Annotated in this window: 49 protein-coding genes (1 of these 49 running past the window's edge); 24 read left to right on the top strand and 25 right to left on the bottom strand. The window is 65.4% G+C overall.

Annotated elements, in window-relative coordinates; genetic code table 11:
* Positions 1–469 carry part of the coding region annotated (locus B7L05_RS16525) for a replication initiator protein A (RefSeq protein ID WP_256926811.1) on the bottom strand (this coding region is incomplete at its 3' end). Its footprint begins 331 nt before the window's first position, so 469 of the 800 annotated nt are shown.
* A 611-nt stretch (positions 470–1,080) separates the two neighbouring features.
* Between B7L05_RS16525 and B7L05_RS16520 the strand changes: the two genes are divergently transcribed.
* Positions 1,081–1,284 (top strand): hypothetical protein, encoded by a 204-nt coding sequence (locus tag B7L05_RS16520; RefSeq protein ID WP_085811379.1) that lies wholly within the window; start codon positions 1,081–1,083, stop codon positions 1,282–1,284.
* A 50-nt stretch (positions 1,285–1,334) separates the two neighbouring features.
* Here B7L05_RS16520 and B7L05_RS16515 read toward each other — a convergent pair whose 3' ends face one another.
* Positions 1,335–2,294, bottom strand: coding sequence for a tyrosine-type recombinase/integrase (locus B7L05_RS16515; RefSeq protein ID WP_085811378.1), 960 nt, complete (start codon positions 2,292–2,294; stop codon positions 1,335–1,337).
* Between the two features lie 283 nt (positions 2,295–2,577).
* Here B7L05_RS16515 and B7L05_RS16510 point away from each other — a divergent pair, with 283 nt between their 5' ends.
* The 6 genes from B7L05_RS16510 (at position 2,578) to B7L05_RS17270 (ending at position 14,440) form a co-directional block, all read left to right on the top strand.
* Positions 2,578–3,801 carry an O-antigen ligase gene (locus B7L05_RS16510; RefSeq protein WP_085811377.1) on the top strand — a complete coding sequence of 408 codons (1,224 nt, stop codon included), beginning with the start codon at positions 2,578–2,580 and terminating at the stop codon, positions 3,799–3,801.
* Between the two features lie 106 nt (positions 3,802–3,907).
* Positions 3,908–4,354, top strand: a complete 447-nt coding sequence (locus B7L05_RS16505) for a hypothetical protein (RefSeq protein ID WP_085811376.1) — start codon at positions 3,908–3,910, stop codon at positions 4,352–4,354.
* An 87-nt stretch (positions 4,355–4,441) separates the two neighbouring features.
* On the top strand, positions 4,442–12,622 hold the full coding sequence (locus B7L05_RS16500) for an S-layer family protein (protein ID WP_144037360.1): 8,181 nt from the start codon (positions 4,442–4,444) through the stop codon (positions 12,620–12,622).
* A gap of 184 nt (positions 12,623–12,806) precedes the next feature.
* Positions 12,807–13,391 (top strand): recombinase family protein, encoded by a 585-nt coding sequence (locus B7L05_RS16495; RefSeq protein WP_085811374.1) that lies wholly within the window; start codon positions 12,807–12,809, stop codon positions 13,389–13,391.
* Between the two features lie 508 nt (positions 13,392–13,899).
* A complete protein-coding gene (locus B7L05_RS17275) occupies positions 13,900–14,124 on the top strand; it encodes a hypothetical protein (RefSeq protein ID WP_144037359.1) in 225 nt (74 codons plus the stop codon).
* A gap of 46 nt (positions 14,125–14,170) precedes the next feature.
* Positions 14,171–14,440: a hypothetical protein gene (locus B7L05_RS17270; protein WP_144037358.1), complete on the top strand. Its 270-nt coding sequence runs from the start codon at positions 14,171–14,173 to the stop codon at positions 14,438–14,440.
* Positions 14,441–14,567: 127 nt separating this feature from the next.
* Here the strand turns inward: B7L05_RS17270 and B7L05_RS17265 are convergent, their stop codons facing one another.
* The 5 genes from B7L05_RS17265 to B7L05_RS16475 all read right to left on the bottom strand — a co-directional run bounded on the left by B7L05_RS17265 (position 14,568) and on the right by B7L05_RS16475 (position 20,479).
* Positions 14,568–14,870, bottom strand: coding sequence for a hypothetical protein (locus B7L05_RS17265; protein WP_144037357.1), 303 nt, complete (start codon positions 14,868–14,870; stop codon positions 14,568–14,570).
* Positions 14,871–14,904: 34 nt separating this feature from the next.
* Entirely contained in the window at positions 14,905–16,065 is a 1,161-nt protein-coding gene (locus B7L05_RS17260; RefSeq protein ID WP_144037356.1) for a hypothetical protein, read from the bottom strand.
* A gap of 72 nt (positions 16,066–16,137) precedes the next feature.
* A complete protein-coding gene (locus B7L05_RS16485) occupies positions 16,138–18,354 on the bottom strand; it encodes a GumC family protein (RefSeq protein ID WP_085811390.1) in 2,217 nt (738 codons plus the stop codon).
* Between the two features lie 14 nt (positions 18,355–18,368).
* Positions 18,369–19,052: a polysaccharide biosynthesis/export family protein gene (locus B7L05_RS16480; RefSeq protein WP_256926810.1), complete on the bottom strand. Its 684-nt coding sequence runs from the start codon at positions 19,050–19,052 to the stop codon at positions 18,369–18,371.
* A gap of 65 nt (positions 19,053–19,117) precedes the next feature.
* The gene (locus B7L05_RS16475; protein ID WP_179187256.1) at positions 19,118–20,479 is read right to left on the bottom strand and encodes an O-antigen ligase; all 1,362 of its coding nucleotides are present in this window, start codon (positions 20,477–20,479) and stop codon (positions 19,118–19,120) included.
* 235 nt (positions 20,480–20,714) lie between these two features.
* On the opposite strand from B7L05_RS16475, the gene B7L05_RS16470 reads away from it, so the two are divergent.
* The 3 genes from B7L05_RS16470 to B7L05_RS16460 all read left to right on the top strand — a co-directional run bounded on the left by B7L05_RS16470 (position 20,715) and on the right by B7L05_RS16460 (position 26,844).
* Positions 20,715–21,830, top strand: coding sequence for a glycosyltransferase family 4 protein (locus B7L05_RS16470; RefSeq protein WP_085811388.1), 1,116 nt, complete (start codon positions 20,715–20,717; stop codon positions 21,828–21,830).
* Between the two features lie 172 nt (positions 21,831–22,002).
* Positions 22,003–24,414 (top strand): pre-peptidase C-terminal domain-containing protein, encoded by a 2,412-nt coding sequence (locus tag B7L05_RS16465; protein WP_085811371.1) that lies wholly within the window; start codon positions 22,003–22,005, stop codon positions 24,412–24,414.
* 132 nt (positions 24,415–24,546) lie between these two features.
* Positions 24,547–26,844 carry a calcium-binding protein gene (locus B7L05_RS16460; protein WP_085811370.1) on the top strand — a complete coding sequence of 766 codons (2,298 nt, stop codon included), beginning with the start codon at positions 24,547–24,549 and terminating at the stop codon, positions 26,842–26,844.
* A 135-nt stretch (positions 26,845–26,979) separates the two neighbouring features.
* Here B7L05_RS16460 and B7L05_RS16455 read toward each other — a convergent pair whose 3' ends face one another.
* The 9 genes from B7L05_RS16455 to B7L05_RS16415 are packed head-to-tail and all read right to left on the bottom strand — an operon-like array spanning position 26,980 to position 37,244.
* A complete protein-coding gene (locus tag B7L05_RS16455; protein WP_085811369.1) occupies positions 26,980–28,380 on the bottom strand; it encodes a right-handed parallel beta-helix repeat-containing protein in 1,401 nt (466 codons plus the stop codon).
* On the bottom strand, positions 28,377–29,447 hold the full coding sequence (locus B7L05_RS16450; RefSeq protein WP_218776040.1) for a glycosyltransferase family 4 protein: 1,071 nt from the start codon (positions 29,445–29,447) through the stop codon (positions 28,377–28,379). Before B7L05_RS16450 ends, B7L05_RS16455 begins: the two co-directional genes overlap by 4 nt.
* A gap of 38 nt (positions 29,448–29,485) precedes the next feature.
* On the bottom strand, positions 29,486–30,532 hold the full coding sequence (locus B7L05_RS16445; RefSeq protein ID WP_085811367.1) for an EpsG family protein: 1,047 nt from the start codon (positions 30,530–30,532) through the stop codon (positions 29,486–29,488).
* Positions 30,529–31,530 (bottom strand): glycosyltransferase family 2 protein, encoded by a 1,002-nt coding sequence (locus B7L05_RS16440; protein WP_085811366.1) that lies wholly within the window; start codon positions 31,528–31,530, stop codon positions 30,529–30,531. The genes B7L05_RS16445 and B7L05_RS16440 overlap by 4 nt, the downstream gene beginning before the upstream one ends.
* Positions 31,530–32,630 (bottom strand): glycosyltransferase family 4 protein, encoded by a 1,101-nt coding sequence (locus B7L05_RS16435; RefSeq protein WP_085811365.1) that lies wholly within the window; start codon positions 32,628–32,630, stop codon positions 31,530–31,532. The genes B7L05_RS16440 and B7L05_RS16435 overlap by 1 nt, the downstream gene beginning before the upstream one ends.
* Complete coding sequence (locus B7L05_RS16430; RefSeq protein WP_085811364.1) at positions 32,627–33,904, bottom strand: O-antigen translocase; 1,278 nt, start codon at positions 33,902–33,904, stop codon at positions 32,627–32,629. The genes B7L05_RS16435 and B7L05_RS16430 overlap by 4 nt, the downstream gene beginning before the upstream one ends.
* Positions 33,905–33,913: 9 nt before the next feature.
* Complete coding sequence (locus tag B7L05_RS16425) at positions 33,914–35,011, bottom strand: DegT/DnrJ/EryC1/StrS aminotransferase family protein (protein ID WP_085811387.1); 1,098 nt, start codon at positions 35,009–35,011, stop codon at positions 33,914–33,916.
* Positions 35,011–35,952, bottom strand: a complete 942-nt coding sequence (locus tag B7L05_RS16420) for a WxcM-like domain-containing protein (RefSeq protein WP_085811386.1) — start codon at positions 35,950–35,952, stop codon at positions 35,011–35,013. Before B7L05_RS16420 ends, B7L05_RS16425 begins: the two co-directional genes overlap by 1 nt.
* Before the next feature lie 38 nt (positions 35,953–35,990).
* On the bottom strand, positions 35,991–37,244 hold the full coding sequence (locus B7L05_RS16415; protein ID WP_144037354.1) for a sugar transferase: 1,254 nt from the start codon (positions 37,242–37,244) through the stop codon (positions 35,991–35,993).
* A gap of 250 nt (positions 37,245–37,494) precedes the next feature.
* Here B7L05_RS16415 and rfbC point away from each other — a divergent pair, with 250 nt between their 5' ends.
* From rfbC to B7L05_RS16365, 11 genes are all read left to right on the top strand, one after another.
* Positions 37,495–38,061, top strand: a complete 567-nt coding sequence (rfbC, locus tag B7L05_RS16410) for a dTDP-4-dehydrorhamnose 3,5-epimerase (protein WP_085811384.1) — start codon at positions 37,495–37,497, stop codon at positions 38,059–38,061.
* A gap of 16 nt (positions 38,062–38,077) precedes the next feature.
* Positions 38,078–39,130 (top strand): dTDP-glucose 4,6-dehydratase, encoded by a 1,053-nt coding sequence (rfbB, locus tag B7L05_RS16405; RefSeq protein ID WP_085811363.1) that lies wholly within the window; start codon positions 38,078–38,080, stop codon positions 39,128–39,130.
* Entirely contained in the window at positions 39,127–40,017 is an 891-nt protein-coding gene (gene rfbD / locus B7L05_RS16400) for a dTDP-4-dehydrorhamnose reductase (RefSeq protein WP_085811383.1), read from the top strand. Before rfbB ends, rfbD begins: the two co-directional genes overlap by 4 nt.
* Positions 40,014–40,883, top strand: a complete 870-nt coding sequence (gene rfbA, locus B7L05_RS16395) for a glucose-1-phosphate thymidylyltransferase RfbA (protein ID WP_085811362.1) — start codon at positions 40,014–40,016, stop codon at positions 40,881–40,883. Before rfbD ends, rfbA begins: the two co-directional genes overlap by 4 nt.
* A 178-nt stretch (positions 40,884–41,061) precedes the next feature.
* Positions 41,062–41,217 (top strand): hypothetical protein, encoded by a 156-nt coding sequence (locus B7L05_RS17550; RefSeq protein ID WP_179187255.1) that lies wholly within the window; start codon positions 41,062–41,064, stop codon positions 41,215–41,217.
* Between the two features lie 528 nt (positions 41,218–41,745).
* Positions 41,746–42,234: a cytochrome c family protein gene (locus tag B7L05_RS16390; protein WP_085811361.1), complete on the top strand. Its 489-nt coding sequence runs from the start codon at positions 41,746–41,748 to the stop codon at positions 42,232–42,234.
* Positions 42,235–42,288: 54 nt separating this feature from the next.
* A complete protein-coding gene (locus B7L05_RS16385) occupies positions 42,289–42,558 on the top strand; it encodes a DUF1294 domain-containing protein (protein WP_085811360.1) in 270 nt (89 codons plus the stop codon).
* A 783-nt stretch (positions 42,559–43,341) separates the two neighbouring features.
* Complete coding sequence (locus tag B7L05_RS16380) at positions 43,342–43,971, top strand: glutathione S-transferase family protein (RefSeq protein WP_085811359.1); 630 nt, start codon at positions 43,342–43,344, stop codon at positions 43,969–43,971.
* Positions 43,972–43,996: 25 nt separating this feature from the next.
* A complete protein-coding gene (locus tag B7L05_RS16375) occupies positions 43,997–44,674 on the top strand; it encodes a hypothetical protein (RefSeq protein ID WP_144037353.1) in 678 nt (225 codons plus the stop codon).
* 47 nt (positions 44,675–44,721) lie between these two features.
* The gene (locus B7L05_RS16370; protein WP_144037352.1) at positions 44,722–45,321 is read left to right on the top strand and encodes a hypothetical protein; all 600 of its coding nucleotides are present in this window, start codon (positions 44,722–44,724) and stop codon (positions 45,319–45,321) included.
* A gap of 53 nt (positions 45,322–45,374) precedes the next feature.
* Positions 45,375–46,244, top strand: coding sequence for a sterol desaturase family protein (locus tag B7L05_RS16365; RefSeq protein WP_085811356.1), 870 nt, complete (start codon positions 45,375–45,377; stop codon positions 46,242–46,244).
* A gap of 16 nt (positions 46,245–46,260) precedes the next feature.
* Here the strand turns inward: B7L05_RS16365 and B7L05_RS16360 are convergent, their stop codons facing one another.
* The 4 genes from B7L05_RS16360 to B7L05_RS16345 form a co-directional block, all read right to left on the bottom strand.
* Positions 46,261–47,043 carry an SDR family NAD(P)-dependent oxidoreductase gene (locus B7L05_RS16360; RefSeq protein WP_085811355.1) on the bottom strand — a complete coding sequence of 261 codons (783 nt, stop codon included), beginning with the start codon at positions 47,041–47,043 and terminating at the stop codon, positions 46,261–46,263.
* A 520-nt stretch (positions 47,044–47,563) separates the two neighbouring features.
* Positions 47,564–47,893, bottom strand: a complete 330-nt coding sequence (locus tag B7L05_RS16355; RefSeq protein ID WP_144037351.1) for a ribbon-helix-helix domain-containing protein — start codon at positions 47,891–47,893, stop codon at positions 47,564–47,566.
* Positions 47,890–48,555, bottom strand: a complete 666-nt coding sequence (gene parA / locus B7L05_RS16350) for a ParA family partition ATPase (protein ID WP_085811381.1) — start codon at positions 48,553–48,555, stop codon at positions 47,890–47,892. The genes B7L05_RS16355 and parA overlap by 4 nt, the downstream gene beginning before the upstream one ends.
* Positions 48,556–48,627: 72 nt before the next feature.
* On the bottom strand, positions 48,628–49,485 hold the full coding sequence (locus B7L05_RS16345; protein ID WP_085811354.1) for an SDR family oxidoreductase: 858 nt from the start codon (positions 49,483–49,485) through the stop codon (positions 48,628–48,630).
* Between the two features lie 285 nt (positions 49,486–49,770).
* On the opposite strand from B7L05_RS16345, the gene B7L05_RS16340 reads away from it, so the two are divergent.
* On the top strand, positions 49,771–50,499 hold the full coding sequence (locus tag B7L05_RS16340) for a Crp/Fnr family transcriptional regulator (RefSeq protein WP_256926809.1): 729 nt from the start codon (positions 49,771–49,773) through the stop codon (positions 50,497–50,499).
* A gap of 93 nt (positions 50,500–50,592) precedes the next feature.
* Here the strand turns inward: B7L05_RS16340 and B7L05_RS16335 are convergent, their stop codons facing one another.
* From B7L05_RS16335 to B7L05_RS16325, 3 genes are all read right to left on the bottom strand, one after another.
* Positions 50,593–51,195: an anthrone oxygenase family protein gene (locus tag B7L05_RS16335; protein WP_085811352.1), complete on the bottom strand. Its 603-nt coding sequence runs from the start codon at positions 51,193–51,195 to the stop codon at positions 50,593–50,595.
* Positions 51,196–51,747: 552 nt separating this feature from the next.
* Positions 51,748–51,999, bottom strand: coding sequence for a hypothetical protein (locus B7L05_RS16330; protein ID WP_085811351.1), 252 nt, complete (start codon positions 51,997–51,999; stop codon positions 51,748–51,750).
* A gap of 168 nt (positions 52,000–52,167) precedes the next feature.
* Complete coding sequence (locus B7L05_RS16325; RefSeq protein ID WP_085811380.1) at positions 52,168–53,184, bottom strand: hypothetical protein; 1,017 nt, start codon at positions 53,182–53,184, stop codon at positions 52,168–52,170.
* Positions 53,185–53,480: 296 nt separating this feature from the next.
* Between B7L05_RS16325 and B7L05_RS16320 the strand changes: the two genes are divergently transcribed.
* Complete coding sequence (locus B7L05_RS16320) at positions 53,481–55,187, top strand: hypothetical protein (RefSeq protein ID WP_144037350.1); 1,707 nt, start codon at positions 53,481–53,483, stop codon at positions 55,185–55,187.
* Positions 55,188–55,304: 117 nt separating this feature from the next.
* Here B7L05_RS16320 and B7L05_RS17545 read toward each other — a convergent pair whose 3' ends face one another.
* The gene (locus B7L05_RS17545; protein WP_179187254.1) at positions 55,305–55,502 is read right to left on the bottom strand and encodes a hypothetical protein; all 198 of its coding nucleotides are present in this window, start codon (positions 55,500–55,502) and stop codon (positions 55,305–55,307) included.
* A 184-nt stretch (positions 55,503–55,686) separates the two neighbouring features.
* Here B7L05_RS17545 and B7L05_RS16315 point away from each other — a divergent pair, with 184 nt between their 5' ends.
* Complete coding sequence (locus B7L05_RS16315) at positions 55,687–55,914, top strand: hypothetical protein (protein WP_085811349.1); 228 nt, start codon at positions 55,687–55,689, stop codon at positions 55,912–55,914.
* A gap of 230 nt (positions 55,915–56,144) precedes the next feature.
* Here the strand turns inward: B7L05_RS16315 and B7L05_RS16310 are convergent, their stop codons facing one another.
* On the bottom strand, positions 56,145–57,149 hold the full coding sequence (locus B7L05_RS16310; RefSeq protein WP_085811348.1) for a helix-turn-helix domain-containing protein: 1,005 nt from the start codon (positions 57,147–57,149) through the stop codon (positions 56,145–56,147).
* Positions 57,150–57,671: the final 522 nt, after the last annotated feature.

Here is a 57,671-nt window from a genome sequence, read left to right as displayed (position 1 = left end):
ACAGCCAGTCGCACAGCCGTACCTTGACCGCCTTCAGCCGCTTCTCGCCCGTCTTGGTCTTGGAATAGTGCAGCCGCGCTTCGGACAGCCACGAGAAGAAACCTTCCTCACCTTCACCGCCCGCCTCGATATTGGTCTTGATCTGCGTCCCCTGCAGCCGCTCGAGCGCCTCCGACAATCGCTGGTACGACCGCGCCGAATGGTTCGCCCCCGTCACCGAGAACAGATCGTGCGCGGTGAAGACGAAGTCCTGTGCGACATCTTCACCCGCCTCGAGCTTTGCTGCCATGAGACTGGCGATATAGAGCACGATCTCCTTGTCGTAGATCGTCGCGACGCCGTTCGCCGACGGCCGCACCTCGATCGATACCGGCCCGTGGTTGTACGCGAGTGGCTTCATCCACGCGCTCTTCGCCAGCGCGAAGAAGGGAAACGCCATCAGCGACCGCTCGCCACGGATCTCGCCCATCAGCGGGCTGTCGAGCTGGAACAGATCGCGCTGCGACACCTCGCGACGCCGCGGCGCCACGGCCTTCTGCGGCGGCTTTGCAGGGGTCTCGCCAGCAGTCGGGGCTGGGGCTGGGGAGGAAGCTTCGGTGGGCGGCTTGGACGGCGTTTGGGGCATGTTGGATTTCCTACTCGAAAGCACGAACTTTGGGGAGCCAGAGCCCCCCGTATGAGGGGCAGCGCCCATCAGCCGCAGTACAATTCGTGCTTTCGAGTAGGAAATCACTAGTCCCACCGGAAAGTGCTAATCAATCGACATGACGACGTGTCGACAGCCATCTCACGCGTTGAGGGCCTGCCGCAAGGGTATGAGGCGATGGCATCATTGGGCTGCGGCACTTGGTACTGGCATCAGGCATGACGGCATCATAGCCGCACGTAAGATCGGTTCCTGAGGATGGATAAGGATGCTCGACGCAGGCAGCCCTTAGTGAGGCGTGTCCTGCTCTCGCCCATTTGACGGCTACGCATCGGTTGGGCGCGGTTTCGGGGCGTCCCACACCAAGCGTACGCCGGCGCCCGGAACGCACAAGGCAACCATCCGTTGCACGGCCCCGTTCGTGGGAGTGTAGCATGCGTACTGATAACCAGTTCGATCCGATCTTCGGCCAAGCGCCGCGCGCGGGTATTAATGGTGCCAACGCCGATGGAAACGGCAGAAGCGATAGCGGTAACGACACCAACGGCCGCGGCTTCCTGTACGACGGCTGGTCGTATCAGCCGCTGCCGCCCGCACGCGATGATCGGCCACGCCTACTGCCGCCCGTGGTGCGCTGACGTCCGCACGATGTCGTACTGTCGATCCGTCGACACTGCGACACGTGACGTCAGATCAGCACCCGCTCGACCTCGTCGAGCGTTACTTCGTCCGAGCGGCGATCATAGAGCTGCGTCGTGCGTGTCGAAACGTGGTTTGCCATTGCCGCAGCGCGCTCGAGCGTTCCGCCGTTCTTGAGATAGGCGGTGATCCCGGTCGCGCGGAACGAATGGTTGCCGATCTGCGTCGCGATCCCAGCCGCAGCCGCGCGCCGGCGCACCATTTGATACGCGCTGGCCTGGGGCAGGGGGGTTTGGCTGAGCCGCCCGGTGCCGCGCCCGATCGTGCGGAACAGCGGCCCGCGCCGATCCTCCGCCAGCCCGCAACCGTCGATATAGGCGTGGAGATATTCGTCGAGATTGTGGTGGCACGGCATCTCGTGCCGCTTGCCGCCCTTCTCGTGCAGCCGCACCCACAGGCGCCGGTTCTGCACGAACACGTCCTCGACGCGCATCGCCAACGCCGCGCCGATGCGGGCGAAGGAATAGACCATCAGCCCGATCAGCGCGCGATCACGCAGGCCGATTTCGGTCGATACATCGATCGCATCGATCAGCTGGCGTGCCTCGGCCGGATCGAGCACCGGCGTCTTGCCGCGCCGCACGCTGTACGCCGGGCCGCGCACCGATACCGCCGGGTTGGTCGGCACGACCTGCGATCGCACCAGCCAGTCGAACAGATGCCGCACCCCAGCGAGCCGCTGCTTGACCGTTGGCACCGCCACGTCGCGCCCGAGCGCCTCGATCCACGCCGCAACATGCAGCGGCTGGATCGCGGGAAGAGCGGTGACGCCGCGCTCAGCGCACCAATCGAGAAAGTCGACCACCCCGCGCGCATAGGCCCGCCGCGTATGCGGATTGCGGATCGTCGCGGCGAAGAATTCGAGGAAATGCCGCTGCGCCTGCGCATCCGCCCCAGCCACGATCGTCGGCAGCGACAGGGCGAGGGGGGGCAGAGCAACGAGCGTCATCCCGCTAGCGTAGCATGACGATCGGGGTCGTGAATCCCTGTCAATACGTCCACTATGGAGTTATTCTTTTGTCGACACGTCGACAGTCCTACATGTCATCGCATAGAGTTCTTCAACATCGTCAATATCGCCCAGCTAACAAGCCATTAACCCTGCTCCACTAGCTTTTGCGCAAGGGCTCGGCCTGCAGATGGGGGCAAGGGTGGATCACGCAACGACGGCCAAAGTAACGGTTTTACGGCTAGATCTGTTTACTTGGCTCGGCATCGTTGTCGGCATTGCCATGCCGATCCTCTCGGCAGTGCTTTATCCGGTTTACATGTATCAGATGCAGCCGGCCTGGGCGGAATGGACGCGGCTGATGGAGCTGCCGTTCGTCGCCTGCGAGCTAGCGATCATCCACGTCGCGATCGCACGCGGCTATCATGACGGTTCGATCTGGCGAATGCTCCCCCGCGACATCAAGATCGCGTTAGTACTGCTCGGCATCGGCCTCACGACGAGCAGCGTGTTCGTGTCGCGCAACGTGCCGGCGTCGATCACGCTTTCGATCATCACGCTCATCCACCTGCGCTTTGCCGCAGCGATGTTTTTTCTCGCGCAGCGGGAGCGCGCAGCTCGCCTTGAATCATTTTTTCTGTGGCTGGGTGTCGGCCTGGTCGCACTGACACTGCTGACGGCGTTAAAATTCCACTTCCCGCCACCCGAATCAGCAGTGCCAGGCGGTCAAATCCACTGGCCGTCGGCGCTGCCCGGCTTCATCAACGTGCGACATTTCGGCTCCTGGACCGGCGCGATCGCTGCCGGACTGATGGTTGCGCTGCTTTACGGCCGGCAGAAGGAACGCGGCACTACACAGCTATTCTATCTTCTTGCGACCGGGCTGACATGCTGGTCGGGCACCCGTGCGGCGATCCTAGCGATGGGCATGGTAGCGGTGATAGCCCTCGCGAGCATGCGGCGCCTGCCGAACGGACGGTCGCTGACCCAAATCGCTGGCCTGAGCGCGCTAGCGCTGTTTGGCGCAGTATTGCTGTCGCCCGATTTGCCCGAATTCGCCTTGTTCCTGCGCGATAACCTGCAAAGCGCCGACGCGATCACCTCAGGACGTACGCGGCTGTGGCACGACACTTTCTATCGCTGGCTCGACTCACCGATTTTCGGCTGGGGCTCGGGATCGACCTTCTGGGAGGTCAATATCGGCTGGTCGCACACCCAGCCGCACAATGCGGTGCTGCAATTCCTCATCTCCTGGGGCGTCGTTGGCGCCGCGGGTGGGCTGTGGCTGCTCGGCCGCGCGATCGTCGCGATCCATCCCACCGGTATGGGCGACGAACGCCTGCGCCCGTTAGCCGGCATGACCTATTCGCTGCTGTTCATGAGCCTGCTCGAAGGGATGCTGCACTATCCGCGCTTCATCATGGCCATCATGATCGGCTTTGCGGTACTACTTGCCGCGCGGCAGCAGGAAGGCGCGATGGGCCGCCATTCCGCACTGGACGATTGACCCGCCGCCCACGTGCCGCTGATCGACGCGCTGACTCACCGCGCCCGCACTGATTCAGACAATCCGTCGGACAGCGCGCGCGCGGGCGCGTAGGTGAAGGGGGACGATGCCGATCCGCCCCGATCACCGCTGGCTCTACCCGATCGACTGGCGCGAGCTGTCGGCGCTGGTGCGCTTTTCCCGCGCGCGTGGCTGCTGCGAGCGGTGCGGGCGGCCGCACGGGCAGGTGGTGGCGCACCTGGGCGACGGGCGCTGGTGGGATGCGGCGCGCGGCTGCTGGCGCGACGCGCGCGGCCGGCGCACCCGCGTCGCGCCTAATCGCCAGCTGCGGCTCGCCGTGCACGCCGGCGAGCCGACGGCGACGACGACCCAGGTCGTACTGGCGACCGCGCACCTCGATCACGATCCCGGCAATAATCACCCGCGCAACCTCGCCGCCTTGTGCCAGCGCTGCCACCTGGCGCACGACCGCGCCGAGCACCGCCGGCGCCGCTGGACGACGCTGTTCCGTCGCCGCGCGCTGGGGGATCTGTTCCTCGGCGCATATCGATAACGCCCATTCCGGCACGACCAGTCGTTTTCTACTATCGACAGGTCGATCGGCGTCGCGCAGGGAAGCTGCTGATCTAGGGGGGATTTCATGCGTCGTAATGGTGGGCTGCGTGGGCGGCAGGTACGTCGTCTTGCGCTGGGAACGAGTGCGCTGACGCTGGGGATCATGTTGGCGGGGCCCGCCGCGGCGGACTGCACCCCCGATCCCGCCGTCGCCGGCGGCACGGTCAATTGCACCGGCAGCGACGCCGACGGACTGACCGTCGCGACCGACAATACCACCGTCGTCGTCGCGCGCGGCGCGAGCGTGCAGCCGGGCGCCGCCACGGCGGCGATCACCACGCGCGGCCAGGGCAATACGCTGCGCGTCCTGGGATTGGTCGACGGTGGTGCTGCTAAACCCGGCGTGTTCGTGACGACGGGCGATCCGCGCACCGAAGTCTGCACCGATCCCTATGCCGGCGCGTCGGTCAATTATTGCGTCCCTGGCGCGACGTACACGATTTACCCCTCGTCGAGCGCGGCGATCAACGTCACGGCGGGCGGCACCGTCTCGGGTGCCCAGGGCATTCTCGTGCGCCGCAGCCCCGCCAACACCGCCGGCTTCGTCGGCGCGACGATCACCAATGCCGGGACGATCGCGGGCACTGCGGGCGAGGCGATCCTCGCCGACCAGACCGGTTTTGGCGGCTTGTCGGTATACAATCGCGCCGGCGGGCGGATCACCGGCGGGATCGCGGGTACCGTCTCCTACATCGACAATGCCGGCACGATCGACGGCACGAGCCGAGCGGCGATCGCCTCGACGCAGGCGGGGCTCAACATTGTCAACACCGGCTCGATCGTGTCGAGCGGCACGCCCGCGACGGTCAGCGGCGGCGGCTTCGTCACGATCAGCAATGCGGCGGGCGCGACGATCGGCGGCAGCGCGACCGCGATCCGCACCACCGGCACGCTCAACCTCACCAACGCCGGGACGATCAACGGATCGGTCGTCTCGACCGCGCCATCGGGGCAGGGTAGCACGATCGACACGCGCAGCGGCACGATCAACGGCAGCCTCGCGCTCGGCGCGGGCGACGACACGCTGCGCGCGCGGTTCGACGCGGCGAGCGGGCGCGTCTCCTCGATCACCGGCGCGATCGACGGCGGCGCGGGCACCGACACGCTGGCGATCGGCATCGATGCGGACACGACGATCACGCGTACCGTGCTGCCGACCAATTTCGAGCTGCTCGGGCTCGACCTGTCGAACAACGCCACCGCGACGCTCGCCACCGGCTTCACCACGGGCAATGGCGTCGCGCTGTCGGGCAGCGGTACCGTGGTCAACGAAACCGCGCTGGTGACGGGCGGGCCGGCGGTGACGACCGGTTTCAGCGGCTTCGGGCTCACCTTCGACAACCGTGGCACGATCACCGCGACGTTCGCCAACGCCGGCCCCGCGACGACCGGCCAGTTCGCGGTCGGATCGCCCGATACGGTGACGAACAGCGGCACGATCACGTCGCTCGGCGGCGCGGGCGTGCGTGCGTTCCGGCAGCTGACCAACAGCGGCAGCATCACCGCGAGCGGCACCGCCGCGTCGGTCGACAGCTTCGGCGCGTTCAACAACAGCGGCACGATCCGCTCGACCGGCGGGATCGGCGCCAGCCTCTACGCCGGCAGCGCGACGACCTCGACCAACAGCGGCACGATCGCGGGCGCGACCACCGGCGTCGCACTGCTCGGCGGACGGCTGACCAACAGCGGGACGATCACCGGTGGCACCACCGGCGTGACGCTGAGCGGCGCGACGCTCAACAACGCGGCGGGCGGTCGGATCAGCGGCGGCACGCTGGCGATCGCCAGCAGCGGCAGTTCGGGCCGCATCGTCAACGCCGGGACGATCGTCGGCAGCGTCGATCTCACCTCGCCCTTTTTCTACGATTTCGGCAACGACGTGTTCGTCGACGACGGTGGCAGCGTTGCGGGCGCGATCCGGCTGGGCGGCGGCAACGACGAACTGGTGGTGACACTGGGCGGCGATCCCGCGCGTCCGCTTGCCGGGGCGACCGGCGGGGTCGATGCCGGTGACGGCTACGACACGCTGCGCACCCGCGTCACCGCCGATGGCAGCGCGACGCTCGCGCTCACCGGCGGGTTCGAGGCGCTCGCCTACGAACTGTCGAACGATGCCGCGCTGACGCTGACCGCGCCGCAGCCGATCGCGACCTCGATCGGGCTCGCCGGCAACGGCAGCGTGACGCTGAACGGGGCGATCTCGACCGCCGATCGCACGCTCGTCGACGCGACGATCCTCACCATCGCGCAGCTGACCGAGGGGCTCACCGGGCCGGCGCGCGACCTTGCGATCGTCAACAACGGCGATCTGTCGTTGACCGTCGGGTCGCAGAGTTTCTCCTACGGCCTCGCCGCGATCCTCGGCGGCACCGCCGATCTCACGAACAACGGCACGATCAGCGTCATCAACACGCCGGGCAGCTATTATCCCGCCACGGCCATCCTCACGGCTGACACGCTTGCCAACAACGGCACGATTGCCGTCAGGGGCGGCGGCATCGCAGTGAGCGGCGTGCGCGATGTGATCAATACGGGCACGATCACGGCGGCTGGGGTCAGTGCGACCGGACTGGCGAACCTGGTCACGCTTGCGAACAGCGGAACGATTCGCGCCGTAGGCACCGCGGTGCAGAGCGGGTTCGGCAACAGCACGATCACCAACAGCGGCACGATCGAGAGCACGCGCGGCACCGCGATCGTCGGCGGCAGTACCGGCACGATCGTCAACGAGGCGGGCGGGACGATCCGCGGCGTCACCGCGGTCCAGCTGGGTGGCGGCGCGCTAATCAACCGCGGCGCGATCGCAGGTAACGTATCGGCTTTTGCCTTCTCCTACGGTTCGACGACGTACATCGCCGATGGTGGGACGATCACCGGGAATCTCACGTTCGGTGACGGCCGGGACACGGTCGTCGCCTTCGGCGAGACGACCGGCGTCAGCGGCACGGTCGACGGCGGGGCGGGGATCGATACGCTGATCCAGGCGCGCCGGACGAGCGGCACCGTCACGCTCGGCGCGCTTGCCGTCACTAATTTCGAGGTCGAGGGCGTGCGTGCGCTCGGCAGCGACACGGTGGTGACGATCGCCGCGCCCACGCCGTTCGCGCGCGATCTCGCGCTGTCGGGCGACGGCACGATCGTCAACACCGCGGCGATCACCGGCGCGGTGCTCGCCTATCCCACCTATGGCAGCGACCCGACCGTCGTCGGCCTCACCACGCCGATCGCGCTCGAGAACCAGGGCACGATCGACGGCGGCGTCGAAGGCCGGGTGCGGAGCCTCGTCAACACGGGCACGATCGGCAGCGCGAGCCTCGCCGGCCAGGCGGTGAGCCTCGACACGATCGATACGCTCGCGTTCGACAATGGCGGCACGATCGCCAACGATCGCGAGCAGACCGCTGTTTCGCTGCAGGGCTATGACGCCAGTGCGATCACCGCCGCCAACAGCGGCGCGATCGACGGCGGCATCTCGGTCGGGCTCCAGCAAATCCACAGCTTCCCACCGGTCGAGACGGCACCCGCGTCGCTCACCGCCGCGCTCACCAACAGCGGCACGATCACCAACGGTGAGAACGCGGTGGCGATCACCGTCGACGTGTCGAACGGCGGCACGGGCAAGGTGACGCTCGCCAACAGCGGCACGATCACCGCGACCGACGAAGCGGCGCTCGGCGCGTACGTCGAACTCTACGGCTATTCGGGCGCGGCCGGCAGCGGCACGATCGGCGTCGCCAACACGGGCACGATCAGTGCCAACGGCGGCGGGACGGTCGACAGCTTCACCTTCCCCGATGGCGAGACGATCAGCTTCAGCGATCCCGCCGCGGCGCTGTGGCTGAGCGGGCGCAACGCCGCGGGCGTCACCGCCAGCGTTGCCAACGATGGCACGATCGAGGCGACGGGCGCGCGCTCGGTCGCGTTGATCGCGCTCGACGCCGCGCTCGACCTCACCAACACGGGCACGATCCGCGGCGGCGCGGGCACCATCCTGGCGGCGGACGACCAGCTCGGCGCGATCGCCGGGGCGCCCTATCTCGCCGGCGCGGTCCAGACGACCGGAACGGGCAGCGACCGCATCGTCAACACCGGCACGATCATCGGCTCGATCGCGCTCGGCGCGGGCGACGACCGGATTGAGAACAGCGGCCGGATCGCGGGCGACGTGTTCCTCGGGTTGGGCGACGATACTTTCGTGCAGCGCGCCAGCGCAGGTCTGGAGGGCACGGTCGACGCCGGGCTCGGCAGCGACAGCCTCATCATCGACGCAACCGGCGGCGGCGCGGTCAACGGTGACCAGTTCGTCAATTTCGAACGCTTCGCGCAGATCGGCGAAGGCAGTGTCGCCTATTCGGGTAATTTTCGCTTCGACACGATCGGCGTGATGGGCGGCACGATCAGCGTCGCCGCGGGGCAGACGCTGAGCAGCGCGGGGGCGATCACCGTCACCGGCAGCGACGCCGACGAGACGCTCGACAATCGCGGCACGATCACCGGCGGGGTCGATCTCGCCGGCGGCAACGACCGCGTCGACAATCGTGGGACGATCGGCGGCGCGGTGCTGCTGGGCAGCGGTAACGACGTGTTCGTCGACTATGCCGGCAGCAGCGCGGGGCCGGTCGACGGCGGCACGGGGAGCGACCTCTACCGCGTCGTGCTAGCGGGCGACCGCAGCGGGATCGGCCAGCGCAGCGGGTTCGAACAGCTGGCGGTGGAGGGCAACGGCACGCTGTCGCTCGCGCTCGACCAGTCGTTCGAGCAGATCGCGCTCGCCGGCAGCGGGCTCACCCTCGCGCTCGGCGGGTTCACCGTCGGCCAGGTGACCGGCAGCGACGCACGCGAGACGCTGGCGGTCGACGGCGATCTCGCCGCGGTTTCGCTCGGCGGCGGCGACGATACGCTGGCGCTGGGCGCAGGCCGCGCGGGCGGCAGCTATGCCGGCGGCGCGGGCAGCGACACGCTGGCCTTCACCGCGAGCGGCCCGGTGCTGCTCGCCGGCACCGCGACCGGCTTCGAGCAGGTATCGCTCGCCGGCGGCGCGCTGACGATCGCGGGCACGCTCGGCAGCAATGGCGCGGGCCTCGCGTTCGGTGACGGCGCGCAGGCGCTGACCGTCGCGCCGGGCGGCACGCTTGCCGGGGCGATCGATCTCGGCGCGGGCGACGACAGCCTGCGGCTCGCGGCGGGCGGCATTCTCGCCGGCACCGTTGCGGGCGGCGCGGGCACCGACAATGCGACGCTCGAACTCGCCGGCGATCGCACGCTCGCCGGCGGCACGCTGACCGGCTTCGAGCTGCTCACGACCGAGGGCAGCGGCACGCTGACGCTCGCCGGGACGCAAGGCTATCAGCGCATCGTCGCGGGCACCGATCTCACCGTCGGCACCGGCGCGTCGCTCACCGCGGGCCAGGTCCAGTTCGGTGCGCGTGACGATCGCTTCACGATCGCGGGCAATTTCGCCGGCAATGCCGATGGCGGCGCGGGCAGCGACACGATCGCCTTTGCCGATACCGTCCCCGTCACGATCGGCGGCGCGATCACCGGGTTCGAGCGGCTTGCGCTCGCCGGCAACGCGCTGACGGTAACGGGCACGCTGGGCACGACGGGCACCACGCTCGCCTTTAGTGACGGCGCGCAGGCGCTGACGGTCGCATCGGGCGGCACGCTTGCCGGCACGATCGATCTCGGCAGCGGGGACGGCACGCTGCGGCTCGCCGCGGGCAGCATCCTCAACGGCACCGTGCTCGGCGGCGCAGGCACCGACAGCGCGACGCTCGCGCTCGCCGGCAACCGCACGCTCGCGGGCGACCAGCTCGCCGGTTTCGAACTGCTCGCGACCGAGGGCAGCGGCACGCTGACCCTTACGGGGACGCAGACCTATCAGCGCATCGTCGCGGGCACCGATCTCGCAATCGATAGCGGCGCGTCGCTCACCGCGGGTCAGGTCCAGTTCGGCGCGCGCGACGATCGCTTCACGGTCGCGGGCCGCTTCGCCGGCAACGCCGATGGCGGCGCGGGCAGCGATACGCTGGCGTTCACCGGCACCACGCCCGTCACGCTCGGCGGCATCGTCACCGGGTTCGAGCAGGTGGCGCTCGCGGGCGGCGCGCTGACGATCACCGGCACGCTCGGCACGCCGGGCGCCGCGCTCGGCTTCGGCGACGGCACGCAGGCGCTGACGATCGCCAATGGCGGCACGCTCGCCGGCGCGGTCGATCTCGGCGCAGGCGACGACAGCTTGCGGCTCGCAGCGGGCAGCACGCTCGCCGGCACCGTCGCTGGCGGCGCGGGCACCGACGCCGCGACGCTCGAACTCGCCGGCAACCGCACGCTCGCGAGCGGCACGCTCACTGGCTTCGAGCTACTCGCGACCGAGGGCAGCGGCACGCTGACGCTCGCCGGTACGCAAGGCTATCAGCGCATCACCGCGGGTACCGACCTTGCCCTCGGCGCGGACGCCGCGCTCACCGCCGGCCAGGTCCAGTTCGGCGCACGCGACGATCGCTTCACGATCGCCGGCGGTTTCGCCGGCAGCGTCGACGGCGGTGCAGGGACTGACACGATCGCGGTGTCGGGCGGCAGCGCCACGGCGCCGGTGGCCTTCGCCGGCATCACCAACGTCGAACGCTACGCGCAGAGTGGCGGGTTCGCGACGCTGTCGGGCACGGTCGCGCTTGGCATTGTCGACATGTCGGGTGGTCGACTTGTCGGCCTGGCTGGCTCGACGCTGACGGCCAGCCAGATCACCGTCGCCCAAGGTGCGACCTTCGGCTCGGCGGGCAGTGTCACCGGCAACCTCGCGGTCGCCGGCACGCTCAGTCCGGGTGCGACTGGCGTCGGTACGATGAGCGTCACCGGCAACGTCGCGCTCGGTGCGGGCTCGCTGTCGCTGTTCGAGGTCGCTCCCACGGGCGCGGACCGGCTGCAGGTGACGGGCGCGGTGACGATCGCCTCGGGCGCGACGCTGCAGCTCGCCCCGCTCGGCACGATCCGCCCCGGCACGTCGTACGATCTGGTGGTGGCGAGCGGCGGGATCACCGGCAGCTATACGACGGTGGTGAAGCCCGACAGCCTGTTCGGCTTCGTCGTCCAGCGCGCCGATCGCATCCAGCTGCTCGGCCAGTTCCTCGGCGGCGCGGGCTTCACCCCGCAGGTCGCGCGCTCGATCGCTTATGCCAATACCACGCTGCCGGCGCAGCCAGCGACGAGCACGCTGTTCGCCGCGCTGCCCGCGCTGCTCAATGCCGACGGCACGTCGAACGCGCGCGCCTTCGCGCAGCTGACGCCCGAGCCCTATGCCTCAGCGACGCAGGCGGGGGTCGACAATGCGCTGACGCTCGCCGGCGCGGCGCGCGGCCCCGCCTTCGCCACACTGCGCGAGGATCCGGGGCTGTTCACCTTCGGCCAGGGCGTCGGCCAGTGGCACACGCTCGGCACCGACCAGGCGGAGGGCACGGCCAAGGCGCGCACGCGCGGCTACGGCTTCCTCGGCGGGATCGGCTATGGCGACACGAGCTTCGCGGTCGGCGCGTTCGGCGGCTATCTCGACACGCGGCAGACGATCGGCGCGCTGGGGGCGGAGACCGAGAGCGACGGCTTCGTCGCGGGCGTGCACGCGCGCTACGCCGCGAACGGCTTCGGGCTCACCGCCTCGGTGCTGTACGACGGCGGCGAAGCGCGCACCACGCGCGCGCTGCCGGGCACCGCGCGCGCGATCGGCAGCTACGATCTTCATAGCTGGGTCGCGGATCTCTCGGTCAGCTACGCGCTCGACATGGGCGCCGAATGGTCGCTGAGGCCGCGCGCCGGGGTCACCTATCTGCGCACCACGCGCGATGGCGTGACCGAGACCGGCGGGGCGTTCGCGCTCAATGTCGCACGCGACCGCCACGTCGCGGGCTTCGTCGACGGCGGCGTGATGCTGGCGCGCAGCGACGCTTCGAGTGCGCCGTTCCGGCCGTTCGTCGCGCTCGGCGCGCGCTACCAGATCGAGGGGCGCCGCACTGACGCGCTGGCGAGCTACGCCGGCGGGCCACTCGGGCTCTCCGCGATCGGCGCCGCCCGCGCGCGGCTCGTCGGCACCGCCTCGGCTGGGATCAGCTATCGCCTGACCGGCGGGCTCGACCTGTTCAGCACCGCCTCCGCCCAAACCGGCCGCGACGACCACCAGGAGACGATCACCACCGGCCTGCGACTTCGGTTTTGATCGTGGCAGAGGCGCGCGTTGGCGACGTGTCGTGCTGTCGACACATCGCCAGTCGGGCGTCACTTGGTGTATCGCAACCGACCGTTTTAGAGCCACCTCATACAGCCGTATCGAATATTAATGTAGCAGTGCTTCCGATACACCGTATAATCCGTGACAGGTTTTCGATACACGGGAGGTCTGTCTGGGTCGAACATTTGGTTATCTCCGCGTTTCTCGATCTGATCTCACCGCTGAAAACCAGCGCCTCGAGTTCGAGGCCGCGGGCTTCGCGATCGACAAGCGACGGATTGTCTCGGAAACGATTTCTGGCGCCGTAGCCGCATTCGAAAGGCCCGAGTTCCGGCGGCTGGTCGACCGGCTTGAGGACGGGGATCGCATCGCGGTTACAAAGCTTGATCGTCTCGGACGCAATGCGTCCGATGTCAGGACCACAGTTGACGCGCTAGCGACAATCGGTGTTGGCGTACACTGCCTCGCATTGGGCGGGCTGGACCTGACCAGTGCCGCTGGCCGTATGACGATGACCGTGATTGCGGCGGTCGGCGAGATGGAGCGCGATCTGCTGATTGAGCGTACGCAGGCGGGATTGGCGCGTGCCAAGTCCGAAGGAAAAGTGCTCGGCCGTCGGCCGTCCCTCAACCCCGAACAAAGGAAGGAGATCCTGGCCGCTCGTGCAGCGGGTACTTCCTTAGGGGTGTTGGCAAAGCAGTACAGCGTGTCCCGCGCCGCAATTCAAAGAGTGGAGAAGGCGGCGCGGACAGGGTGATTATTCCGGGTCGACGGAAAGCTCGCTGTCGACGGTGATTAGAACCAGCTGCGGCGTGAGAACGCGCGCATACTTCCCACCAGCCTCGCATAGTTCTTTGAGCAGACGGTCGGCGGGTTATCGACCAAGCTTGAAAGACATCGTGTAGACGGGACGCCTGGTCATGGTCTGGCCACCATCGCAGGACTGAAAAATAGTAGCGAGTTGAAACTCCGTCGACCGTCCTTGTTCTGATTTCCGTAGTTCCGGGCAGCATGGCTGCTTCGTCATGCAGACCACGATGTCATCCTCAAAGCAGCGTTCGGTCAGGTGCCTTCGGGCAGGCGTGGTGCGTTGGCGCGAACCGACACGGCGGTTCAGCCGAGGCGCTATTACAGCTACCTCCAGGCGCTGCTCAACGCATCCGATGGTTCGCTTCGCCGCCTGATCGAACGGCTCTCCATCGTTTTCCTGGCCAAGCTCAGGGCGGCCCGAGCGCTTCCTGCCGATGCTCGGCGCCTAAGGCCTTGTGGATCGTATTGTCAGCCTGCGGGACGCCCGCGATCTCAAGTTGTTCATCGACCTGATCTCCGCACGCGGCCCCGATCGGGCGGCGATGATTACCGCGTTCGAGACCCACAAGCGCCAGTTGCGCGAAGTGGCGAGGCTTGGTCGCTCAAGACGTCTTTTCCGCGCATCCGATCCCCGGCTGCGCGACGTACCTGCCAATCAGTTCTGGCCAAGAACTGCGTGATGTCGCTCACCAATTTCGCAACTGTGCGCGCGTCTACATCGCTGACGTGCTCGACAACCTGTGCGCATTCGGGATCTTTGAGCTTGAAGGACATGACCGCGCGGTTGTGCATCTTCAGCGTGATCCTGGGAGGTGGAGCTTGCAGGGGCTGCATGGCCCATCCAACCTCGCCGTCTCGCGCGAGCTTCGCGGGCGGGCTGAAGCGTATCTCGAGCAGCACGGGATCCTCATCCGCCGGCGATTGCATGCCGCGTCGAAGTACGATCCGGTGCGCCGATTGTCGCGTTACTACTCGTTCGCGGACGATGAGGATTGATAAGTAAACCGGTATGCCAAAAGCGCCATCATCGCGGGTTGCAACGCCCTCAGACGCGCAACGCATGATTTGGTTTGATAAAGGACATTATCACATGCAGGTTATGCCTTATTCACTGGTTTGTGAGTCACGGCCGCGGTCGTGTGCCCGCTGTGCGTGCCTGGCCGTCAGCGACCGCGAATGGTGAAATCGCGTTCGCGCGAGGATTATAGTAGCGATCGATCCGGTTGCGGATGCGGGATTGGACTCGATTGGCAACGCGGCTTTGGATGCGGCCTGTGGGCTGAATGCTCGATGGCGCATCATCGCGGGTCTGGCGTACCCCGATCTGGCCGCTTCCTATACGGGCGGTGCCGCCATTCTGGTCATCGCGAACCTGGGCACCCGCTGATGTTGCAAGCAGCAAAGCCAGCCCGATCAGCGTCGGCATGTATAATTGCACTCTCGTTCCTCTTTGCGTCCAATCACTGCAATGGTACAAGCTGGACTTGATTGATCTGACCCGACACGCCCGAAATCTGATAGGAAGGCCGCGCAACTAAGGCCAATGTTTGCGGTGAACAGCCCGCTGGCACAACGAACTGCCCGGTGAACGTGCCGTTATTCCGGCGTGAAGAGGGTATGATCACCCGACCTAGTTCGCGACGTCCCGGGCAGCTCAGCACCCAATAGGGCAAGGCGCTGTCCGGTTGTTCAATTCCGCTGCTGTGACCGGTCAATCGATAAGTGCCAGGCAGCAACAACTGGAGTTGCTGAAGCAGCATGCCGCCGTTGCCCGACGATACAGCGAAATCGAATACCCCGCCCTTTGTGCCACGCTGTATTGACGTGGACATGCCGCTTTCATTCGCCGTTACCCAGTCGAATAACGATGGGTGATCGAGATTGGCCGTGAATTGCGGATCGCGCGAGCGACCCCGATCGGCATTGGGGCGCATGGCTGCATAATATTGCCATGCTGCCGCGATTGACCCACTACCGATCAGCCGATTAATGACAACAGCTGTGGCTTCAGGTGTTACCGTTACGCCAAGATGGTTGATCCGACGCAGTAGATCAGCAACGGCCTTTGGATCATTACCACTGGCTGCGACGTACGCCACAAAAGCAGGTGCCCAGATCGGCTTGCGCGCGAGCGTCGCAACTGCGCCATCGCGCACTGTCGCATCGGAAATTGCGTTTGCGAGCGGCGGAAACAGGATATCGGGCGTCTTCTTGGACGTGCGCAACGCAACATCATATTGGCGAAGCACGCTTGGCACGTCGTTCCGCGCCACAGCGTCCTCGATTGCCCACAAACGCGTCAAAATATGCCGACGTGACAAACGATCTGCATAGGCGAACAGGCGACGAGCGCCTGGGACATTGCCACGCTCCTGCGCCTGAAATCCCAAAGCTGCGACAGCCTTAACCGTTGTCGGATCCTGCTGCAGCGCTTGCCGAGCTAGCCGGGCAATGGCCGGTTGCGCAGCCTTCGCCTGATCGTCGATATACCGCTTTTCTACCAGTTCTGCGGTAATCATCCCGTTGCCAGGTGCCTGTCGATGGGCAAGTGCCGGACGGGTCTTTTGCGTGACAAATGCCATGCTGTGGCTGGTGCCAACGTAGCCAAGCACCGCCGTCATTAGCGCCAGGCCACCGTGCACGACCCATTGTGCCGGTGTGCGACGTCCGGCTGACCGACGCCCAGCCATGGCTTAACCGGCCGCCTCGTTGCCGCGTTCCCGGCCGTAGCCATAGCCATATTCATAGCCATAGCCGAGATTTGCCTTGCGCGCCTCGAACTTTGTCAGAACGCCGCCCAGAACATGCGCGTTTGCACTGGTAAGCCGACTCAGAGCGGTTTTCACCAGCGTTGCACGAATGCCGTGGGATTCGACGGCATAGATGACACCTTCAACCTGACTTGCGATCAGCGGCGCATCGGCAAGGCCCATGACCGGCGGTGAATCGATCACCACGTGGTCAAAGTTTTGCAGCAACTGCTCTATCAACAGCGACAATCGATTGCCGGTCAGTAGCTCCGCCGCATTTGGCGGAATCGGGCCAGCCGACATCGCGGTCAGGCCAAGATCCTTCATCTGGAAGGTCAAAGAGGCGATGTCATTCTCGCCGGACAGGAAGTTGCTGAGGCCGCGATCATGATCAACGCCGCCTAGGTGATGCACCGACGGCGAGCGCATGTCACCATCGACCAGGATGACCCGACGTTGTGCACGCGCGAGCATGGTGGCGAGCGCAAGGGCGGTGGTTGACTTGCCCTCCGCAGGTCGCGTCGATGTCACCGCAAAGGAGCGTGGCACACCGTGTTGCGTCGTGAATGCCAGGTTGGTCTGCACCGCAAGATAGGCGTCGACCAGTTCGGATTTGCGATCCTGCAACGCTTCCTTGGGCGTTGCCCCCTCCACCTTGGGTACCGAGCCAAGTAGCGGCAGACCGAGGCGCCGTTCAACCTCGGCCGGGTCCGCGATCGCCTCGTCGATCTGCTCAAGCCCTAAGGCCAGCGCCGTGCCAAGAACAAGCCCGGCAAGAATGGCCGCGGCGAGATTGAGAAGGAGCCGAGGGCTCGACGGCTTTTGCGGCGCGTCGGCCGGATCAACAATCGACACATTGTTGACGCCTACACCGCCCGCAACCCCGATTTCCTTGAAGCGCTGGAGCAGGCCATCATACAGGGCGCGGTTCGTGTCCACTTCCTGCTGATAGATATTATATTGGATCGAGCGTCGCCGCAGATCGAGATAGCTCTCTTTCAGCTGGTTGACCTTGCTCTGCAGTGCACGTTCGCGCTCCACCGCCTCGCGATAATCCGCCTGAAGCGATCCAGAAACTCGGCCTTCCTCGCGCGCGATTGACCGATCAAGCTGGTTAATCTGTGACTGGATAGCTTGGGCGGCAGGATAGCCTGGTTCGAAACGAACCATCAGTTGCTGATATTCCGCCGCCAACTCTGCGCGGCGTTGGCGCAGGTTGTTGATGGCAACATTACGCAACGCCTCGGTTGACGCACCGCTGCGCCCCGCCTGCTGATAACGCGCCTCGGCCTGGATACGGTCTGCGGTTGCCTGCGACAGCGAGGCATTCAACGCGGCAAGGTCATCAGCAACGATCGACCGTTCGGACGTAGTACGGTTGTCCCCAGTCGTTTGCGAAGGAAGGTTAATGATCTGCTGGGCAGAAGCATAACCGACAAGCTGACGCTGCGATTCATCGAGGCGATTCTTATATTCGGCAAGCTGACGCTGAAGCAGATCGCGGCCATAGGACGTGGCCTGCACCTTGCGTTCTAGATTGGTCTGGATGAAATTCTCGGCCCAAGCATTGGCAACCTTGGCCGAAAATGCCGCATCAGGGCTCGTGAAGCGGATATCGACCAAGCGCGAGAGGCGTGTTGGGTCAACACCAAGGTTCTTCAGAAGGACTTCACCCGCGGCACGCTGACGCGCTGCGCGGCCAGCAGCAGGATAGCGGCCATTGACCTGCTGAAACGCTGGCTGATCGCTCGACTTGCCGAACATGGCAAAGAATTCAGGACTATCGACCAGCCGCAGCTGCGCGGCTACCCGCTCTGACAGCGAGCGCGACCGGAGCAGCCCATATTGCGTCTGGTAAAACTCCTGATCCGCGACGCTCGCTTCGCGTTCTACCCCTTGAAAGTTTGTGACCTTATCCGCTTCACGCGAGATTTCGATGGTAGAGGTCGCCGTATATTTGGGCGTCATCAGCAGTGTGATGATCAGCCCCAAGAGAACGCAGGCCACTACTGAACCGATGATGACATAACGTCGGCGCAGGGCGATCCGCAGGTATTGGCGCAGGATCGGCATCGACTCGGTCACAACGCCTGATCCGTTAACCGGCGTGGCACCACCAGCAGAAATGCCACCACGCGGTTGGGGCGAAAGCAAGTTCATGTCGGCAGCCAATCTCAATTTACAATCGCGATCAGCGGCGCGGCAAGCAGTGGCGCAAGCGACACGAAATCACGGAACAAACGACGCTGCGGAGAATCACCGACAACAACTACATCATTGGCATAGATTGGCGGATCATTGTAATTCCCGCGGCGAATAGCGTCAATATTATAAAGCCCGGCCATCTTTTTGCCGTTCACGGTGCGCAGAATAACAACATCGTCTTGCTTGGCGAATTCAGCCAGCCCCTTGGCCGAGGCGATTGCGCGCAAGAGCGTCATCTGGTTGGTAACTGGGTAAAGTCCGGGCTCGATCACTTGGCCATCAATAGTAACGACTTGGCTAACCGAGCTCTTAATGTTTACGGTAACGTCCGGGTTGCGGACGTAGCGGCCGCGCAACGCGGCTTCCACTGCGCTTGCCAGCTCGCTCGCGGTCTTACCGCGTGCATCAATCGTGCCGATCAACGGCATGGAAATGCGCCCGCTGGAATCGACCTGCATTTCACGGCTGAGGTCGGGCACGTTGAACACATCGACTTGGATCGTATCGAGCGGCCCGATCAGCGACGGTCGATCGGCGGCGGTCAGATCATTACGATCCGGCGCTGGCAGCGTTGCCTCGTTCTGGACCACGGTAAGCTGCGACGACGAACGCAATGGCTCGCGTCCGCCGCAGGCAGACAAGACAACGGCCATCAACAAAACGGCACAAAATTTACGCATGCGTGTGGGGTGTCCAGACCGACAAAGGGGCTGCCTGGCTATAGATGCTGGCTTTTGCGCGGTAAAGCCGAGCGAAGGGAGCGACTTTCCCCAACACCCGCATCCGCGCCGGCCCCCGAATGGAGCCATGTCGCCGCAATCACAAGCACTGCCATGATCATTGGGGTGCGCGCCGGATAATCAACGGCGCTGGCTGCCAGCACCAATAGGATGATCGCTGAGCCGAGCCGGGGCAGCATGTCCGTGCGCGAACCTGCCCGCCACGCGTTCACGCTGGCCCATGCCCACCATCCGATCGCGGCCAGCAGCAGCAATGCGCCAGGCAGGCCCGCTTCCAGCACAATCTCAAGAAAATCATTGTGCGCGTGATTGAAATAGGTCGGCTTTAACAGCGCAAACGGCTCATGGATGCGGAACAGCGGATCAAAGCCACCAAGACCGCTGCCGATCGGAAAATACGTCCTGATCATCGAAAGAACCGTCGGCAGACCGCGGCGGCGCATGTCCTGGGCAGCATCCATCGTCAGCGCCCGATTGATCGACACTGCCCGGTCCGCCGAGATACTCAATACGACAAACAGTGCCAGCACCGTCACAATCGCGACGATCAACGCAGGGAATACCCAGCGCGGCGCATGGCTCATTGACCGCCTGATCGATCGCCCGGTGATGAGTGCAGCAAAACCGAGTGCCAAAATGCCGAGCAGAATGCCCGCCCGCGACCCACTGGCCAGAATGGTGAGCGCAAATAGCAGCACCAGGCCTAGTGCCGTCGGCCCACGCCATTCGGGCCGACGTCCCCCCGCATAGGCCCATGCCGGTGCGACGAGGCAGCCGATCGCCATAAAAAGCGCGAAGTGATTACGATTGGCAAAGCTCCCGCTCACCTGCCCCGGCGTGTCGTTCACCAGGGGATTGTTGAAGGAAGCGCCGGAGAATTGCAGCAGGCCAATCAGCATTGATGCCGTGATCAGCGCGAGCAAGGTGGCAGGAAGCCAACGACGTTCGGCATCCTTCATTGCGGCCAGGAGCAGCAGAACAGTGATCGGCACGATCAGCGAGAGGGCGGCATTAATCGCCCCACTCGGCACGATCGCCCATGGTCGCCAGGGCTGCGCCTGACCAGACGCCGCAGCCGCCTCTGCAAACAGCGCGCGTCCCGGCAATGCGAGCCATAACGATGGCGGCAATGGCACCGCCTGCAGCAACGCAAGCACCAGCATGGCACCAAGGAGATAAAGCAACGGCCGCGCCTCCCCGAGCCGCAGCGGCCGGCCAGCCAGAATAAGGGTGATCAGCAGCAGCCAACAAATGCCCTGCATCAGCGGCTGAGCCAGCACGTCGGGTCGTGACGCCCCGCCGGCCAACCACAGCCCGGCAGCAAGAATGGCGAACAGCACAACGGCAAGGCCCGGCCTTGGGACCGAGGGGGAACGGACCGACATAACAGCCCTGATAGACGAGCAGGCCGACGGGCGAAAGCCGAAGCGGGGCGAGCCGTTGACCTGGCCAGGGGCCTTGTCTAGCGCGCCTGCCCATCTGATCGGGCTCGACGCATATCATACGGGTTAGTTGTTAATGCTGAACAGTGCGAAGCAGCGCCGGGGGCCGAACGGCTCACGCAAAATAACGGTGATGTCGAACGCCGCGAATACGTTGATCCGGTTTCGTGGGCACCTGCTCGAATTGCTGGTTCGGCGCGGGCACGATGTTCATGTGCTAGCCCCCGAATATGACGCCGAGCAGGCGCAGCACCTGAAAGACATGGGCGTTACCGCCCACACCTATCATATCGACCGTGCCGGGCAGAACCCGCTGTCCGATCTGCGCACGCTGCGCGATCTGACGCGCTGGTTCCGGCGTGAAAAGCCCGACGTCAGCCTGACGTTTTTCATCAAGCCCAATATCTATGGCGGGCTCGCCGCAGCCTTGGCGCGCGTGCCGCGTCGCATCGGCATGGTGGAGGGCCTTGGCTATCTGTTCATCTCGAGCGGCCCCGACGGGCTGGCCAAGCGGGCATCGCGAACCCTGGCCATATCCTTGCTGCGCGCATCGTTCGCACGCGCGCATCGTGTCATCTTCCTCAACCCGGATGACCGCGCGGAATTCGTCGAGCGGCGGATCGTTGCGCAGGACCGCACCATGCTGCTTGGTGGCATCGGCGTGGATCTCGACGAATTCGCCGACACCCCCGTGCCGGGCGGCCCGCCCTCGTTTCTGCTGATCGCGCGCATGCTACGGGAAAAGGGCGTGCTCGAATTCGTCGAAGCGGCCGGCGTGCTGAAGCGCGAGTTCCCCGAGGCGCGCTTTCGCCTGGTCGGCGGGCTCGACCCCAGTCCCGGCGGAATTTCCGCCGATCAGATGCGCGGCTTTGCCGCCACGGGCGCGGTGGAATGGTCGGGCGAGCTGCCCGACGTGCGCGCCGCGATCGCGGAAACGCGCGTCTATGTTCTCCCCTCCTACCGCGAAGGCGTGCCGCGCAGCACGCAGGAGGCGATGGCGATGGGCCGCGCGGTTGTCACATCGGACGTACCGGGATGCCGCGAGACGGTGGTCCCTGGCGTCAATGGTTTCTTCGTGACCGCGCGCGACGCACAAAGCCTGGCGGACGCGATGCGCCGCTTTTGCACCGACCCCGACCTTGCCGTTCCGATGGGCCGCGAGAGCCGATCGATCGCCGAGGCGAGGTTTGACGTCAAGAAGGTGGACGAACGCCTGTACGCCACGCTGATGGGTGACGATCAGGCGTAGCGCCTGTTGCTTGAGCGGGCGCCGCGCGAGCGGTGACGATACCAGTGTTGGTCGTTCACACGCGGGAACAGCAAACATCTGCTTCCGAATCTTTACCCATTGATACCGTTACCCTTTTCGGCAAGTAGCCGAAACCAAGGGTCGCGACAGACGCGATGGGGGAGTTTGCGAGATGGCCGAAGCCGATACGATTGCGCCTGTTCTGACTTCGCTGACGTTTCCAACTTCCGTGGATGTGACAACAGGCAACAAGACAATCAGCGTATCCGCCAGCGCGACTGACGAAGGGTTGGGTGTCGACTACGTATACATTAGTTTTAAAAGTTCTTGGCAGGGCCAGTACGGCGCCGACAATAACTTAACTATTTTGGATAGCTCAGATAGCTTCTCAGATGGACTATCTACAAGTAGCGAGTTTATTAGCGCCTCGTCGGGCGCCGGAACCTATTACGTGGATTATGCGCGTGTCTGGGATAAGGCCGGTAATTATAAAACATACTATGCGTCCGAACTCGAGACTATGGGTATAAAGACGAGCTTTTCTATTGTTGATCAGAGCCTAGTCGCCACAGCCTTCATCACCGCGCCACCGGTTCTGATGGAAGGCGATGCGAGCGGGGCGATCACGCTGACGTTGAAGGACGTGAGCCAGGTCAGCACGACGGTGTCGATGTCGGTCGTCGCCGATCAGTCGACCGCGATCAATGGCGTCGACGTCAACGTCTCGAACTATCTGGGCAGCTATCAGATCTCCCGTTCGCCGGCCGGAAACTATGAAATTGCGCTGCCATCGGTGGAGGTGCTCGACGATCTTCTTGCCGAAGGGCAGGAGACGATCGCGATCCGCATCACCGCGTCGGGGCAGATCTTCGATACCGGAACGGATAGCACGATCGTGAAGATCGCGATCCGCGACAATGACATTGTGAGCAGCGCGAACGCCGATACCCTGATCGGCACCAGCGGGCGCGACGATCTTAGCGGCCTTGATGGTGATGATACGCTGCGCGGCATGGCGGGCAACGATCGCCTGTTTGGCGGCGCGGGCAACGATCTGCTCGATGGCGGCGCCGGCGCAGACCGGATGACCGGCGGGACGGGCAACGATCGCTACGTCGTGGATTCCGTCGATGATCAGGTCATCGAGCTGCCCGGCGAGGGTCATGACACGGTTTATGCCAGCGTTAGCGTGACGCTGACGGCCGACGTGGAGGATGTGGTCCTCACCGGCACAAGCGCGATCGACGCGACCGGTAATGCGCTGGCCAATACGCTGACTGGCAATGCGGCGGCAAATCGCCTTTCCGGCCTTGGCGGCGATGACGTGCTGATCCCGGGTGGCGGCAACAATGTGGTCGACGGGGGCGAAGGCAACGACCTCATTGTCCTGTCGGGCACCCGCACGAGCTATACCAAGCTGGTCTCGGGCGGGCAGACGTTCCTGGTCGGCGAGGAAGGCGCCCACCGCGTCTCGAACGTCGAGCGTGTCCAGTTCGCCGACACCGTGGCCAGCTGGTCCGACGCGCTCACCCAGGCGAAGGACTTCGACGCCCTGCGCTATGCGGCCAGCAGCCGCGATCTGGCGCTGGCCTTTGGCACCAACGGCAATGCAGCCGCTGCGCACTTTGTGCAGACCGGCTTTGCCGAAGGACGCAGCGCCACCCGGTTTCATGCCCTCGAATATGTCGCCAGCTATGCCGATCTGTCGGGTGCGCTGGGGGCAGATGCGCAGGCGGGCACGAACCATTATCTGCGCTGGGGCGCAGCCGAGGGCCGCGTGTCCACCTTCAACGGGCTGGAATATGTCGCCTCTTATGGTGACCTGATCGGTGCCTATGGCGCCGATGCGGATGCAGGTGCGGCGCATTTCATTCAGTGGGGGCGGGCCGAAGGGCGCACCGAATCCTTTGATGGCCTGCGCTATCTGGCGTCCTATTCCGACCTGCTCTCCGCTTATGGCACCGACACGACAGCGGCGACGACGCATTATGTGCGGTGGGGCTTTGCCGAAGGCCGAACCGCGAATTTCGATGCTCGCGAGTATCTGGCCACCAATATCGATCTGGTCGCCGTTCTCGGCAACAACGAGGCAGCCGCGACCAACCATTATGTCAAGGACGGCTTCAAGGAAGGCCGCATGGCATCGGGGTTTGACGAGGTGGGTTATCTGCTCAGCTACACCGATCTTCAGCAGGCCGAACTGGGCGCCGACGGGGCGCTGCAGCATTGGATCAACTGGGGTATCGGCGAACGTCGGGTCGGCGATACGCTGTTCGGCCGCGAGCAAACGAGCCACGTCCTGAACGACGCGACCAGCGATCAACTGGAAAAGGCGGGCGATCACGACTGGTTCACGCTCGACGTGGACGCAGGCGCGCAGATCGACCTCATGTTCGACAGCGCCGGCATCGACGGCAGGCTTGCCGTTCACGACGCCAGCGGCCTGCTGCTGGCCTTCGCCGATGGTCCGGGCAATGCGGCGGAGATCGATTTCACCGCGTCTGACGCCGGCACCTATTACGTGGTCGTGTCAGGACAGGGCCAGGGCGCATACACGCTGACAGCGGACACCGCGTTCGGCTGATCCACCCTGCAAAGCATCAGCAGTTCCAATCTCGCGCCTGCCACGGCTGGAATTGCTGATGCTTCAGATCTACCTGGATGATCTGCCACGCATCTGTTGATCCGCAAGCTACCGCTTCACACAGGAACCAGCATGACGTTCGTATATTCGCAAAGCGATGTGGACGTTCGCAATGATGCCGACATTACGGGCAATCCTGCTGTTCTGATCACCGGTGACCATGTCACCCTTCGCAATTCCGGCTTTCTGGACGGAAACGATACCGGCACCGTTGTCCAGCTTTCGGGATTTGGCGGCACCTTCATCAACGAAGGCGACGGCAACGTCGGATCAGACTTCTTCCGCTCCACCATTGTCGGCTCCGATCATGCGGACACGATCATCAACGATGGCCGGATCCGTGGCCGCGTCGAGCTTGGTGGTGGCGATGATGTTTATATCGAGCGTCGATCCAGTGCGAATGTGTACTTAGGCGATGGTAACGACCGCTTCGATTTCGTGGCGGACGACCGGTACATCGATATGTACAACCTTTCGCTTCGCCTCGATGGCGGCGCCGGAACAGATACCCTGAACCTTTCTGGTTATGGTCTGAAACTCAGCCCTATCCTGCGCGACTTCGAGGTTTTGAACGTTTCCAGCACCCTGGCCTATCTCAATGGCGTGTCGGGCCTTGATACGATCAATCTGGCGCCGGGCGGTTTCTACGAATTTGCATTCTCCGCCAATCCCGACGTGGATCTGGAATTACGCGCGTCTCTGGCGCTACGCGGCAGTTCGTCGCTACACAGCATCACCGGATCGGAAAGCCAGGAGGAGTTGCGGCTTTCCGGTAACGTGCGGATCGGGGCCGACATCGATCTGGGTGCCGGAGCGGACTTCGTCACGGTGGATTACGGCGATGATGCCGGCGCACCGCAATTTGGCGGAATCGTTGACGCGGGCGCTGGCGCCGATCAGCTCACCTTTGTGAACAGCAGGGATACGTCACTTACCGTAGACCTGACGCAGTTCCGTGGCTTTGAATCCATCCAGGTGCAATCGAATAGCGCAGATGTTGCGCTTCGTGGCACGTCCGACGCCACGACGATATGGTTGTCACCAGACGCCTTTTTCGACTTTGATCTGGTGGCGGTACAAACCGTTATTGCTGCTTTCAGCGGAGAAGCACGCCTTAGCGCTGGCAGCGTAGTTGGCGCGATCACCGGTCCGGGCGACCATTCAGACGTTGTTTCCGATTACCGGCTGTACGTCGTCAACGATGGCCTAGTGCTGGGCGACGCGCGGCTCGGAAATGGTGACGACACCTATGCGGCTTCGGGTGCGGCTAATGGAACCGTGTTCGGTTGCGCGGGTAACGACACACTGCTGGGCAGCCGCGCCTCGGATCGGTTCGATGGCGGCGCAGGCGACGATCGTATGCGCAGCGGTGGTGGGCGAGACATGGTTGATGGTGGCGCGGGTATCGACATTCTCGAGCTGGACGGCCTCCTAAATTCCTACAGTGTTGCCCAGTTCGAGGACACGATCGTCCTCGTTCATGGATACGACACCATACAGGTAACCGGCGTCGAACAGGTCCGCTTCGGCAGCGCGAACACCATCGCTTGGTCAGAGGTGATGTCGAGCGCTTCCGCCTTTGACGGGCTCAGCTATATCGCAAGCTACGCCGATCTGCGGCAGGCCTTTGGCACGGATTCCGCCAAAGGAACCGCTCATTTCGTGGCGTCCGGCATCGGCGAGGGACGCAGCATCGTGTTCAACCCGCTGGAATATGTAGCGAGCTTTGCCGACCTGCGCGCAGCGTTCGGAACGGACGAGAGTGCCGCTACCCGGCATTACATCATCACAGGAGCGAACGAAGGTCGCGTCACCCGCTTCGACGCGCTCGCCTATGTGGCAAGCTATGCCGATCTACGGATGGCTTTTGGAATGGACGAAACAGCCGCTGCCGGGCACTTCATCCGCTGGGGTGCAGCAGAGGGCCGGCAGGCGACGTTCGACGCCTACGGCTATCTCGCGGTCAACCCGATGGTGTTGCAAGCCGTTGGCGCAACCACCGATTCTGCAGCGGCGCATTATATCACGATCGGAGCAGACCAAGGTCTGGCGACCAGCGGTTTCACCGCTCTGCAATACACCGCTTCCTACGCGGATCTTATCCAGGTGTTCGGTACCGACACTGCCGCGGCGACACGCCATTATGTGCAATGGGGCGCAGCCGAGCAGCGTAGCGTGACGTTCGACGCGCTCGCTTATGCGACTGCTAATCCCGACGTGCAGGCGGCATATGGAACGGATGAGGAAGCACTTGCAGGCCACTACATCCGATGGGGCTATTCCGAAGGACGCTCACCGGCGTTTCCAATGGCGCCTTTGCTACCGCTGCTGATGGCAGCAGCGGTTACGAGCTGGCGGGAGGCGAACTAGCGATCGCGCCGGGTGATATGATCGGCGCCTGGCACACTGGTTCCGATCTGCTGGTTTAGCAGCAGGTGCCCGCGCGGATACAAGCTGGCAGAAGCCCGGATAAAATCCAAAGACCTTTCAGACACGGCAAGAATTCTAAAACTGCGGTAGCCTCTGGCCCGATGAAAGAAGATTGTCGGTGATCTGCGTCGTGGCAGCGAGATAATCGGTGCCACGTTCCACCGTCACCAGTCCGCGTGCCGTTTCGTTGTTGCGCAGGTCGTTGCCAACCAGTGCCAGACGTCGGATCCGGCCGGGTCCAAGAAAGATCGGGGCGGAGCCGGGACGGCCGTTGCCGCTGCGCGTGAAGCTGCTGCCCTCCACACGAATATTGTCCCCCTTGTAGATCGCCAGCGCGACACCCTCGCGCCACCCGCATCCGCTAAACCGATCCGCCACACTGGCATCCATCACGCCGCCTGACGGCATGGCGAAACCTAGAAAGCTGCGGCTGCTGTAGCCGGTCCAGCTGTTGTTGCGGAGCGTGACGCCCTTGCCCGAAAAGATGTGAAAGCCGCCATAGCCGCCCTCGCCGATATTGCGTTCAATGACGCATCGCATGGACGGCATGGCGGCATCAGGCTGGCGATTGATCGATACCGTCACATCACCGCCTGTGCCGCGATAGCCGCGAAACCGGTTACCGGCGATCAGGATGTCACGTGGCGGCGCGACCACGTCGGGTACCATGATGGCAACCTGCCCGTAATTGCCGCCACAATCCTGGAAGTCGCAATCGAGTACGCGCAATCGCTCAAGCCGATAGAAGCGGTAAGGCTCGGGTTCGAAATCGATCGGCCCCGGCATGTTCGGCCGGGTGCAGCGGCGGAAACGGCAGCGCTGGATCGTGATGTCGCTGCCGCCTGTCACAGAAATGGCGTTGCGATTGTTGTTATTCACGCCGTCAAACAAGCAATCGCTTACGATCACGTCACGGATGATGCGCGGCTCGCGTGTCACCCGCTGTTTCTCGGCGCCGAGAAACAGCCCGTCACTGGTGAAACCGGCAATCTCGACCCGGTCGATGCGCACGCCCGCGACACCCGACAACCAGATGAGATTCCAATGTTCAACAAAGCCGGTTTCCTTGACCCGGCCTTCAACCCGCAGATCTTGGATCGTGATATCGGTGAGTGTCTGCTGCGCGGTATCGCTCATTGCCACGATAGCGGTACGGGTTCGTGCGTCGGCCGCCCGCAGCACCGATGTGGCCCCATCCCCGGACAGGCGCGTGCCCGAGCGAAGCGCCAGTTCCCGCAGCAGATACGCCCCATCCCGATCCGATCCCTGGCCCGCCGGAAAGTGCACGGGACGGCCGGTTGCAATGGCGCGTTGTGCAGCGGCCGTGTCGTCCCGATCAGCCGATACGCGGAAATCTGGCACGGCAACACTTCCGGCAGGCGTGCTGCACGCGCCCACCGCTGGCATGATCCCGCCAATGGCGGCCAGACCAGCCACGACCCCGCGCCGGGTCCAATATCGCTCCGCGCTGATCATCGTGCCGCTCCTTCTGCCGCGGCACGCAAAGCGTTTAGGACCACCGGTTCCTGCGACGCGAGCGAATAATGCGCTACAACCTTAGCTCGGCCATTTGCCCCCATATACGCGCGCATGCCCGGATCGCGCGACAGCTTTTCAATCGCGGCGATCCAATCCGCTGCATTGCGTGCGGCAAAGCCCTCGTCAGGGGTCACCAGAGTCGCATTAACGCCGACCGGAGACGCTATCACCGGCAGGCCACAGGCCATATATTGAATGAGCTTGTAGCCACACTTGCCACGTTCCCAACGATCATCTGGCACGGGCATAAGTCCCACATCCATTGATTTGATTGCCGGTACCTCGCCTTCCTGCGTCCAGTCCACGGCGTCGACCCCGGCGATCCCTCGCGCCGCAACACCGGCGCCAACGACCAGAAAGCGCGCATCCATCCGCGCCAAGGCCGGAAGCAGCGTTGACAGAAGCGGCTCGACATAGCGCCACGTGGATGGCGAGCCGATCCAGCCAACGGTGAATGGCTGGTTGCTCGGCCGCGTGGTGGCTGGGCGAAAATGGTCGGTATCGACTACGGTCGGCACCACGATGCCCCGCCCGCCCGCGGCCGTGACATAAGCCTGCAGATAGGCATTCCCGCACAGGCAGATGGCCGCACGCCGCATCAATGGCTTCAGCTTGTCGCCAAGCAGACGCCGGACGATGGCTGAGCGATGCGCATCGTACATGTGGAAAACCGCGTCATCGAGATCGTACACGACCGGCGTGCGCGATAAGGCGGGCAACAACCCGTCCAGCAGCGGCAGATACGGGAACAGGTCGTATTGCACCCAAACGGCATCATAGTGGCCGACCGTGCGCAGATCGCCCAGGCGTCGGATATAGGATCGCGCAACGCCGGTGCGCGACTTTGCCCGGCCGTTCATCAGCGCGTCGAGATAGTCGTTGTCCAGCAAAGGTCGCAGGTCCAGGTCAACGCCATGACGCGCCAGGAAGGGTGCGTATTGCAGCATCCGCTGGCGCGTGCTCGCCGCACGTGTGCCGTATTTGGCAAGCGCCAGCACCCGCATGGGCGACCGGCCGGCAGCAGCGGGCTCAGGGATGGACGTCATGCAAAGATGATACCGCCAGCGACCCAGAGATAACCGAGCAATGCCGTCATCAGCGCAACAAAGCCGAAGCCCGGCAGATCACGCCATTCCAGCCGGCTACGACATGCCAGGAAGATCACGGCAATGAACAGTACTTCCTTGCTGCGCTGCGCGATCACCGGGGCATCCGGTAGGAGAGCGATCGGCAGAAGGCTCGCCAGCGTCAGCGTCAGGAACAGCGCATGATACCGGCTGCGCGACTGATAGCCGGCCACGAAATAGCAGCCCAAGGCGGCGATCAGCAGCAGGTTGTTGAACGACAACAGGCTGACGCCTTCAATCTTCGCTTTGTTATCAAGATACGAGGCGCTCAGCGGATTGAGTTGCCCGAGTATATCCTGAAGCAGAAAGCGAAAACGATCCAGGACAGTGGCGCCGGCCAGCAGGACGCCAAGGAGGATCGGCACGATACGTCGATCGCGGAAGACCAGCCCGCCAATGCCGACCAGTGCCAGAAGAATGCTGGAATAATGGAAGCAGAATGCCAGTACGAATAATAATCCTGCCCATGCGTAACGTCGAGCGAGCAGCAGATGGATTGCCCAATAGCCCATAGATAACGATGCGGCAGCGCGATATTGGGTATATTCGTGAATGGGATAGAACAGCACAACGTACAGTATAACTGCTAAAAGCGGGTGACTGAGATACTTACGGAACAACAGAAACTTAACGGCTAGGGAGAACGCAGCAATACTGGAAACTAGCACACCCAGACTGACACCTAACCAATTGCGATATATCCATGCCAGAAAGTGAAAACCCGGCTCGAATCGAGTATCGGTGAACGAGAGCGTGTAGGGAATGGACTCGTAGTAGAGCAGGTACTCTACATAATCGCTGCTGTAGCCAAATTGCAGCCGGCCGGCCGCGAGCGCCAGCAGCGCCCACACCACGACCATGATGCCGTCGGCAAGCGGTCGCGTGCTGACCCGTTCGTCGATATTGATCGCTTCGCTCTGATCGACGGGCGCAGGTTCAGTTAAGGAGGGCGCAGCGATCACGCAGCTGGCTTCCCAGGTGCCGAGGCACGCCGCAACATCCGCTTTGCCGTACGGCGCCAAAGCAGCGCAAAACCATGCAGCGTATCGCGCGCTTCGTTTGCCGAGCGATGTGCTGCGGCGCGTGCTAGCCGCGGTACCGGCTCACCAAACAGCGTTGCCGCTGCCACTGCTGCTGCCGATGCTCCGCCGAAATGCTTGAAAGCGTAAGCGATGCGGCTTTCGAGCACATAGGCCAATCGCTGCGGCTTCACCTGGTCCGACGTCCCACCGCCGCGGTGCATTCCTACCGCCTCAGCCAGGTAATAAATGCTGTACCCCGCCGCATGGACCCGGGCGGAAAGATCGAGATCCTCCAGATAGACGAAGAATCGCTCGTCGAACCCGCAAAGCTGTTCAAACAGATCACGTCGAATGAGGTAAAAAGCACCGATGACATGGTCGACCGGCCGACTGGAAAGATGGTCGAAGTCGGTCGCGTGTAACGTGGTGACACGCGAAGGCAGCAATGCCGTTAATCCGGACGCTGCTGCCAGAAACATGCCGGGCGTCGGGAAGTGCGCGCAGTGCCGCTGCACCGTCCCGTCATCTTCGATCAGCTTGATGCCGCAGACGCCAACCGTGGCGTTCTCGGGCTGCTCCATGAAGCCGATGGCCGTCGACAAGGTTTCCGGCAACAGCGCAGCATCGGGATTGAGAAAAAGGATATACGGCGCTTGTCCGCGTTCCGCGCCGATGTTGCACGCCGCCCCGAACCCCAGATTGGTACCTGTGCGCACGATCTCCAGCGGCACTCCGGCGACCTCCAGCCGATCCGATCCGTCAACCGATCCATTGTCGACGATGACTACCTTGCCGACATGTTCCGCCTGGTGATCGCGCACCGATTCCACACAGCGCCGCAACAGATCGCCCGCGTTCCAATTGACGATCACCACATCGGTGGTTGCCGCGCCGAGGACAGGAGAATGAGGGATTGGCTCACCAGTGCACTCGGTCATCACTTAGCCTTTCGATGCTCATCGAACCGGCGAAAAGTGTTCAAAGCTTGCTCCGCAACGGTTGCCCATGCAAATGGCGCAACCGCCGCCACCCCTCGCTCCGTCCGGTGCGCAGCTTCCGCGGGGTTGGTAGCAATCGTTTCCAACGTATCCGCAATCGCGCTGGCATCGCGGTTAGGAACCAGCCAGGCATTGTCTGCCGTTGCCGGCTCAAATCCCGTTGTCACCAGCGCTACCCCGCTGGCAAGTGCCTCCAGTGCAGGATAATGCGGGGCACCGTGCTGCACGGTGCCGGCCGCGACCAACACGTCGAGCGAGCGGTAGAAAGCCGCCAGTTCAACATCATTGCGCGGCACGACGATCTCCACCGCCTCGTGGCTCCACCCCTCGGGTAGATTGCCGTAAGCGACCCGCAACCGGTGGCGTGGATCCCTAGCATGGAGCTGCGTGAAAGCATCCAGCACATAGCCCGTACCTTTTTGCGGTTCGCTTCGCCCGATACAGCCAATCACCAATGGGTCGCTGGGCTGACGTTCCGATGGAACCCTCGGTGTGAATACCGACAGGTTGATACCAAACGGAACAATCGCAATCGGCCGCACCAGCGCATGGCGATAGATCGCCGCATTGGCGATCTGACGGAATGGCAAGGCGTAGGAGAGCCGAGACGCAAGCCATAGCGCGGGCTTGCGCTCCAGCGCGTAATATTCGGGCTCATACGCCTGAATATAGTAGAATCTCTTGCGCTTTGGCACACCGCCCAGCACCACCGGCCATGTGGTCAGGCTGTGGTTCGCCAGCACCACGTCGTAATTATGATGCAGGCGCCGCATCCCGCCCAGCAACGCCTTTAGATTGCCGGCGCCGGTTGCTCCATAACCGATCGCACCAGGCGCTCTTGCGCCCTTGCCGTCCAGCCAGTGGATGGCCGCCTGTGTCGGGAAATAGGGCGCCTCGCTTGTTGCCGGAACAGCAAAGGCCACATCATGCCCGGCGCGAATCCACGCATTGGCCAGTTCCGAAAGCACCCGATACCCGCCAGCACGACCGAAACCGAGCATCGGTATCAAGATCCGCATGACGGAGGTCGTTTCTGTCATTGCGGCGATCTCCTCAGCAGCCGGGCACGGCGCGCAGGCGTGCCAACGGTCAGCATTGCGACCGCGATCAGATAAACGGCATAGTTCAGAAAATGGGCGGCAGCCACGCCGGGGAAGCCAATCCAGCTGGTGAACATCATGGTGGCCAGCACGAAAACCGCGCCTGCCATGATCTCCGTCACAATGAACGCCATCACCAAGCCGCGGCCGACCATCAGAAACGCAAACAGCCAGGCGGTGATCTTGATCACGTCGCCGGCGAGCTGCCAAGCGAACAATGTCTTCATTGGCCCGAAACTCTCGGAAAACAACAGGCTGATCACGATGTCGCGCGTCAGAAACAAAATCGCCGAGAGGAAGGCCGTTGCCGGAACAACTAGCTGCAACACCCGGCGAAGCTCCAACCGCAACTCAAGCCAATCGCGCAACTCCGCAATTCGAGGCAGGTAATAGAGCGAAAGCGTGGTCGTGATCAGCGACAGATAGATCGTGCTTATCCGCCACATCGCATCCCAATAGCCGGCATATGTCAGGCCAAAGCGCTCAATCAGCAGATCGCGCACCAGCAACTGACTTGCCGGCCCCACCAGCGCCGTGGTGGCGGCCATCAATACATAGCCAGCAAGCCCACGCAGCTCACGGCGATCAATGGCGCCGATCCAGGCGCGCGGCTCAAACCAGTCGCATCGCCGAACCTGCAACAGCGTCACCACGATTACGATACCCTGGTTAACGCTGAGTGCGATCAACGCGCCTAACAGACCATAGAACCAAGCCAACGCACCTGTCGCAACAAGCGACAGCAGCGATCCGGCGATATTGCTGATGACGTACCGGCGCACGTCTTTCAGGCCGTTCAGGATCGCCAGCAACAACGCGTTGAAGCTGATCGGGACGATACTGATCGCCACCCAAATCAGCACGGTTGCGTAGCGCACGTCGCCCAGAAAGGACGCGGCCAATTGCCGGCTGAACGCTGCCGTTACCAGCGCAACAAGGCAGGATGCCAGCAACACGGTGGTTGCCGAGGTGCGCCAAAGACGTCGGCGACGATCAGGATCGTCGTGATATTCCGCCGTCGCCTTGGTGACGCCGGTGTTCACCGCGCCCGTGGCAAAGGTAATCACCACTGTCAGCAGGTTCTGGAATTGCCCGATCAGCGCATAGCCCGCCGGTCCGACAAGCACCGCCAGCACCTTGTTCAGCCCCATCGCCGTTGCAATGCGCACGACCACGGCGACCCCGTTCAGGGCGCTTGTACGGATCAGCGACACGGAACCTGATCAGGCCAGTCGATTAACCGCGTCGATCACGCCCTCGACCTGCTCGTCCGACATGGTCGGGCCGATCGGAAGGCTGACGACTTCGCGATGCATGGCCTCACTGATTGGGAAATCACCGTTTTCATATCCCATATCAGCGTAGGCTGGCTGGAGATGCGGCGGGATCGGATAATGGATCACCGTGCCGATGCCCTCCCCGCTCAGCCGCTCAACAAACGCGGGGCGATCAGGATGGCGCACGACATACAGATGCCACACCGGATCGGCCCAGTTCGGCACAAATGGCAAGGTCAGGCCCGTTGCGTCGAGCCCCGCCGTATAGCGTGCGGCAATATGACGACGCCGCGCATTATCGGCATCCAGGCGTGCGAGCTTCACACGCAGAAACGCGGCATGGATTTCGTCAAGGCGGCTGTTATAGCCGATCACCTCGTTGTGATATTTCACCTTTGAGCCGTAGTTGCGCAGTGCCGCGACTTTGTCGGCCAGCACATCATTACCGCAGGTGATCCCGCCGCCATCACCCAGCGCACCCAGATTCTTGCCGGGATAGAAGCTCCACGCCACCAGCGACTGGCCTGCGCCAAGCCGGCGCCCCTGATACCGAGCCCCCTGTGCCTGCGCGCCGTCTTCCAAAACAACAAGACCGTGATGCCGAGCAATATCCAGGATGGGGTCGAGATCGGCCGGCTGACCATAAAGATGGACGGGCAGGATCACGCGGGTGCGTGGCGTGATCGCGGCCTCGATACGCGTCGGATCGATATTGTAGGTTCGCTCGTCGGGCTCCACTGGCACGGGGCGCGCACCGACATGGCTGACCGCCAACCATGTCGCGATATAAGTGTTGGCCGGAACGATTACCTCGTCACCGGGCCCGATATCCAGCGCGCGTAAGGCCAGCGTCAGCGCCTCCAGGCCATTGCCCACGCCGACACAGCGCTGTGTCTCGCAATAAGTGGCATAGTCGCGCTCAAACTGGGCAACTTCCTCGCCAAGCACGAACCAGCCAGAATCAATCACGCGCGTCGCGGCCGCGATCAGATCCTCGCGCATCGCGGCGGTGATGCCGCGCATATCAAGAAAGGGGATAGGCATCACCAAGCGCCCGCCTCGACCATGGTCAGAAACTCTCGATAGTCGCGCACATAATCCGCCGGATCATAGGCATGCGACGCCAAGACAACGAGCACCGCATCCTCGCTGTAGCGATATTGCGTGCCCCAAATGCGGGGCGGCATGTAAAGCGCCTTGTGACTGGCGTCGAGCAGGAACTCCTGACGCTTGCGACCATCATCGGCAACCGCCACGCACTGCCCGTGAACGCACATCAGCAGCTGGTGACATTCGCGATGCGCATGTTCGCCGCGCGTCTCGCGGCTCGGCACGTCATATACCATGAACATGCGCTGCGGCACGAACGGCAGCCCGTCACCAACCTGCCCCACGGCGAGCTTGCCGCGCATATCGGCCGCCATGCGAAGCGTGAGCAGCTCCACGCCGGGCACCATGCTTTCGGTTGCGACCGGATCGCCGCTCGCGGTATCGCCCGCCCGCTCGGGCGTTGGCACATTGGTATTGGTATAACCGATGATGGTGGCAGGGTTGCCGACCACAATCGCATAATCAGGCACGGAGCGAGTCACCACCGCTCCCGCACCGATCATGGCCTGCTCGCCGATCTCTATACCGGGAAGGATCGTCGCATTTGCGCCAATCGAGGCGTTGCGACGTACAATGGTGCGTGCGAACTGCTCGGGATAAACTTTCGAGCGCGGATGTAGATCGTTGGTGAAGGCGACGTTGGGACCGATAAACACGTTGTCTTCAAGCGTGATGCCGTCCCAGACCTGCACTCCGCTTTTCACGGTGACATTGTCGCCGATGCGCACGTCATTCTCTATCAGGACGTGCGCGCAGATGTTGCACTCCCGCCCGATCACCGCCTTTGGCAAGACCACGCAGAACTGCCACACCCGTGTACCTTCGCCGATCGACGGCGATTGAACATCAGCCAATTGATGAACGAAGTTATTCATGATCACCTGTTCCGTCGCAAATCCACGACCTTTGAACGTTATCGCGCACCATAACCCGTCATCATCGTCCGCACGGTGCGCACGACGATCAGCAGATCGATCCAGGGCGAATAGCGTTTGATGTAGTAGAAATCGTAGTGGAGCTTGCTGCGGACATCGTCGACTTCGGCGACGTGTCCCTGACACACCTGCGCCCAGCCCGCGATTCCGGGCCGTACGATATGGCGATAGCGGTAGAAAGGGATTTCCTGCTCGTACCAGCGCGACAGGACTTCGGCCTCCGGGCGCGGACCGATCCAGCTCATTTCACCCTTCAGAACGTTGAGGATCTGCGGTAGCTCGTCGAGGCGGGATTTGCGCAAGAACCGGCCCAATGGTGTGATCCGGTCATCCTTTTCACGGGTAATCGCCAGATTGCGCGCATCGCCGGCATTATCCGACGCCACCTTCATGGTACGAAACTTGTACACGGTGAAGGGTTTGCCTTGATACCCGATGCGCTGTTGCCGAAACAGCGCGGGGCCCTTGGACGTCATTTTAATTAGTAGGGCAATGAACAGCAGCAAGGGCAGAAGAACGATGCCGAGAATCAGCGCCGCGATCCAGTCGATCGCGAATTTCAGCATCATATAATCCGGTCGAGGCTCCAGCGATCCAAAGCTGTTCTCAGACAGATGTTCAAGTTCCACCCGGCCGGTCAGCGATTCAATAAGATGCTTTGTGTGGTAAACAGGCACCCGCTGCAGGGCGTAATCCGCTAGTCGTCGATCCCAATCGTCCGGCAGGTCCGCGCGCAGGTCGATGGCAATCGCATCGATATTGCTAATGTCCTGATCAGGCGACTGAAGGACCTGCCAAGAGACATTGGGTATTTCCTGAATCTGTGCAACATTGCCTAGCGGCACGATGCCGATGCGCAACTGCTGGCGGCGCTGCACAAGCGCAGAGATCAAAAAGAACCATGATGCCGCCAGTACAAAGCCGGCAGATAAATTAACGCGATTATACGGTATGCGACCAAATACAAAAACAATAAGTAATCCACCGAAGGCCACACCAAGAGATGGCAAAGTAGATGCCAACCCCTCAGAACCTGGATATGGCGCAACATTACGCATCAACCATCCGCCGATCACGATGGCGGTAATGGTGCCTAGAAGCGTATTGTTGAGAAGAACAAGATCACTAGCAACGGGATTGGCCATTAATCGCACAGCATAGGGCAAGACAGCCGCAAGGAGGATACCACCCAACACCTGAAAACGTAAGCGTGCCCAGAAGGCGGGCCGCAATGATCTTACGCCTGTCAATGATACTCACCTGCTTTGCACGCGCCTTGGTCGCGAACGGTACTCTAGGATGATATGCGGCAGTCCCCGTACCGGCCCGCGTTGATGGATGCAATGTCGCCGGGCGTTGCAGCTCTATACAAGAGGCAGCTTGAGCCCCTTTTGGTCCTGCACCCACACGGCGCCACCTGCCGCAGCTTCATCACGCTTGCAAGATTGATTGTCCATGGCAGAAACCGCTATCGGGGCGCCGATGACGTCCCCGCCCGTCCAACTCATCCGCCCCAAGCGTTTCGGCGACAGCCGTGGCTGGTTCACCGAGGTCTATTCGGAGCCTGCGTTCGCGAAGCTCGGCATCACGTGCCGGTTCGTGCAGGACAATCACTCACTGTCCGTCCCCGCCTTCACGCTGCGTGGCCTGCACTTCCAGACGCCGCCTCGGGGCCAGGACAAGCTGGTGCGCTGCATCCGGGGGCGGATCTTCGATGTCGCGGTCGACGTGCGGCGCGGGTCGCCGACCTACGGCCAGTGGGTCGGCGCCGAGCTCAGCGCGGAGAACGGGCACCAGCTGTTCATCCCCATCGGTTTCGCGCACGCCTTCGTCACGCTCGAGCCCGATTGCGAGGTGACGTACAAATGCTCGGACACCTATGCGCCCGAGACCGATGGCGGGATCCGCTGGGATACGGTCGGGATCGACTGGCCGATCCCCGCTGGCACGCTTCCTGAGCTCTCGCCCAAGGATGCCGCGCTCCCCGCGCTCGCCGATTTCGACAGCCCCTTCCCGTACGACGGCTCGCCCCTCGCCCCGCTCGCCTGAAGGACACACCAGACCCATGCGTATCTTCGTCACCGGCGGGGCCGGCTTCATCGGCTCGGCGCTCGTCCGTCACCTCATCGAGAATACCGACTATGAGGTCCTGAACTTCGACAAGCTGACCTATGCCGGCACGCTGTCGACGGTCGAGCGCGTCGCGAACTCGAACCGCTACCGCTTCGTGCAGGGCGACATCTGCGACGCCGAGGCGGTGCGCGCCGCGATCGCCGAGTTCCGCCCCGACATCGTCACGCACCTCGCCGCGGAAAGCCATGTCGACCGTTCGATCGACGGGCCGGGCGCGTTCATCCAGACCAATGTGGTGGGCACCTACACGATGCTCGCCGAGGCGCGCAGCTACTGGCAGGGCCTCGAGGGCGAGGCGAAGGCGCGGTTTCGCTTCCACCATATTTCGACCGACGAGGTCTACGGCTCGCTCGGCGATACCGGCCTCTTCACCGAGGACACGCCGTACGATCCGCGCTCGCCCTATTCGGCATCGAAGGCCGGCTCCGACCATCTCGTCAGCGCCTGGGGCCACACCTTCGGGCTGCCGGTGCTGATCACCAATTGCTCGAACAACTACGGGCCGTATCACTTCCCCGAGAAGCTGGTGCCGCTGATGATCGCCAAGGCCTTGGATGGCGAACCGCTGCCGGTCTACGGCAAGGGGGATCAGGTGCGCGACTGGCTGTTCGTCGAGGATCACGTCCGCGCGCTGCAGGCGGTGTTCGAGCGCGGCGAGCTCGGCCGGACGTACAATGTCGGCGGGTTCAACGAGAAGCAGAACATCGAGGTCGTCCACACGATCTGCGGCATCCTCGATACCTTGCGCCCGCGCGCCGACGGCAAGCCTTATGCCGACCAGATCACCTCGGTCGCCGACCGCCCGGGGCACGACAAGCGCTATGCGATCGACGCGACGCGGATCGAGCAGGAATTGGGCTGGCGGCCGCAGGAGACGTTCGAGACCGGGATCGAGAAGACGGTGCGCTGGTATCTCGACAACGAGGCCTGGTGGCGCCCGATCGTCGCCAAGGGCGCGGCGCAGCGCCGCGGCGTTGCCGCATGAAGGCGATCCTCGTCACCGGCGGGAACGGCCAGCTCGGCACCGAGCTGCAGCGCTGCGCTTGGCCCGCGGGCTATGAGGTCGTCGCGATCGACGTCGCCGACCTCGATCTCACCGATACCGCCGCGATTGCCGCGAAAGTCGCCGAACGCGAGTGGGCCGCGGTGATCAACGGCGCGGCCTATACCGCGGTCGACAAGGCGGAGAGCGACCTCGTCACCGCCTGGGCGGTCAACGCCATGGCCCCCGCGGCATTCGGCAAGGCGTGCGCGGAAGCCGGCATCCCGCTCGTCCAGGTCTCGACCGATTACGTCTTCGCCGGCGACAAACAGGGCGCGTGGGAGGTCGACGATCCCGTCGCCCCGCTCGGCGTCTACGGCGCGTCGAAGCTCGGCGGTGAGCTCGCGGTGCGCACCTCGGGCGCGCGGCACGTGATCGTGCGCACCGCCTGGGTTGTCTCGGCGCACGGCAACAATTTCGTCAAGACGATGCTGCGCGTCGGTGCCGAGCGCGACACGCTGACCGTCGTCGAGGACCAGCACGGCACGCCGACCAGCGCGGCGGATCTCGCGGATGCGCTGATGCAGATCACCGTCCGCCTCGTCGAGGACGCCGACGCCCCCACCGGCACGTTTCACTTCTCCAACGCCGGGCCGACCACCTGGGCAGGCTTCGCGCGCGAGATCTTCGTGCAGAGCGCCGCGCGCGGCGGAGCGCAGGCAGAGGTTCAGGGTATCCCGACCAGCGACTATCCGACGCCGGCCACGCGCCCGGCCAATTCGCTGCTCAGCCACGCCGCGATCGGCAAGGCCTACGGCATCCAGCCGCGCGCGTGGCAGGACGCGCTCGGCGACATTCTCGACGAACTGATCGGAGCCAATAAGGCATGAAGGGCATCATTCTCGCGGGCGGTTCGGGCACGCGGCTCCACCCGGCGACGCTCGCGGTCAACAAGCAGCTGCTGCCGGTCTACGACAAGCCGATGATCTACTACCCGCTGTCGGTGCTGATGCTCGCCGGCATCCGCGACGTACTGATCATCTCGAGCCCTGAGTTCCTCGGCAACTACCAGCGGCTGTTCGGCGACGGCTCCGCCTTCGGCCTCCGGATGAGCTACGCCGAACAGCCCAGCCCCGACGGGCTCGCGCAGGCCTTCACCATCGGCGCGGACTTCATCGGCGACGACAATGTCGCGCTGGTGCTTGGCGACAACATCTTCTTCGGCGCGCATCTCACCGACCTGCTGGCGAGCGCAGTCGCCCGCACGCACGGCGCGACGGTGTTCAGCTACCGCGTCGAGGATCCCGAGCGCTACGGCGTGGTCGAGCTCGCCGAGGACGGCCGCGCCTTGAGCCTCGAGGAGAAGCCTACCGCGCCGAAATCGAACCACGCGGTGACCGGCCTCTATTTCTACGACAATCGCGTCGTCGACTATGCCCGCAACTTGAAGCCCTCCCCGCGCGGCGAGCTCGAGATCACCGATTTGAACCGCCTCTACATGGAAGCGGGCGACCTCTACGTCGAGCAGATGGGCCGCGGCTACGCCTGGCTCGATACCGGCACGCACGACAGCCTGCTCGAAGCATCCGAGTTCGTCCGCACGCTCCAGCATCGCCAAGGCATCCAGATCGCCTGCCTCGAGGAAATCGCCTATCAGATGGGCTTCATTTCCGCCGACGAGGCACGCACAGCCGGCGAACGCTTCAAGAAGACCGCCTACGGCCGCGCGATCCTCAACGCCGTCGACGGCCACTGAGCGCGGAGCTCACGCCCTCCACCCCGCACGATCCTCTCCCGCCCGCGCAACCGCGCGGGCGTTTGCACGTTGTATCAGCAGGTTGGCCAGCCCTTGGTGACGAAGCGGCGGCTTAACCGGTTGTTGGTCGTTTCGGGTTCAGAATGGATCCCCCAAAAGGGTCGATTGGAGAGGATCGATGCACGTCATCCGCCCGCTCGGGCATCCGTCGCCGTCGCAGGACGGCATGCCGCACATCCTGCCGCAGCGCTCGCTGCCGTTGCAGGGCCTCGTGATCGCACTGCCGCTGTCGCTCGCGCTGTGGGCCGCCTTGCTCGTGCCGCTGCTCGGCTGAGCGGACCCGCCATACGACACGCGCAGGACGGCGCCGGCCCCGGCTTGGCAGATTGCCGCGCAGCCGATCCCGGCTCGGTCGTTTCCGGTCCGACCGATCCCCGTTCGGCCGATCGCTACGCAGTCGTTTTCCAACCCGCCGGTCCATCCTCGATTGGCCCAAGCCTTCGCTCCCTCGCGAGGGCCGACACGCGAGCGGTGAAGTGCCCCGCCCCCGATTGCTGACGGACAAGGATGGGAGCGGGGCGCCCGGCGCCATGCCTCGAGCCCGGCATTCGCCGGTCCGTCCCCACGCCATCCCAAGCGCGCCCGACGCACGCAAGCCGGCCCCCTGTCGGCTCGTCGCAGCGCCCTGCCCGCCCGTCCCGCGCGCGTCTCTCCTGGCCCGGCCTGCCTCGCATTTGCCTGCCCCGCACCCGCCCGCTCTTCGCCCACCAATGCGGCTCGGGCCTGCCCCCCGCCCGCCTGTCTCGCACCCTCGCGAGCCCGCTCCTTGCCCGTACATCCCAACGCTGCCACCCACACGTCCATGCCCGTCGCCTTCCTGCTCGCACTCCTGCTCCTCGCCGGCCCGCTCGCCGCCTGTTCGGACGGCACGTTCGGCCGGCAGGACCGCGCCGCGCACGACGCGCGGCTGAAGCGCGCGGGGCCGAACCCGTCGCTCGATGCGCTGCGCCGCGTCGCTAGCGCGGACGCCGGGCGGCGCCTGTTCGGGGTATGCGCCGCCTGCCACACGATCGGCGCGGGCGCGCCCGATCTCGCCGGCCCCAATCTCCACGGTGTGATGGGCCGTGCGATCGCCGGCCGCCTGGGCTTCGGCTACAGCTATGCGCTGCAGCAGCTTTCCGGCCGCTGGGATGCCGCGCGGATGAACGCCTGGCTCGCCGCGCCGCGCCGCTTCGTCCCTGGTACCAGCATGGCCTATCCCGGCCTCCCCGACGCGCTCGATCGCGCCGACATGATCGCCTATCTCGAAACGCAGGGCGAAGTGGGCGGCGGGGGTGCACCGGCACGCTAAGGTGCTGTTATCGCTGTAACTGGTCGCTAACCGGCGCTGGGCCAGGCGTGCGCGATGCCGATCGTCGCCGCGCTTGCCCTCATCGTCCTCGTCAACGCCTGGACGATGCTGCGCTTCTGGCAGGACAAACAACGGGCGATCGCCGGCCGGCGCCGCATTCCCGAGGCGAACCTCCTCGGCCTCACGCTGATCGGCGGAACGCCCGGTGCGTTCGCCGCGCGCCGGCTGTTCCGCCACAAGACGCACAAGGAGCCCTTCTCGACCCGGCTGATGCTGATCGCCGCGATCCAGCTCGGCGCGGGCGGCGTGCTGCTCCTTACCTGAAAGGCGCCCCGCCCCGGTTGTTGACGGACAAAAGGAAGGAACGGGGCGCCCGGTGTGCGAACCTCGGGTCCCGCGTGAACGCCGGCCCGTGCGCCCCCCATCCGCCAGCCGTGCGCCGCAGGCAAGCCCGTCATCCTCGCGTCATCGAACCGATCGCGCGCCGGCGCTCGCGCCAGCGGGTGGCGGGGCGAAACCGCTATCGGACGGATGGCAGCGCTGCCTGGATGGGCCGATCGCCGACAGATCGATCTTCGGGTGGCGGCGAGGTGCAAACACCGATCGGACATCAATATCCGAACCGATGCCAAGGTGAGCGCCGCGCGCGCTGGCGGGAGTTCAAACCGGGCACGGCGCTCACGATCGGCACGGCGCATGGAAGGCGTCGCTCGATGGCGCACGCTATCGCTGGAAACACTTCGTCACACAAGCGCGCACATCACGATTGCAGCGTCGAACGTCCGGCGGTGGGACGGCACTGATCCACCGCTGTCCACCCCGACACCTTCGAGCCGACACCTTCGAGCCGGCCCTCCCGGTCGGTACTCACCTCTATCCGCCTGAGCCAATGCGCCCGATGCCCGTTTCCCGCGCGCGACCGGCTGCCGCTTCGATCACCGCATCCGCCGGTCGCATCCGGCGCGCTGCCCCCTGCTGGCCCATCACGAGCCACCACCCGCATCGAGCATCCGTGTGGCTGGCCACGAGGTGCCCCCCGCATGCGCCTTCCCGCTTCGCTCCCCTAGCTGCTTGCCACCTCCCCCGCTGCGGCCCACGATGCCCGCCATGAAGCTCTACAGCGCCCCCATGCCCGCCCCCAATCCGCGCCGCGTGCGCATCGCCGCGGCGGAGAAGGGCATCGCGCTCGACGAGGTGATGCTCGATTTGCGCGCCCGCGCGCACCGCTCGCCCGAGCATCTCGCGCGCAACTCGCTCGGGCAGGTGCCGGTGCTCGAGCTCGACGACGGCACCACGATCGCCGAGACGGTGTCGATCTGCCGCTATCTCGACGCCCTCCACCCGGAGCCGCCCCTGTTCGGCCGCACCCCGCTCGAACAGGCGCAGGTCGACATGGCCATCCGCCGCGTCGAGACGCAGCTCGGCGAGCCGGTCAAGATGTACTGGCGCCACGCGCATCCCGCGACCGCCGCGCTGCTGACGCAATACAAGGATTATGGCGCGTCGAACCGCGAAGGGCTCGACCGCGCGATGGCGTGGTTCGACCGCGAGCTCGCCGACGGCCGCGCCTTTGTCGCCGGCGACACGTTCACGATGGCGGACATCGCCGCGGTGACGATCCTCGATTTCGGCACGCTGATCGGCATGGCCCCGCTCGGCGATGACACCACGGCCGATCGCACCAACGCCCGCGCCTGGTACGCCCGCATCGCCGCGCGGCCGAGCTACGCCGCGTGAGGTGCCGCGCGCGGTCTGCCACCTGATGACGACCACGACGGACGCCTATCCCTGGTGGCGGGCGCTCCGCGACGTCCTCCCTTGGCCCGACCGGCTGTGCGCGCATTTTGCCGAGCAATTCGCGCCGCACGGGACGGGCTTCGTCTATCGTCGCGAGCGCGTCGGCGCGGCGATCCCCGTCACCATCGCGGAGCGCGACGCGATGGTCGTCGCGTTCAACGATCGTGCGCCGCTGCTCGCGCTGTTCACGTCGGCCGTGCTCCTCGCGCCCGTCGTCGTCGCGATCGCGCTCGACCAGTGGGACATGGAGCGCCTGCTCCTGCTCGCCCTCACTGTGGTCGCGCCCGGGCTCGCCATCGGCGCGCTCGTCAGGCGGCAGCTCTTCGCCGCCCCCGCCCGCGCTTTCGCCGGGCGCGCGCCCGTCGCCGACGCGCTCGATCGGCGGACACGGCACCTGATCCTCCATCGCGATATCGGTTACGGCCACATCGTGATCGCGGCATATCTCGCCTGGTATTGGATCGATCGCCTGCGCGACGCTCCGGGCGAGTTCGGCTTCTGGGGTGACTGGGCCTATCTCCTGCCGCTCGGCTGCGGCGCCCAGGCGCTCTATCTCGCCTGGCGCCGCTGGCAGTATGACCGCGCGGTGCGCGAGACGCAGACAGACCTCGGTGTTACGGCAAGATCAGGCAGCGCCGCCTGATGCGCAGGTGGCACCGCCAGCTCCCGCTGATGGGCACGTTTCACAAGGTGTTCGCGACGCAGTTCACCCAAGGCGAAACCGGCCTCGTCTATCGCCGCAACCTGGTCGGCCCGGCAATCCCGCTCAGCACGGCGGAACACGGCGCGATCCTCGACGCCTTCGACGCCCGCGCGACGCTATCTGCCCTGGCCCTCATCCTCCCGGCAATCAGCACGACCGTCCTGCTGATCGGCGCAATCCTTGCGATCCACGTGGCGCAACCCGAGAAGCTGTTGCTGTGGTGTGCCGGCCTGATCGTGGGCAGTGGCGCCGTCTCTCTGCTGTTGCAATGGTACGCCTTTCGCGTGCCCGCTCGTGCACTTGCCGGGCGGGCGCCCGTCGCCGATGCGCTCGATCGGAATGCACGGCGCGCGCTGTGGCGCAATCCCGGCCGCTACGATCAGCTTTCCTATCGCGCGCTCGCCCTTGCTTTGGTCGTCGCTATGCAGCCTTTGTGGAACCTGTGGCACCATCCCGAACGGTTCGCCGGCTGGTATGGGGCGGTGCTTATCGTAACGCTCGCCGCGATCGCTAGCGTCCTTGATCTGCTCTGGCGCAAATGGCGCTACCGGCACTCGATCGGGACGGCACCCCCCCGCCTCCTTTAACCCGCCCCCTTTAACCCGATCGTAGGGCGCGCGGGGCGACAAGCGCGGGCGCCATGTCGTTCGTCGAGCCTTTCGTCGCCTCGTTCATCGCCAGCCTCACCGGCTGGGGGATCGTGCTCGCGATCCTGACCGCGATCGAGCTCGCCAACCCGCATGAGCGCCATTCGCTCGCCGGGCGCGCGAGCGGCGTCGCCTATTGGGGGCTGCTGACGCTGTCGGGCGCGGCGCTCGCGACGGGGATGCAGCTTGCGTGGGCAGCGCTCGGGCTCGCGCCGCTCGTCACGCTGCCGGTGCTGCGCGCCGTATCCTGGGCGGGATGGCTCGCGGTGCCGGTCGCGGTGATCGCGGGGGCGCTGTTCCACGATTTCGTCTTCTACTGGTTCCACCGCGCGCAGCATCGCTGGCTGTGGCGCTGGCACGCGGTGCACCATTCGATCGAGGAGCTGAACGCTGTCAATTCGTACCATCACCTGAGCGAAGGGCTGTTCTCGCTGGTGCTGGTGACGATCCCGACGACGCTGATCGTCGCCGATACCGGCCCCGCGGTGCCGATCGCGACGCTGCTGATCTGGCTCCACGTCGTGTGGATTCACTCGCCGACGCGTCTCCACGCCGGCCCCTTGCGCTGCGTGCTGGCGGACAATCGCTTCCACCGCATCCACCACTCGCTCGAAGAGCGGCACTTCGACAGGAATTTCGGCGCCTTCACGACATTGTGGGACCGCCTGTTCGGCACCTGCCACATGCCGGCGCCCGGCGAGTGGCCCGCGGTCGGCCTCGCCGAGGTGCGCCAGCCGGCGACGCTCGCCGACTGGTGGACCCTGCCTGCGCGCTACCGCGCCGCGACGCAGCCCCTCGCACGGCCAGCAATGCCAGCGGAGGCTGCCTCCCACACCGTACCCGCGCACTCGCTCCCCGCCTAAGCCCGCTCAAGCCCGCCTAGCCGCCCGGCACCGCGGCGGAGCCTGCGAGCAGACCGCCGTCGATGTTGACCTCGGTCCCCGTCACATAGGTCGCCTCGTCCGACGCGAGCATCGCCGCGATCGCCGCCACTTCCTCGGGCGTCCCGAAGCGCTTGAGCGGCGTATCGGCGACCAGCGCCGCCATGCGCGCCGCGCGGTCAGGCCCGTCGCCCACCATCGCCTCCCACATCGGCGTCAGGATCGCGGCGGGGTGGATCGAGTTGCAGCGGATCGTCCAGCCCTGCTGCGCGCAGTAGAGCGCGACCGTCTTGCTGTGGTTGCGGATCGCCGCCTTCGACGCGGCATAGGCGGCCGCGCCGGGGATCCCGACCAGCCCCGAGCGCGACGAGATGTTGATGATCGATCCCGCCCCCTTCGCCTTCATCGCGCCGATCGCGTAGCGGCAGCCGAGAAACGTCCCGTCGAGGTTGACGCGGTGCACCGCGCGCCAGTCGGCGAGGCTGGCGTGCTCGGGATCGTGCGCGGCCGCACCGTCCTCGAACCCGGTCACGCCGGCATTGTTGACCACCACGTCGGCGACGGGGACCGCCCCCGCCAGCCGCGCCCAGTCGTCCTCCTCGCGCACGTCGAGCGCGACGAAGCGGCAGCCGATCGCCGCAGCGGCCCGCGCCCCGGCGTCGGCATCGATGTCGGTCAGGACGACGTCGCCGCCCTCGGCGTGAAAGCGCGCCGCGATCGCGCGCCCGATCCCGCGCGCCGCCCCGGTGACGACGCACGTCTTGTTGTTCAGTCGTTGCATGATGATCCCGTGATCCAGGAGAAAAGGGCCGAGCGGCCGGGATAACCCCCGCCCGCATCGTCGCTATCGTCGCTGCCGCCTCAGCGGTGCCGCTGGATCACGTCGGGTCACTCCACGAAGAGGCGCGAGGATAGGCTGCGTTGCGCAACCCGGCAACACCCGCCGCTCGTAGCCCGTGCGGGGCTGAAAAGGCGCTGCGGTTTCTAGGGGCGACGCGCCGGGGCAAGCGATGCCGACACGTCCACCGCGCGCATCATGTCGGACGCTCGCACCGGATAGGCGCTCGCCGGGCCGCGCGGCAGTAGGGCCCACCCGCAAGCCCAATCGGCCGCGCTGCTTGAGACGCGCTCCGTTGCCGAGCGCTTCCCCGCCGACGACGATCCGACGCCGCTGCGCGCGCGGCCTACGCCCTGTTGTCCGAACCGGCGTTTCCGACGCGGCGATCGACCGCGGCTCGCCGCGCGCAGGACCACGCGGCGACGTGGGGCGTCGGTCGACCGCGAGCGGCCGATCGCGCCCGCTATTCCCCGATCGGGCTCTCGCCGTGCTTGCGCAGCACGTCGTTGAACGCCTCCGCCATCAGCGCCTGGAGGCTGCGGCCCTGGCGCCGCGCGAGCATGTGCATCGCGAAGCTCATCTCGGGGGTGAAGAACCCCGCGATCTGCTTGCGCCCCACCCGGCTCTCGGGCCGCGCCGGGGCGGCGCCCTCCTCGCCATGCATCGTGGGCTGCAACGGCATCGCGCCGCGCGTGGGCCTGCCGGATACGGGCTTGTCCGCCGCGGAAGGGGCGGCAACGGGCGCGGGGGTGGCGCTGCCGCGCAGATTGGCGAAGCTCGGCTTGCGGCTCATCGGGCACCTTTCGCAAAACGCGGGGTCGGCATGTCGATCTGTCGACACGTCCACTTGTACAATTCGCGGATTTCCTCCGCCGCGCGGCCCGCGGGCTCGGCTTCGGTCACCGTGCGTCCCTCGGCGCTGGCGTGACGATAGGCGGCGCGATCGGGCAAAATCACCGGGCACGGCGGGGTGCCGTAGCTTTCCACCAGTTCGCCCGCCTCGGCATAGACGCGCGGTGCATTGGGCGGCCCGGCGGTGAAGACGACGAAGGCGGGCTTGCGCAAGAGCTGCACGAGCTTCGCGGTGGTCTGGATCGCGGCGAGATCGAACGCGCTCGGCCGGCACGGGATCAATACCAGATCCGCCACCTCGACCGCAGCGCGCGCCGCGCTGTCGGCGTGCGGGGGCGTATCGATCACCACCAGCTCGGCGCCCTGCGTGTGCGCGGCCGCCACCTTGGCGGCGAGCCGCGGCGGGGGGCTGTCGATCACCTCGGGCGGCCGGTCCTGTCGCCACGCGGCCCACTGGCTCGCGGTCGCCTGCGGATCGGTGTCGACGATCAGCGCGACGCGCCCCGCTTCCTGCGCGATGGCGGCAAGGTGCAGCGCCAGCGTCGTCTTCCCCGCCCCGCCCTTCTGGCTGATGATCGCAATCGTGCGGGGCGGCGTCGGCATGCCGACAGCCATAAGTGTCGACATGTCACCCTGTCGAGCGATTCCTGCCGCCCCCTGCCCCGCGCGCCGCAATCAGATCACCGGCTTGCCACCTGTTACCGCCACGGTCGCGCCCGAGATGTAGCTCGCCTCATCGCTCGCCAGCATGACATAGGGCGCGGCGAGCTCGGCGGGCTGCGCGGGGCGCTTCATCGGCACCTGCTCGCCGAACGTCTTCACCTTCTCGGCCGGCATCGTCGAGGGGATCAGCGGCGTCCACACCGGGCCGGGCGCGACGCAGTTCACGCGGATGCCCTTGTCGGCCAAGAGCTGCGCGAGCCCGCCGGTGAAATTCTGGATCGCGCCCTTGGTGGTGGCATAGGCGAGGAGCTGCGGGCTCGGCGTATCGGCGTTGACCGACGTCGTGTTGATGATCGATCCGCCCCGGCCGAGGTGCGGCGTCGCCGCCTTGGTAAGATAGAACATCGCGTGGATGTTGGTGCGGAACGTCGTCTCCCACTCCTCGTCGGACAGCTCGTCGATGTCGTCCACCGTCTGCTGGTGCGCGGCATTGTTGACGAGAATGTCGAGCCCGCCGAGCTCGTCGACCGCGCGCGCGATGATCGCGCGGCAATGCTCGGCGCTCTGGATGTCGCCGGGCATCAGCACCGCCTTGCGCCCCGCCTCCTCGATCAGCCGCGCGGTGTCGCGCGCGTCCTCGTCCTCGTCGAGGTACGAGATCAGCACGTCGGCGCCCTCGCGCGCAAAGGCGATCGCGACCGCGCGGCCGATCCCGCTGTCGCCGCCCGTAATGACGGCGCGCTTGCCCGCCAGCCGGCCCGATCCGCGATAGCTCGTCTCGCCGTGGTCGGGCACGGGATCCATCGCCGCGGTGCACCCGGGCACCGGCTGCGGCTGATCAGGGAACGGCGGGCTGGGATAATCGGTCACGTGGGGATTCCTTCAGGAAAGCAAGGCGTTGGGTGCGAAGGGGGAATTCGCGGGGGCAGGCAACGTTCCGCGCGACGGCCTGCGCATTACCTCGCCGCACCTCGTCTCACCTTGTTGCGGTGTCGACACGTCGAACCGTCGATCCGTCGTCATGGTACGATAACGTACGTTCGTGCTAATGCAGTTTAGTCGCGCCAGCGACGATCCCGCCTATCGCGCGCGTCGGACGGTCAGACCACGCGCGAGAGCGGCGGCTTGTTCGTCCTTCATCGTGAGGAAACAGGATTGCTTTGGTCGGCCCACCGCTTCAACGCGCTCGCCACGCTGTCACCGCGCGAGATCGCGCGCTTCCAGGCGCTCGGCGAGGCGCCGGTGTCGCATCGCAAGGGCGCGCGGATCCGCGGCCAGGGCGATCCCGTGCGCGGCATCTACCTGATGATCGACGGCTGGGTCGCCTCCTCGCTGATCCTCGCCAACGGCGCGCGGCTGATCCAGAAGATCCATCTCGCGGGTGATATCCTTGGCACGCCGAGCATGGTGCTCGATCGCTCGGCCGACACGCTCACCGCGCTGACCGACGCGGTCACCGCTTATGTTCCCGAAGACCGGATGGGCGCGCTGCTGACAAGCGAGCCGCGGCTCGCCGCGGTGTTCCTGATGGCGGTGCAGGTCGAGCGGCTGGTGCTGATGGACATGCTGGCGACCAAGGGCCACTCGAGCGCGGTCGAGCAGTTCGCGATGTTCCTGCTCGATCTTCACGCCCGGCTCACCCCACTCGGGCTGGTGCACGACGACACGTTCGATCTGCCGCTGACGCAGGAGGCGATCGGCGACGTGCTCGGCATCACCAGCGTGCACACCAACCGCACGATCCGCGATCTCGAGACGCAGCGGCTGATCGAGCGCCGCGGCCACGCCGTGCGCCTTCTCGATCCCGCCGCGCTGCGCCGCCTCGCCCCCCTCCCCGAACGCCGCCTGCGCCCCGACCCCGCCTGGCTCCCCCGCGCGGAGTAACGCGAGCGGGCGGGCATGGGGTGAGCGAGGTGGCGCAGACAGAATAATCGCGTTGCTCGTGAAAACGGATGGTCCGCTCACGCCCATCTGCGGTCAGAGGCTGGCGACAAACCAGATGACGAAAGCGGCCACGCCGGCGAGCGTAAGCGCGAGAAGGGCACGAACGATCGGCGGATCGGCAGGAGCGATCGTTTCGGGCCATGGCAGGGTGAGGGCCCTGAGCGGCGCGACAAAGGCTGCCGCTGCACCACCCACGCGAACCCAATCCAGTGCGATCCAGCGATGGGTCATCACGATCGACTGCGCGTCGGTAATCGTATCCTTGGGCGAGCCGATCCCATGATAATAGAGCGCGGCGTTCATCGGCCAAAAGGCAACGACCGTGAGGATCAGGAGCAGCAGAATGCCGAGCGATGGAAGGCAGAGAAGCCACCGGTAGTGCCATGGCGTGCGCCAACCGGCGATAAACGCGCCGAAGCCGGCGATCAGCATCGCTGCGGAAAATGGAATGAAAAACACGCCCGTATCGACGGGCCAGGCCTTGCCGTAGGGCATCATGGTGAGCGACGCAGGCGGACGGGCGCTCCAGGCGCCGGCAAGAACCAGAAGATCGAACAGCTTTGCGCCGAGGAGAGGCCCGCCGACTAGAACTGCGATCCACAGGAACGCCCGGGTGACACTTTGCCTCGCCGCCATCTTACCTCCGCGGGACGTGCGCTATGGCCCACATTTTCCAATCATCACTTGAAACCCGTAAGTCGGCAATCCTCCCGACCGCAAACATTCGCAATCGTGCCAGCGGCTCCCGATAGCAGCCGTTCGATCACCCGCGTGGAAGCCGTGATGGGTTGGCTCGTGGGAATGCCGTTGGCTGATCGCCCCGCCACTTACCGGGATTTCTATTCCCTCGCTTTGGCGGTGCAGCCTGATCGCCTCGCTCGCCCGCTCGCGCCTGGGCGTGTTGGCTAGGCCCGGCGCGCTGTAATGAATGCAATAGTGCACGTCCCGTCAGGAGACCGCCGGCACGCGATCGTGGGCTTCGACGTCGGAAAAGCGAGGCCGCCTGTGTCGCGCGGGTGGGCCGCGTCGGATCGGGATCGTGAGCACCGGACCGGCCGGTGCGGCCCGCACCCACGCCGGTTCCCCGATGACGGGAGGACCAAGGGTCACGCGCCCGCACATGCCGTCACGCGGCGCGGACGCCGCCAAATCGGGACGGGGGCGGCGCGTGCCACCCCCGTCGCGCGATCAGTTGCTGTCGGAATCGTTGTCGTCGACGCCGTCGACGATCGCGTAGATGAACGCACCCGCCAGCAGCGCGCCGAGGACGTAGACGAGCGCGTTGCCGCCCGCGGCCTGATCGGCACGCGCGACCGACGATCCGGCGCGGGCGCTCTTCGCCACCGACAGGCTGGCGGCGGGGTTGGCGGCAGCCGATGCGGCGACCGGCGCGACGAGCATCGCAGCCGCAGCGGCGACGGCAGTGAACTTGGAAAGCATGGTGGTTACTCCGTTGTTGGCCGGGGCACGATGCCAATTTTCCGGCCATCCTCCAACCCCCAGCAGGGTCAGATCGGCGCAACCGCCTCCCCCGCACGCTCGATCACGCGCGAACGGTGTGCCGCCATGTGGCCGTTCGGTCGGTACGATCCGGATCGGGAGGGCTGTTTAGCCTGTGCGCTGACCTAGCCGCCAGGTGAGGAGGCGGATGAACGACTCCGGATCATCCAGGCGGAACGCGACACGAGCGAACGGACGCTTTTCTTTCAGGAGCGAACGACGATGCAGGGGGCGATCCAATCGCAGCATGATGTTGGGCCAGGCAAGCAGCGCGGCGTTCAAGGTCGCTGCGTCGCGTACCTCGTTCCCGGTGAAACCGCCGTCGACGGCAACGATCGCGTCGAATGGAACGAGTTGGTCGATCAGAAAGCCAGCCCGCACGCGGACGCCCTCCGGCGTCAGCAGCACGGGCCTGAACCGGAACGACTTGATCAGGCCCACGAGGTACACGAACCCCACGTCACTCAGGACGAACATAACCAGCGTGGCGGTGCGGCTCCAATGGCCGACGAGCAGATGGTACACCGCAATCTCGATTGCCGAGAGGATCAGCAGCGCCGTACACATCGGCGCCAAATGCTTGTGATAGGCGAAAGCGCGGGCGTTGGCCGGCACGTCCGCCGGTCCGCCCCACCGGAACAGCGCCATGTGGATCACCGTCATCTCCAGCACGGCAAACCGCACCAGCGCCGGCGGAAGAATCTCCGACGCGGCCGCCACCCACCGCTCCTTGCGGCCGATGCCGTCCCGGCTTGCCGCCCGGCGCGCGCGGGCCGCGGCCCAGGCGACATGGCCCAAGACGACGGCCATCATCGCCGGTGCAAGGATCGGCGTTGCGATCAGCACGTCCCGCATCGTTGATGGCGATCCCAGCCAGACGGTAAGGCTGGCGCCCGCCAGCACGCCCAGGACGGCGCGCCAGGCCGGCTTTCCGGCCGATCGGACGATCAGTGACAGCATCAGCGTGTCTGCGACGATCCAAAGGAACAGCAATAGCGCGGCGAACGGATAGGTGGTCGCCAATGGCGTCCGTACCGCCACCCCAGCCAACGCGACGATGATGACGGGCGCGATGCTGGCGGCGACGTGCCTTCGATCAACGCTATCGCTGGTCTGGGTTGCCATGAAAGCCCCGTTTGCCTGGCCGAACGACTGGATGCTGGTCTGGCACCGCGTCAACCGTGCTTGTACGCTGACTTCGGCCGATCGCCAGCATCGTCTCTCCAAGGCGGACCGGCCGAAAACTTCACCGTTCCGGGACGCGCCTTCCGAGCTGGCCGTGAGTTCCCCCTTCGACGGTAATCGTGTCTACATATTTGTGTCGACACTCCGACACTACTACACGCCGACAATTTGATGCGACCAATGCGCCCGATCGTGGTTAACTGCTTGGTATCCGGTGCCGGGCTACTCCGCTTCGCGTGACGTTCCTTGCCCTCCCCTTCCGTCACCCCCTCGCACGCGCCGTGTCGGCCGGGACGCCGCAGCCCCCGTCTTCCCCAGGCAAGGACACGGCAAACGACCGGGCAGCCCCCCGCGACACCGCGCTGCCTGTCCGCCTGCTGCTCCTCGCGCTGTGGCTCGCGGGCGCGCTCTACGCCGCGACGCATCACACGATGTGGCGCGACGAGATCCGCGCATTCAGCTTCGCGCAGCGCGGCAGCGGGCTGCTCGACATGGTTGTCGCGATCCGCGGCGACGGGCATCCCGCGCTGTGGCACGTCATCCTGCGGCTCGCGTGGACGGCATACCGCGATCCGGTCGTCCTGCCGCTCGCCGCCTTCGCGATCGGCGCGGCGGGGGCGACGCTGCTCGCACTGCGCGCGCCATTCCGCCCGCTGCTGCTCGCGCTGGCGCTGCTCGGCGCGTTCACGCTCTACGAATATGTCGCGGTCGCGCGCAATTACGGGCTCGGCGTGCTGCTGCTCTACGCGATCGCCGCGGCCTGGACGCGCCATCGCGACACGCCCGGCGTGCTCGCCGCGCTGCTGTTTCTCCTCGCCAACGCCAACATCCACTCGCTCGTCTTCGCCGGCGCGCTGCTGCTCCTCTGGGCGGTCGAACTGCTCCAGCAGCGCGCGCACGCCCTCCCCGGCAGTTGCCCCCCTAACCGCCCCGCCCCCGATCGCCGCGCCTGGCGCAGCTTTGCACTCGCGGTCGCCGCCACCACGCTCGGCGCCGCGCTGTGCCTATGGCAGGCCTACCCTTCCGCGCAGTCCGCCGCGATGCTGCCGACGGAACGCCCCGGCCCGCTCGCGCTCCTCGCAACGCTCGTGCTCGGCCTCGGCCCCGCCTTCGCCGAGCTGATGCCCGCGCCGCTGCAGTCCACGATCCCGGTGCTCGTCCTCCTCCCCGCGCTGATCGGCCTCGCGATCGCCGGGCTGCGCACGCCCCCTGCCCCCGGCGACCCGCCGCACCGCTGGTCGCGCGACCCGGCGCTCGGCGCGATCCTCGCCGCGATCGCCGCGCTGTTTGGCATGACGCTCGTCTTCGTGCTGGTCTATCCCGGCGGGTATCGCCACCAGGCGCTGCTGCTCGCGTTCCTCGTCACGCTCGCCTGGATCGTCGCCGCGCGCGCGCCGCATCGACGCGCGCCCGACAATCTCGCGCTCATCACGCTGCTCGCGCTTCAGCTCGTCACCAGCGCGCTCGTCCTCGCGCGCATCGCGGACGGCGTGCCCGAGAGCCGCAGCCGCGATCTCGCCGCGCTGCTCGCCCGGCCGGCGCTCGCCGACGCGATCGTGGTGGGTGATCCCGACACCGCGCTCGAGGCGCTGCCCTATTATTCGCGCCATCCGATCTATCTTGCGCGCGAGCGGCGCTTCGGCACCACGCTCGCCTTCTCCAAGGCGGCGCAGGAGACGATGACGATCGGCCGGCTGCTCGATACCGCGCGCCGGCTGCAGGCGCGCCATCGCCGCCCGATCGTCGTCGTGCTGGGCGAGCGGCTCGGACCCGGAACGACCGCGGGTCTGCGCGACCGCGGCTATTACGGCGCCTTGCGCGTCGACCTCGCAGAGGCGCGCCGCTTCCTTGCCGCTACCCGCCGCCTCGCCCGCTTCGCCCCCGCCGCGACCGACGAGAGCTACGACGTCTATTTGCTGAAGCCCGCCGCATCACTGGATTGACACGCCGACGTGTCGACATCGCGACACGTGGACCCGAGCACCATGCGCCGGGCGAAGCGCCACCGTCGCCACGACATCGGCGATCGGTCGCAATCCGGTCGATACCGGTGCGCGCGATCACTCGTCGCGACGAAGGCGATCGCCGCCATGGCACGCAGCGGTTGCGCGCCACCAGATCGACACGGCAATTTGTCGACACCGCGACACGCCGGGTGCGGCCATCCGTCGTGCCGAACGAAGCGCCATCACGACGACAGTCGGAATGTCGTCGATGCATCGATCAGCGATCGTCGAGTACAACGGCTGGATACCCATAACCGCTCCTGCCGACATGTCGTCTTGTCGGCATGTCGGGTAGTCGCCACGCCAAGCCGTTCTGCGCTGTGGCGTGCCTCACCGCCTGCGACCAGCGGCTCGGTCGTCATGCCAAGGATATCGCGTCCCACCTGCACGCCGGCGCGAGGGTTGCGGCGCCCGTGCGCGGTGATAGCCGTGCGTGATGACCACGATGCGGATCAGCAAGCGCAACCTCGTCGCGGCGACGATCTGCTATCTGGTGGTCGCGCTGCTCGCGATCTGGCTCGTCGCACTGGTGACGGCGCATTGCCCCGAGCCGCGCTGTACCGCGCGGTCCGACACGCTGTGGCGCTGGGGCTGGGGAGGGGCCGCGCTGCTCTATCCCGGCTTCCTGTGGATCACGCGCAGCAGCATCCGGCGCCCGCGCTGACCGCATACGCCTGACCAACCGTCTGTCGGCATGTCGATAAGCATACAAACCGACACATTGACACGCCGACTCAACCTGATCGTCTGCCGCAGGCATGCCGGCTCATGACGGCGAACCGACAGCAACCGCCTGATCCCATTAGGGAGCATCGCGACGGCGTAAGCCGGCGCGTCTGACGTTGCCGCTAGCGTTTGGTTGGGGTGGGGCAGGGCGGGTCGGCGGGAGTGCCGTCAGGCATCATCATCTCGGCCGACTAGGCCGAGGCCGTTTCTCCTAGGATATTTTGAATCCAGTAGCGGTTGCGGATCGTTTTGAGACTCGCAGCCGGCGCGCTGCGGCGCACCCCGGTCGATCGTCGCGCCGAGCTTGGCGAGGACGCGGCCGAGCGACCCGCCGACCAGCGTCTCGGCGAGCTCGCGGCAGCTGAGCCCGGCGTGCATCGCCGCGACCGCGTCGGCGCGATCGGCGGCGCGCTGCACCGCGTCGGCGGGGAGGGGCGGGGGCGCCATCCAGCGCGGCAAGTGCGGGAGCAGCCGTACGGGCGCGAGCGGGCGATAGGCGTTGGAGGTCTGCGCGTAGCGCGGCGCGCCCGACCGCGCCTCGCCGATGCCCGGATCGCCGCCCGGATCGCCGGTCGCCGCGCTGTCCATCGCCCGGCCTGCTGCCGCCCCGACGCGCTTGAAGCGCCGCTGGCGCACGAGGAAGCCGGCGAGCTCGAGCGCGCGAAGCCCGCGCGCGACGGTCGCGCGGCCGAGCGCGGTCGCCTCGGCGAGCCAGTCGTAGGTCGGGAAGACGCGGCCTTGGTTGAGCCGCGCGAGCGTGCACAGCGCCTCGAACACGCGCACCGCTCCCGCGGTCATCGCGGTGAGCGCGGCTTCCGCCGGGCTCAGCACGCGCGCCTCGGCGCGCACCGCGCGCTTCAGCCGGCGCCCGGCGTCGAGCGCGGCGCGCGCCATGCGCACCAGCCGGTCGGGCTCGCCCTTCGCCGGCACGACGAAGAAATGCGCCTCGAACGTCCCCGCCTCGATGCTGTCGCGGCGGATCGGCGCGCCGGTCGGGTGCGGCGCGCCGCTGCGCGCGGGCGCCCGCACGCGCACCCCCGCCAAGCCGGGCACTGCCAGCCCGGGCACCGCGCCCGTAGTACCGCCTGTTGCGCGTCCCGCACTCTGGCCCGCCCCCGCGCGCACGCGGCCGAGCGCGATCGCCGTCGCTTCCCCCAAGGTAAACGCCGTCATCTTCCATCCCCCATCGGGGCCGGGACACGAGACAAAAAGAGGGCGTGGCGCGAAACGCGCATCCTTGAACCGCTCGGGGTTCCAGCGTATCTGGAGGGAGCATGGTGTTGCTCCGGATCGACGTTTGGCGACGTCGCTCCATCTACTTCTGGGATGCCCGGCCTTCGTGCCGGGCTTTCCTTTATGTGGTCACGGCCGCTCCGCTATGTCGCCGGCCCGATGCCGGCGTGCTCAGCGGCAATGTCGCAGGTTAATTCCAACATCGGAAGCGTCTACGGTTCGTGCTTTCGAGTAGGAAATGCGAAAAACTGCCCCGGATCGGCAGTAAAACCCGTCACCACTTCGTGCTTTCGAGTAGGAAATCGCGCTTCAATTCGTGCTTTCGAGTAGGAATTGCGCCAACACTTCGTGCTTTCGGATATCAATTAGCCCGCGTCGCGCGTGGCCCCGCGCGCCGATTCACCGCCTGATTCGCCATCCCCGCTACTGGCCAGGTCCGCCGCCGGTTCCGCCGCGCGCGCG

Origin of the sequence: Sphingomonas sp. TZW2008 (assembly GCF_002117915.1) — a bacterium.
Classification (GTDB): Bacteria; Pseudomonadota; Alphaproteobacteria; order Sphingomonadales; family Sphingomonadaceae; genus Sphingomonas.
Note: the sequence above shows the minus strand (reverse complement) of the source record. Positions and strands in the feature narration are given on the sequence as shown.

Bases quoted from the DNA above. Each gene is read 5' to 3' on its own strand.
- B7L05_RS17265 (WP_144037357.1), bottom strand. From the start codon at position 14,870: ATGCCGACGCTGATCGGGCTGGCTTTGCTGCTTGCAACATCAGCGGGT.
- B7L05_RS16455 (WP_085811369.1), bottom strand. From the start codon at position 28,380: ATGATCAGCGCGGAGCGATATTGGACCCGGCGCGGGGTCGTGGCTGGT.
- B7L05_RS16450 (WP_218776040.1), bottom strand. From the start codon at position 29,447: ATGCGGGTGCTGGCGCTTGCCAAATACGGCACACGTGCGGCGAGCACG.
- B7L05_RS16330 (WP_085811351.1), bottom strand. From the start codon at position 51,999: ATGCTTTCCAAGTTCACTGCCGTCGCCGCTGCGGCTGCGATGCTCGTC.
- B7L05_RS16420 (WP_085811386.1), bottom strand. From the start codon at position 35,952: ATGAATAACTTCGTTCATCAATTGGCTGATGTTCAATCGCCGTCGATC.
- B7L05_RS16520 (WP_085811379.1), top strand. From the start codon at position 1,081: ATGCGTACTGATAACCAGTTCGATCCGATCTTCGGCCAAGCGCCGCGC.
- B7L05_RS17545 (WP_179187254.1), bottom strand. From the start codon at position 55,502: ATGGGTATCCAGCCGTTGTACTCGACGATCGCTGATCGATGCATCGAC.
- rfbC (WP_085811384.1), top strand. From the start codon at position 37,495: ATGACGTCCCCGCCCGTCCAACTCATCCGCCCCAAGCGTTTCGGCGAC.
- B7L05_RS16385 (WP_085811360.1), top strand. From the start codon at position 42,289: ATGCCGATCGTCGCCGCGCTTGCCCTCATCGTCCTCGTCAACGCCTGG.
- B7L05_RS16435 (WP_085811365.1), bottom strand. From the start codon at position 32,630: ATGACAGAAACGACCTCCGTCATGCGGATCTTGATACCGATGCTCGGT.
- rfbD (WP_085811383.1), top strand. From the start codon at position 39,127: ATGAAGGCGATCCTCGTCACCGGCGGGAACGGCCAGCTCGGCACCGAG.
- B7L05_RS16355 (WP_144037351.1), bottom strand. From the start codon at position 47,893: ATGAGCCGCAAGCCGAGCTTCGCCAATCTGCGCGGCAGCGCCACCCCC.
- B7L05_RS16310 (WP_085811348.1), bottom strand. From the start codon at position 57,149: ATGACGGCGTTTACCTTGGGGGAAGCGACGGCGATCGCGCTCGGCCGC.
- B7L05_RS16390 (WP_085811361.1), top strand. From the start codon at position 41,746: ATGCCCGTCGCCTTCCTGCTCGCACTCCTGCTCCTCGCCGGCCCGCTC.
- B7L05_RS16515 (WP_085811378.1), bottom strand. From the start codon at position 2,294: ATGACGCTCGTTGCTCTGCCCCCCCTCGCCCTGTCGCTGCCGACGATC.
- B7L05_RS16470 (WP_085811388.1), top strand. From the start codon at position 20,715: ATGTCGAACGCCGCGAATACGTTGATCCGGTTTCGTGGGCACCTGCTC.
- B7L05_RS16465 (WP_085811371.1), top strand. From the start codon at position 22,003: ATGGCCGAAGCCGATACGATTGCGCCTGTTCTGACTTCGCTGACGTTT.
- B7L05_RS16380 (WP_085811359.1), top strand. From the start codon at position 43,342: ATGAAGCTCTACAGCGCCCCCATGCCCGCCCCCAATCCGCGCCGCGTG.
- B7L05_RS16510 (WP_085811377.1), top strand. From the start codon at position 2,578: ATGCCGATCCTCTCGGCAGTGCTTTATCCGGTTTACATGTATCAGATG.
- parA (WP_085811381.1), bottom strand. From the start codon at position 48,555: ATGCCGACGCCGCCCCGCACGATTGCGATCATCAGCCAGAAGGGCGGG.
- B7L05_RS16375 (WP_144037353.1), top strand. From the start codon at position 43,997: ATGACGACCACGACGGACGCCTATCCCTGGTGGCGGGCGCTCCGCGAC.
- B7L05_RS16500 (WP_144037360.1), top strand. From the start codon at position 4,442: ATGCGTCGTAATGGTGGGCTGCGTGGGCGGCAGGTACGTCGTCTTGCG.
- B7L05_RS17550 (WP_179187255.1), top strand. From the start codon at position 41,062: ATGCACGTCATCCGCCCGCTCGGGCATCCGTCGCCGTCGCAGGACGGC.
- B7L05_RS16325 (WP_085811380.1), bottom strand. From the start codon at position 53,184: ATGGCAACCCAGACCAGCGATAGCGTTGATCGAAGGCACGTCGCCGCC.
- B7L05_RS16485 (WP_085811390.1), bottom strand. From the start codon at position 18,354: ATGAACTTGCTTTCGCCCCAACCGCGTGGTGGCATTTCTGCTGGTGGT.
- B7L05_RS16335 (WP_085811352.1), bottom strand. From the start codon at position 51,195: ATGGCGGCGAGGCAAAGTGTCACCCGGGCGTTCCTGTGGATCGCAGTT.
- rfbB (WP_085811363.1), top strand. From the start codon at position 38,078: ATGCGTATCTTCGTCACCGGCGGGGCCGGCTTCATCGGCTCGGCGCTC.
- B7L05_RS16360 (WP_085811355.1), bottom strand. From the start codon at position 47,043: ATGCAACGACTGAACAACAAGACGTGCGTCGTCACCGGGGCGGCGCGC.
- B7L05_RS16440 (WP_085811366.1), bottom strand. From the start codon at position 31,530: ATGACCGAGTGCACTGGTGAGCCAATCCCTCATTCTCCTGTCCTCGGC.
- B7L05_RS16460 (WP_085811370.1), top strand. From the start codon at position 24,547: ATGACGTTCGTATATTCGCAAAGCGATGTGGACGTTCGCAATGATGCC.
- B7L05_RS16480 (WP_256926810.1), bottom strand. From the start codon at position 19,052: ATGGCCGTTGTCTTGTCTGCCTGCGGCGGACGCGAGCCATTGCGTTCG.
- B7L05_RS16505 (WP_085811376.1), top strand. From the start codon at position 3,908: ATGCCGATCCGCCCCGATCACCGCTGGCTCTACCCGATCGACTGGCGC.
- B7L05_RS16425 (WP_085811387.1), bottom strand. From the start codon at position 35,011: ATGCCTATCCCCTTTCTTGATATGCGCGGCATCACCGCCGCGATGCGC.
- B7L05_RS16315 (WP_085811349.1), top strand. From the start codon at position 55,687: ATGACCACGATGCGGATCAGCAAGCGCAACCTCGTCGCGGCGACGATC.
- B7L05_RS17260 (WP_144037356.1), bottom strand. From the start codon at position 16,065: ATGACGGCGGTGCTTGGCTACGTTGGCACCAGCCACAGCATGGCATTT.
- rfbA (WP_085811362.1), top strand. From the start codon at position 40,014: ATGAAGGGCATCATTCTCGCGGGCGGTTCGGGCACGCGGCTCCACCCG.
- B7L05_RS16365 (WP_085811356.1), top strand. From the start codon at position 45,375: ATGTCGTTCGTCGAGCCTTTCGTCGCCTCGTTCATCGCCAGCCTCACC.